This is a genomic window from Variovorax sp. YR216 (assembly GCF_900107745.1).
Lineage (GTDB): Bacteria > Pseudomonadota > Gammaproteobacteria > Burkholderiales > Burkholderiaceae_C > Variovorax.
Map to the genome: position 1 here is coordinate 286,353 of NZ_FNRO01000002.1, position 56,928 is coordinate 343,280.

Below are 56,928 nucleotides of genomic sequence, written 5' to 3' on the forward strand. Positions count from 1 at the left end.
ATGAGCATGACAACGAGTACCCAACCCATCCAGTTCTTCCACCGCGGCCGGATCGTCGACGTCAGCGGCGTGCACCCGACCCGTTCGGTGCTCGACTGGCTGCGCGAGGACGCCCGCTGCACCGGCACCAAGGAAGGCTGCAACGAGGGCGATTGCGGTGCGTGCACCGTGGTGATCGGCGAGCTGGCCGGGCCGGGCGAGAAGGGCGCGGTCGGCGGGCTGCGGCTTTCGACGGTCAACGCCTGCATCCAGTTCCTGCCGACGCTGCACGGCAAGGCGCTTTTCACGGTCGAGGACCTCAAGGCCCAATGCGGGCACGGCCATGACGCGCAGCAGCACGACAAGCATCCGGTGCAGCGCCTGCATCCCGTTCAGCAGGCGATGGTCGACTGCCACGGCTCGCAGTGCGGCTTCTGCACGCCGGGCTTCGTGATGTCGCTGTGGTCCACCTACGAACACCATCAGGAAGGCCAGACGCGCCCGACGCGGCAGCAGCTGGCCGACGACCTGTCGGGCAACCTGTGCCGCTGCACCGGCTACCGGCCGATCCTCGACGCGGGCCAGCGCATGTTCGACCTGCCGGCAACGCGCCTCGACACCCGGCCGGTGGTGGAAGCGCTGACCGCGCTGAAGCACGAGAACACCTTCGACTACGCCGCGCCGCTGGGCCAGCGGATGGACCATTTCCACGCGCCCACCACGCTCGCCGAACTGGCCGCGCTGCGCGAAGCCAAGCCGGCGGCGCAGTTGCTGGCCGGCTCGACCGATGTCGGGCTGTGGGTCAACAAGCAGTTCCGCGACCTCGGCGACATCATCTACGTCGGCGACGTGGCCGAGATGAAAGTGGTCGAAGAGCGTGCGAACGAGCTCTACCTCGGCGCGGGCGCCTCGCTCGAGTCCGCCTTCGCGGCGCTCGTGCGCCGGGTGCCGAGCCTGACCGACGTGTGGCTGCGCTTCGCTTCGCCGCCGATCCGCAACGCGGGCACCATCGGCGGCAATGTCGCCAACGGCTCGCCGATCGGCGATTCGCCGCCGGTGCTGATGGCGCTCGATGCCGAGATCGAGCTGCGCCGCGGCAGCGATGTGCGCCGCATGCCGCTGCCGGACTTCTACGTCGACTACATGAAGAACCGCCTGGAACCGGGCGAGTTCGTGCAAGGGCTCGCGATCCCGAAGGCCGCGCTGGCGCGGCAGGTGCGCGCCTACAAGATCAGCAAGCGTTTCGATTGCGACATCTCGGCACTGTGCGCCGGCTTTGCGATCGATCTCGACGGCGATGTGGTGAAGGAAGTGCGCCTCGCGTTCGGCGGCATGGCCGCGGTCGTCAGGCGCGCGGCGAACGCCGAGGCCGCATTGGTCGGCAAGCCGTGGACGCAGGCGACGGTGAACGCCGCCAAGCTGGCGCTCGCCAAGGACTTCACGCCGCTGACCGACATGCGCGCGAGCGCCGACTATCGCCTGCAGGTGGCGCAGAACCTGCTGCAGCGCCTGTGGCTGGAAACGCGCACGACCGACCCGTTGCCGGTGGAAGCCACCAGCGTGTGGAGCGTGATGCCGCACGCAGTGGCGGAAGGAGTCTGAGATGAACAAGCCGATCGATCCGAAGCTCTTCAAGTCGGCCGAGGCGTTTGCCGACTACACCTCGAACACCGCCGCGCGCATCGACGCGAACGCCGAAGCCAAGGCACATGGCGACGGCGCGCGCGTGGGCATCAGCCGTCCGCACGAGTCGGCAGCGCTGCATGTCGCGGGCGAAGCGACCTACATCGACGACATTCCGGAACTCGCGGGCACGCTGCATTGCGCGCTGGGTCTTTCCCCGGTGGCGAACGGCCGGCTCAAGGGCATGAAGCTCGATGCGATCCGTGCCATGCCGGGCGTGGTCGCGGTGCTGACCGCGGCGGACATCCCGGGCAGCAATGACTGCGGCTCGATCGTCCATGACGACCCGATTCTGTGCAGCGGCGACGTCCGCTACATGGGCCAGCCGGTCTTCGCAGTGATCGCCGAGACCCGCGACGCCGCCCGCCGCGCGGCCGCACGCGCCAGGGACGCGCTCGACATCGAGGCCGCGCCGCCGGTGCTCACCCCGCAGGAAGCGCATGCCAAGGAGCAGTACGTGGTGCCGCCGATGCACCTCGTGCGCAACACCGATGAAGGCGGCGCCAAGGCCGCGATCGCCAGGGCGCCGCACCGCCTCAAGGCGCAGCTCGACGTGGGCGGGCAGGAGCAGTTCTACCTCGAAGGCCAGATCAGCTACGCCATCCCGAAGGAAGGCGGCGCGATGCATGTGTACTGCTCGACGCAGCATCCGAGCGAGATGCAGCACCTGGTTGCACACGCGCTGCACCTGCACGCCAACGAGGTGCACGTCGAATGCCGGCGCATGGGCGGCGGCTTCGGCGGCAAGGAATCCCAGTCGGCGCTGTTCGCCTGCGTGGCGTCGGTGGCGGCGAACAAGCTCAAGCGCCCGGTCAAGCTGCGGCTGGACCGCGACGACGACTTCATGATCACCGGCCGCCGCCACTGCTTCTGGTACGAATACGAAGTGGGCTACGACGACGAGGGCCGCATCCTCGGCGCCGAAATCACCATGGTGTCCCGCGCCGGCCACTCGGCCGATCTGTCGGGTCCGGTGATGACCCGCGCGCTGTGCCACTTCGACAATGCCTACTGGCTGCCGAACGTGGAGATGCACGGCTTCTCGGGCAAGACCAACACCCAGAGCAACACCGCGTTCCGCGGCTTCGGCGGTCCGCAGGGCGCGATCGCGATGGAGAACATCCTCGACAGCGTGGCGCGCGAACTGGGCCGCGATCCGCTGGATGTGCGGCGCGTCAATTTCTACGGCAAGACCGAGAACAACGTGACGCCATACGGCCAGACGGTGGTCGACAACGTCATCCACGAGCTGGTGGCCGATCTGGAGACCAGCAGCGACTATCGCGTGCGCCGGGAGGAGATCGCCGGGTTCAACGCGAAGAGCCCTGTGCTCAAGCGCGGCATCGCGCTGGCGCCGCTGAAGTTCGGCATCTCGTTCAACGTCAAGCATTTCAACCAGGCCGGCGCGCTGGTCCATGTCTACAACGACGGTTCGATCCTGGTGAACCACGGCGGCACCGAAATGGGGCAGGGCCTGAACACCAAGGTGGCGCAGGTTGTGGCGCACGAGCTGGGCGTGAGCTTCGAGTGCGTGCGCGTCACGGCCACCGACACGACGAAGGTCGCCAACACCTCGGCCACCGCTGCATCGACCGGTGCCGACCTGAACGGCAAGGCCGCGCAGGACGCCGCGCGGCAGATCCGCGAGCGGCTGGCCGCCTGTGCTGCGGCGCGTCATGGCGGCGATGCGTCGGCGGTGCGTTTTGCCAATGACAAGGTCGAGGTCAACGGCCGCACGCTAGCGTTCGCGACGGTGGTCGGCGAGGCCTACCTGGACCGCGTGCAACTGTGGTCGGACGGCTTCTACGCGACTCCCGGACTGAGCTGGGACAAGGACAGGATGCAGGGCCGTCCCTTCTTCTACTTCGCCTACGGCGCGGCGGTCAGCGAGGTGATCGTCGACACGCTCACCGGCGAATGGAAGCTGCTGCGCGCCGACATCCTGCACGACGCCGGCAAGTCGCTGAACCCGGCGGTGGACATCGGTCAGGTCGAAGGCGCCTTCATCCAGGGCATGGGCTGGCTCACGACCGAGGAGCTGGTGTGGCATCCGAAGACGGGCTTGCTCACCACCCACGCGCCGAGCACCTACAAGATCCCGACCGCCAACGACTGCCCGCCGGTGCTGAACGTGCGCCTCTACGAAGGCCAGAACTTCGAGGACTCGATCCATCGCAGCAAGGCGGTGGGCGAACCCCCGCTGCTGCTGCCGTTCTCGGTGTTCTTCGCGATCCGCGACGCGGTGTCCTCGGTGGGCGGCCACCAGGTCGATCCGCCGCTGCGCGCGCCGGCGACCAGCGAGTCGATCCTGCGTGCGATCACCGCGGTGCAGAACGCGGCCGCCTGAGAGCGCTTTCATGTGACAGCGCGCTGTATAACTGCCCGCACCCACCAGAACGATTGCGGGCCGTTATGAGAGACCAGGCGCTACTAGACAAGATCGACCTTCACCTGATCAGGGTTCTACACACCGTGCTTACAGATCGCAGCGTCTCGCGTGCAGCCATCCGATTGGGGATGTACCAGCCCGCCGTGTCCGCCGCCCTCAAGCGGTTGCGCGAGCTTTCGGGCGACCCGCTGCTGGTGCGGTCCGGCTCGGGCATGGTGCCGACCGATGCCGGGCTGCGCATGATCGAGCCCGCGGCCGCGATCCTGCGCTCCGCCGAGATGCTGTTCAGCGACGCGCGCGGCTTCGATCCGCAGACGGCGCAGACCACCTTCCGCATCGCGGCGAGCGACTACATGGACCCGCTCTTCTTGCCGCAGCTCGTGGCGCGCATCAAGAGCCAGGCGCCGATGTGCCACATCGAGATCCATCCGCTGTCGTCCGATTCGGACTACCACGCGCACCTGTCGCTCGGGCAGGTGGACGTGGTGATCGGCAACTGGCTCAAGCCGCCGGAAGACCTGCACATGGCGAGGCTCTTCGGCGACGACATCGTCTCGCTGGTCAACAAGGACCATCCGGCGGTGCGGCGCGGCTGGGATCTCGAAAGCTGGCTCTCGGCTGAACATATCGCCCCGACGCCCACGCACCCCGGCGCGCGCGGGATCATCGACCAGATGCTCGACGAGATGGGCCGCCAGCGGAACATCACCGCGCGCTGCGCGCACTTCGGGCTGATCCCGGACATGGTCGCGTCCAGCCTGCTGGTGCTGACCACCGGCCGCCAGTACTGCGAGCGCTTCACCGACCGGCTGCCGGTCGCGATCCTCGAGTGCCCGGTGCCGTTGCCGCGCCTCATGTACTACCAGCTGTGGCACGAGCGCACCCATTCGTCCAGTTCGGCGCGCTGGCTGCGCGAGCGGACCAAGGAAGTGGCCGCGTCGCTGCGTCCGTCGGCGGCCGCCGCCGTCGCGAGCGGCACCGGATAGACCTGGATTTCTTCGCGCCGGGCGTCGCGAACCAGCACGAAATCACGCCATCGACCCATAAAGACTCGGAGACAAGACGATGAACCGGACAGACCAAGTGCTCGACCTCGGCGGGCAGGACCTCTCACGACAGCGCACTTCGCCCGCCTCGAAAGGCTGGGCGGAGCGACTCTTCAAACTGGAGGAGCACGGCACCACCGTGCGCACCGAGATCGTGGCGGGGCTCACCACCTTCCTCACGATGGCCTACATCATCTTCGTGAACCCGTCGATCCTCGGCGACGCGGGCATGCCGAAGGACGCGGTGTTCGTTGCCACCTGCCTGATCGCGGCGCTCGGCACCACGATCATGGCGCTCTACGCCAACTACCCGATCGCGCTCGCGCCGGGGATGGGGCTCAACGCCTACTTCGCCTATGTGGTCGTGCTGCAGATGGGCTTCACCTGGCAGGCGGCGCTGGGGGCGGTGTTCATCTCGGGGTGCCTCTTCCTGCTGGTGACGGTGTTCAAGGTGCGGGAACTGATCATCAAGGGCATCCCGCATTCGATACGCATCGCGATCACGGTCGGCATCGGGCTCTTCCTCGCGATCATCGCGCTCAAGAGCGCGGGCATCGTCGCGCCGTCGAAGGCCACCTACATCACGCTGGGCGACCTGCACACGCCGCAGGTGGTGCTGGCGACCATCGGCTTCTTCCTGATCGTGGTGCTCGACCGGCTGAAGGTGCCGGGCGCGATCCTGATCGGGATCGTCACGGTCACGGTGCTCTCGTTCTTCTTCGCGGGCAACACCTTCCACGGCATCTTCGCCGCGCCGCCGTCGATCGCGCCGACCTTCCTGCAACTGGACATCAAGGCGGCGCTTTCGGGCGGCATCCTGAACGTGGTCCTGGTCTTCTTCCTGGTCGAGCTGTTCGATGCGACCGGTACGCTGATGGGCGTGGCGCGCCGTGCAGGGCTGCTGGTGCCGGGGCGGATGGACCGGCTCAACAAATCCCTGCTGGCCGACAGCGGCGCGATCTTCGCCGGCTCGCTGCTCGGTACCTCGAGCACCACCGCGTATGTCGAAAGCGCCGCGGGCGTGCAGGCGGGCGGCCGGACCGGGCTGACCGCGCTGACGGTGGCGGTTCTGTTCCTCGCCGCGCTGGTCATCTCGCCGCTCGCCGGCGCAGTGCCGGCCTACGCGACGGCACCCGCGCTGTTCTTCGTGGCATGTTTGATGCTCAAGGAACTGACCGAACTGGAATGGGAGGAAACGACCGAGGTCGTCCCCGCCGTCGTGACGGCGCTGACCATGCCTTTCACCTATTCCATCGCCAACGGTCTGGCGTTCGGCTTCATCTCCTATGCGGTGCTGAAGCTGTTCACCGGGCAGGGCCGGCAGGTGCACTGGATGGTGTGGCTGATCGGCGGCGTCTTTCTCTTCAAGTTCATCTACATCGGCGGGCATTGACTCACCCCCAGGCTTCGCGCACTTCGTGTCGCTTCGCCAACCCCCTCACCGGGGGCAACACCGGCGGCCCGGCAAAGCCGGCTCCGCGGTGTTCCTAGGTTGAGGCGCTTGGTTTCGGGGTTGTAATACGAGCATGAAAGAGCAGGCACAGGCATGACAGTTCATCGATTGCAACTCGCGCACATCACCAAGCGCTACCCCTCGGTGGTCGCCAACAGCGATGTGTCGTTGACGGTGGCGCCGGGCGAGACCCACGCCGTCCTCGGCGAGAACGGCGCGGGCAAATCCACGCTGATGAAGATCATCTACGGCTCGGTCAAGCCGGACGAAGGCAGCGTGATGTTCAACGGCAACCCCGTGAACGTGCGCAACCCGCAGGAAGCGCGGGCGCTGGGCATCAGCATGGTGTTCCAGCACTTCAGCCTGTTCGACACCCTCACCGTGGCCGAGAACGTCTGGCTCGGCCTCGACAAGAGCCTGTCGCTCGCCGAAGTGGCCCGCCGTGTGCAGGCCAAGGCCGGCGAATACGGGCTGGACATCGATCCATCGCGCCCGGTGCACACGCTCTCCGTCGGCGAGATGCAGCGCGTCGAGATCATCCGCGCGCTCCTCACCGACCCCAAGCTGCTGATCCTCGACGAGCCGACGTCGGTGCTCACGCCGCAGGCGGTGCAGAAGCTCTTCGTCGTGCTCAAGAAGCTGGCTTCCGAAGGCTGCAGCATCCTCTACATCAGCCACAAGCTGCACGAGATCCGCGAGCTGTGCACCGCGTGCACCGTGTTGCGCGGCGGCAAGGTGACCGGCGTGTGCAATCCGCAGAACGAATCGAACGAATCGCTCTCGCGCCTGATGATCGGCGCGGAGCCGCCGCCGCTCACGCACCGGCCGATCCATGCGGGCGACGTGGCGCTCAAGGTCAAGGGGCTGACGCTGGCGCGCGAGGACCAGTTCGGCGTGGATCTCGACGGCATTTCGCTCGACGTGCGCGCGGGCGAGGTGGTCGGCATCGCCGGCGTGTCGGGCAACGGGCAGAAGGAGCTGCTCTATGCGCTCTCGGGCGAGGACACGCGCGCCCAGGCCGGGATGATCGAAGTGTTCGGCAAGGCCGCAGCACATTTCCGGCCGCGCCGCCGCCGCGCGCTCGGGCTGCATTTCGTGCCTGAAGAACGGCTCGGACGCGGCGCGGTGCCGACGCTCGGCCTCGCGCACAACCTGCTGCTCACGCGCAGCAACGCGGTCGGCAAGGGCGGATGGATCCGCACCCGTGCGCTGAACCAGCATGCCGCCGACATCATCAAGCGCTTCAACGTGAAGGCCGGCGGACCGAGTGCGGCGGCGCGCTCGCTCTCGGGCGGCAACCTGCAGAAATTCATCGTCGGGCGCGAGATCGACGCCAACCCGAAGATCTTCATCGTCTCCCAGCCGACCTGGGGTGTGGACGTGGGTGCGGCGGCGCTGATCCGCGGCGAGATCCTCGCGCTGCGCGACGCGGGTTGCGCGGTGCTGGTGGTCAGCGAAGAACTCGACGAGCTCTTCGAGATCAGTGACCGGCTCTACGTGATCGCCAAGGGGCGCCTGTCGCCCTCGATCGACCGTGCCGCCGCCACGGTGCCGCAGATCGGCGAGTGGATGAGTGGCCTGTGGGACAAGTCGCGCCATGCCGCCACGGCGCCTTCGGAGGTGGCCCATGCTTAAGCTCGAACCCCGCCCGCAACTGTCACGCTTCTGGAGCTACGGCTCGCCGATCCTCGCGCTGCTGGTCACGGTGCTGATCGGCATGGCGCTCTTCGCCGCGCTCGGCAAGGACCCGGTCAAGGGCCTGCTGGTGTTCTTCTGGGAGCCGATCAAGACTCCCTACGCGCTCGGCGAGCTGATGGTCAAGGCGACGCCGCTGCTGATCATCGCGCTCGGCCTCGCGGTGTGCTTCCGGGCCAATGTGTGGAACATCGGCGCCGAAGGGCAGTTCGTCTTCGGCGCGATCGCGGCCGGCGGCGTGGCGCTCCTGGCCGACAAGAGCACCAGCCAGATGATCGTCGTCCCCATCCTGCTCGCGGGTGTCCTGGGCGGCATGGTGTGGGCCGGCATCGTGGCGTTCCTGCGCGACAAGTTCAACGCCAACGAAATCCTCGTGAGCCTGATGCTGGTGTACGTCGCGACGCTGCTGCTCGGCTACATGGTCTACGGGCCTTGGAAGGACCCGCATGGCTACAACTTCCCGCAGACCAAGACCTTCGAGGCGGTGACGCAGATCCCACGGCTGATGAAGGGCTCGCGGGTGAGCATCGGCCTCGTCATCGCGCTGGTCGGCGCGGGGGCGCTCTGGGTGTTCCTGTTCCGCACGCGCGCGGGCTTCGCGCAGCAGGTGGGCGGGTTGGCGCCGGCGGCGGCACGCTATGCGGGCTTCTCGGCACGGCGCGCAGTGTGGATCGCGTTGCTCACCTCGGGCGGTGCGGCAGGCCTCGCCGGCGCGCTCGAAGTGGCGGGGCCGCTCGGGCAGCTCACGCCGTACGTACCGGCGGGCTACGGCTTCGCCGCGATCATCGTCGCCTTCGTCGGGCGGCTGCATCCGGTGGGGATGATCTTCTCGGCGGTGCTCATGAGCATGTTCTATATCGGTGGTGAACTGGCGCAATCGCGGCTCGGCTTGCCGAAGTCGTTGACGGGGGTGTTCCAGGGCCTGCTGCTCTTCACGCTGCTGGCGTGCGACACGCTGATCGCGTATCGCATCCGGCGCAAGGCCGCGCCGAAATCGGTGCCTGTGACGCCGGGTACGTCATCGCTGCAAGCCAGCACACCATTGACCGCACCTGTTGCCCGGCCGACCGAAGGAGCCGCATGATGGAAAGCTACGCACTCCTCCTGGGTTCCACCCTGAGCGCCGGCACGGTGCTCGCCATCGCCGCGCTGGGCCTGCTGATCAACGAGAAGGCCGGCATCGTGAACCTCGGCGCCGAGGGCATGATGCTCTGCGCCGCCATCGCGGGTTTCGCGACGGTCGTCGTCACGCACAACACCTGGCTCGGCTTCCTGGCCGGCATGGCGGCGGGCGCGCTGCTCGCGGCCTTCTTCGGCGTGCTGGTGATCTGGCTGAACACCAACCAGTACGCGACCGGGCTGGCGCTGAGCCTGTTCGGCGTCGGTTTCTCGGCCTTCGCGGGCATCAACTTCGTGCAGGCCAAGCTGCCGGCGAGCACCTCGTATGCGCTGCCGGTGCTGGGCGACATTCCGCTGGTCGGGCCGGCATTGTTCCGGCATCACCCGATGGTGTATTTCGCAGTGCTGCTCACCTTCGGGCTGATCTGGTTCCTTTATCGCACGCGGTCGGGGCTGGTGCTGCGCTCGGTGGGCGAATCGCCGGAATCGTCGCACGCGCTGGGCTATCCGGTGCGGCGCATCCGCTTCCTGGCGGTCATCGCGGGCGGCGCGCTGTGCGGGCTCGCGGGCGCGTACCTGTCGACCGTCTACACGCCGCTGTGGGTCGAAGGCATGGTGGCAGGCCGGGGCTGGATCGCGCTGGCGCTCACCACCTTCGCGACCTGGCGGCCGATCCGCGTGCTGCTCGGTGCCTACCTGTTCGGCGGCGTGTCGATGCTCGGCTTCCACCTCCAGAGCACGGGGGTTCAGGTGCCCAGCCAGTTCCTCAGCATGCTGCAATACATCGCGCCGATCGTGGTGCTGGCTTTGATCTCGCGCAACCCCGCGTTCATCCGCGTCAACATGCCGGCTTCAATAGGAAAACCGTTCTACCCCGGCTCATAATTGCGTTTCGTTTTGTTTCGTCGCCAACCCGTCCTTTTGAGGATTTCAAACAATGACTGATCTGAACAAGCGCTCCCTGCTCAAGCTGGCCGCCCTGACCGCGGTGGCTTCGGCGGCCCTCGTGGGCTGCGGCAAGAAGGAAGAGGCACCGGCAGCAGCGCCTGCCGCTCCGGCGCCCACGGCGGCTGCGCCGGCACCCGCTGCGGCCGGACCGCTGAACATCGCCTTCGCCTACGTCGGCCCCGTGGGCGACGGCGGCTGGACCTTTGCGCACGACAACGGACGCAAGGCGCTCGAGAAGGAGTTCGGCGACAAGATCAAGACCACCTTCGTCGAAAGCGTGCCCGAGGGCGCCGACGCCGAGCGCGTGTTCCGCGACATGGTCAGCCAGGGCAACAAGCTGATCTTCGGCACCACCTTCGGCTACATGGAGCCGATGCTCAAGGTCGCGGCCGACAACAAGGACGTGAAGTTCGAGCATGCCACCGGCTACAAGACCGCCGAGAACATGCGCACCTACGACAGCCGCACGTATGAAGGCGCGTACATGGCCGGCATCGTTGCCGGCGCGATGACCAAGTCCAACGTCCTCGGCGTCGTCGGCTCGGTGCCGATCCCCGAAGTGCTGCGCAACATCAACAGCTTCACGCTGGGCGCGCAGTCGGTCAACCCGAAGGTCACGACCAAGGTGGTGTGGGTCAACGAATGGTTCAGCCCGCCGAAGGAAACCGAGGCGGCCACCGCCCTTATCAACGGCGGCGCGGACGTGCTGTTCCAGAACACCGACTCGCCGGCCGTGCTCAAGACCGCGCAAGAGAAGGGCAAGCGCGCCTTCGGATGGGATTCGGACATGACCGCCTACGGCCCGAAGGCGCACCTCGCCTCGGCCACCATCAACTGGGCGCCGTACTACATCAAGGCCACGCAGGACGTGCTCGACGGCAAGTGGACCACCGGCCAGAGCTGGTGGGGCGTGAAGGAAGGCGCGATCGATCTCGTCTCCATCGCCGAAGACGTGCCGGCCGAAACCAAGGCCAAGGTCGACGAGGTCAAGAAGGGCCTGAAGGACGGCAGCTTCTCGATCTGGAAGGGCCCGATCCTCGGCCAGGACGGCAAGGAACTCGTGGCCGCCGGCACGGTCGCCGACGACAAGTTCCTGACCGGCATCAACTTCTACGTCAAGGGTGTCGAAGGCTCGGTGCCCGGCGGCGAGAAGAAGTAAGCAGGAAAGCCCGGACGCTTCCGGCACGAAGGGGTTGCTCATGGGCAACCCCTTTTTGTTTCAGGCCCCAACGATGATTGAGAAAGAACTTTGGCACCCGGTTGCGCTCGCTGACGACGTGGCGGGCGTGCCGCTCGCCGTGCGGCTGCTCGGCGAAGATCTCGTGCTGTGGCGCGACGGCGCCGGCGCGGTGCATGCGTGGGCGGACCGCTGCCCGCATCGCGGCGCGAAGCTGTCGCTCGGCCGCGTGGTCGAAGGCGAGGGTGGCAAGCAGCTCGAATGCCCGTACCACGGCTGGCGCTTCGAGTCCGGCGGCCGATGCGTCCATGTGCCCGCGCTGCCGGCCTTCGTGCCGCCGGCCGCCAACCGCGCCACAACTCATGCAGCGTGTGATGCAAGCGGCCTCGTGTGGGTGCGCATCGATGCCCCGGCCGGAAGCGAACCGCCCGTGCCGCTGTTCGCGGCAGAGCACGACGCCGGCATGCGCAAGATCGACTGCGGGCCGTACGACGTCGAGACCAGCGCGCCGCGTCTCGTCGAGAACTTCCTCGACATGGCGCATTTCGGCTTCGTGCACGAAGGCTGGCTCGGCGCGCGCGACATGGCGGTGATCGACGACTACCGGGTTGAAGCCACGCCCAGCGGCCTGCTTGCAACGGGTTGCAAGGCCTGGCAGCCGCAATCGACCGTCAACTCGACCGCCCCGGCGCAGGTCGAATACACCTACGAGGTGACCGCACCCTACACCGCGGTGCTCACCAAGGTGCCCGATGCCGCGAGCGTCGGCATCGACGGCTACCGCGAATCCATCGCCCTCTACATCTGCCCGATGGAAGCCGAACGCAGCCGCGTGTGGTTCCGCTTCGCCACTTCGGATTTCGCGCGCGACGCCGATTCGGTGCGCGCCTTCCAGGACACCATCTTCCTGCAGGACAAGCCAGTGCTCGAATCGCAAAGGCCGAAGCGCGTGCCGCTCGACCTGCGTGCCGAGCTTCACACCGTGGCCGACAAGGCTTCTTCCCTCTACCGCCGCCACCTGAAGTCGCGCGGCATCACCTTCGGAGTCTGCTGATGACCATCTTCTCCCGCACTGTTGCGCCCATTGCGGCGGACCGCCTCCCCGACCTGCTGCGCGCCATGCCCAAGGCCGAGCTGCACATGCACATCGAAGGCTCGCTGGAGCCCGAGCTGATCTTCGCGCTGGCGCAGCGCAACGGTGTTTCGATCCCCTACGCCAGCGTCGAGGACCTTCGCCGCGCCTACGCCTTCACCAATCTCCAGAGCTTCCTCGACATCTACTACGCCGGCGCCAGCGTGCTGCTCAAGGAGCAGGACTTCTACGACATGGCCTGGGCCTACCTCGAACGCGCCGCCGCCGACAACGTGGTGCGCACCGAGATGTTCTTCGACCCGCAGACGCACACCGAGCGCGGCGTCGCGATGCAGACGGTGATCGACGGCCTGCACCGCGCCTGTGTCGATGCCAAATCGAAGCTCGGTGTCGATGCCGAGCTGATCATGTGCTTCCTGCGCCACCTGAGCGAGGAGGATGCCTTCGCCACGCTCGAACAGGCGCTGCCTTTTCGCGACCGCTTCATCGGCGTCGGGCTCGATTCGAGCGAGCTCGGCCATCCGCCCGAGAAGTTCACGCGGGTGTTCGCGCGCTGCCGCGAACTGGGATTCCATCTTGTCGCGCACGCCGGTGAGGAGGGCCCGCCGGCCTATGTCTGGAGCGCGCTCGACGTGCTCAAGGTCGAGCGCATCGACCACGGCGTGCAGAGCACCAAGGACCCGGCGCTCATGAAGCGCCTCGCGCAAGATCGCATTCCGCTCACGGTGTGTCCGCTGTCGAACCTCAAGCTCTGCGTCTTCCCTGACCTCGGCCAGCACAACCTGCGCGCGTTGCTCGATGGCGGCCTGGTCGCGACGGTGAATTCCGACGATCCGGCCTACTTCGGCGGCTACATGAACCGCAACTTCACCGAGACCTTCTCCGCCACCGGTCTCAACGCGCAGCACGCATGGCAGCTCGCGGCCAACAGTTTCGAAGGCAGCTTCACCGATGCGGCGACCAAGCGCGGCTATGTCGACCGGCTCAACGCGGTGTTCGACAGCTTCGCCTGAGTCCGCGATGGGTTCGCGAGCAGCGGCAATGCGATCAACGCGCAGGCCGCCGCCGCGAACCACACCATCGGCCAGTCCCGCCATGCGAGCAGGTGCGGGATCGACCACGGCGTGACGAAGCACACCACGAACACGCTGGTGTTGGCCATGCCGAGCGCGGTGCCCGCGCGCGCCGGTCCCGAGAGCGTCGCGAGCTCGGTGTAGCCCACCCCGTGCCAGGCCGAGACGCACACTCCGCAGCCCAGCAGGAGCACGACCAGCAGAACCTGGGAGGTTGGCGATGCGGCGTCGCCCACCGCGAGCGTTGCGAAGCCGAGCACGGCGAACAGGCCCGCGCTCAACGCACTGCAGGCGCGCAGGTACGCCGGCCGGTTGCGGCGGCGATCGGTCCAGCGGCCGCTCCACACGCGCATCACCATGGCGCCGGCCTGGACACCCACCATCGTGGCGCTGATCGCTGCAAAGCCGATGTGGCCGAAGTCGTGGAGGAAGACGGTGCCGAATGACAGCACCGCGAACTGCGGCGCGCACAGGATGCCGATGCCTGCGACGAGGCGCCAGACGCGCGTGTCGCCAAGCGGTCCGCGCGATGACGGCACGGCTGGCGCGTCGGCGCGCGTTGCGTTTCGGGGCGCGACCGGCGGTTCGTGCACCCAGCACCACGCGAGCAGGGCGCTGAGCAGGCACAGCGCGGCGAGGAAGACATAGAGCAACGCGAAGCCGGCATGCAGCGCGATCGCCGGCAGCAGCAGCGCGCCCAGGCCGCCGCCGAGCGGCACGGCGGTCTGCCGGATGCTCATCGCAAGCCCGCGCTCACCCTCGGCGAACCAGCTCATCACGGCGCGCCCGCTGGCGCCGTTGACGCTGCCGCCGAGCAGTCCGACGAGCAGGAGGCCCGCGCCGAGCCAGCCGGGCCCGGGGATGTGGCCTGCGTGCGGCGCCGCGAGCAGCGCCATCGCCAGGAGCGCGAGCGCGGTCGCGCCGAGGCCGGTCAGGAGCACCGGGCGGTCGCCCCAGCGGTCGGTCAGCAGGCCCCACGGGAGCTCGCTGATCGCGATGCCGAGCCCGATCAGCCCCAGCATGAGCCCCAGGGTGGCGTTGTCGAGCCGGTAGCCCGCGCGCATGACCACGGCGGTCATCGGAATGCCGCTGAAGGCGACGGAAAAGGCGGCATTCGCCGCGACGCCGGCCGCGAGCACTTTCCAGCGGTGGCGAGAGGAGGTGGAGGCGGGATGTTGCATGACGCGACGCAGTTTCCGCTTCGGGCAATGTTTTGAAAATCAGAAAATAATCAACGTTCAGTTCAGAAAAACAGGATGGTTGAAATGGGTCAGGTGTTGTTCGATCTGGACGTGCTGCGCAGCTTTTCGACGGGCATTGCGCTGGGCAGCTACGCGCGTGCGGCCGACCGCCTCGGGCGCTCCACCTCCGCGGTGAGTGCCCAGCTCAAGAAGCTCGAGGCCCAGGCCGGAACGGCGCTCTTCCGGCGCGCGGGCCGCGGGCTTCAGCTCACCGACGCGGGCGAGACCATGCTGGCGTACGCCCATCGCATGCTGGAGATCAACGACGAAGCGGCCGCAGCCATGCGCGGCGCGGACCTCGAGGGCTGGGTGCGCCTCGGGGTGCAGGAGAACCTCGGCGAATCGGTGCTCCCGGCGGTGCTCGGCCGTTTCGCGCGGGCACATCCCAAGGTCCGCATCGAGGCGCACATGGCACGCAGTGCCGTGTTGCGCGAGCGCCTGCATCTCGGGCAACTCGACCTGGCGCTGATCTGGGAAGTGAAGGGCGCGCCGGGCGTGGCCGAACTCCCGAACCGCGAGCGGCTGATTCGGCTCCCGCTGCAGTGGGTCGGGCCCGCCGACCTCGACGCGCTCGATGCACCGTGGTGGACCGAGCGCCGCGCCGCCGGCGCGCGGAAGCCGCGGGAGCCCTTGCCGCTGGTGCTGCTCGACGCCGCGTGCCCCTTGCGCGCGACCGTCACCGCCGCGCTGGATCGCGCGGGCATCGCGTGGCGGCATGCGTTCACGAGTTCGAGTCTTTCGGCGCTCTGGGCCGCGACATCTGCCGGACTGGGGCTGTCGGCGCTTACGGCCTTCGGCCTGCCGGCGCAGGTACGCGCCTTCGACCACGGGATGGCCGCCTTGCCGGCGCTGCCGCCGATGACGCTCGCGATGTACCGCGCGCAGGCGGAGTCCGAGCCGCCGGTTGCGAGAATGGCCGATCTGCTGCGCGATGCGGTGCGCGACGGCTCGCGCGCCTTCTGAGCCTGCGCTCGCCGGTCAGGCGCTCAGGGGCGCGCCGCGTATTGAAGTCCGGGATTCGCCCGATCGTGTTCGTGGCAGCAGGCGTCCGCGTTGCCATCGTCCAGCCCCAGTTCGTCCCGACCCTTCTGCGTGATGCCGACGACTTGCGCCGGGCGCTGCAGGAGCATCGCGATCGCGGGATGGTGTGCAGCCGGCACGAAGGCCACCACCAGTCCCGCAGCGCGCAGGATCCTGACCTGGTCGATATCCGCCGTCTCCGTGAACGACATCGGCAGGGGCGAGCCGGCAATCCGGCGCAGAAGGTCGATGGCCATGTTCGTCTCCTTGCCGATGTTCCGGTTCACGTTCAGAGGTCCTGCATGCCGAAGGCGGGGTCGCTCACCGTATGACGGCCGGTTTCGATGCGGCCGGCCAGGCGGCGGTAGAACGCGGCGTCGGAATCGCAGGTGACGGCGAAGTCGTACCAGTAGCCCTGGTCCTCGGTTTCCCAGTGCAACTCGGCTTCGTCGCCGCCCTTCACGCGCACCGTCCAGGGGCCATCGTGGCGGTAGGCCTTGGCCTTCACGGTGAACACGCAGGGTTTCTCCCCCTCGTTGCGCAGCTTCAGGTGCAGACGGCCGCTTTTCGCGTGGTAGCCCACGCGGATCTCGGGATCGGGCGCATTGCCGGCGCGCAGCTTGTTGAGGTCGCCCTTGAAATGCCGGTGCCAGCCGTTGGGGCCGAGCACCCAGAGGTCATACAGGCCGGCGTTGTCGGTCATCGCGGCCCAGGTGTCGTCGAGCCGTTCGCGGGGCTCGACCATGTAGCGATGCGGCAGCCGCTCGAGGTGCAGCTTGTCGTACACATGGAACACCGCGCCCGCGTCGCCGGTGTTGGCGAAGATGAGCTTCACGCGGCCTTGCCGCGCGTCGGCACGCAGGCTGGCGTGCAGCTCGTAGGGCAGGGCGCGCGAGGGTCGCGTGCCGGTGGCCTGCTGCGGCAGCATCGGGTTCGAGGGCGGCGTGATCTTCGCGAGCTTTTCCTGGTCGGCCCGCAGCAAGTCCGCCTGGTCGCGCGTCTTGCGGCCCGCGAGCGTCGGCAGCACTTCGTCGTTGGGCCGCTCGAAGTTGAAGGCGCTGGTGAGGTCGCCGCACACCGCGCGGCGGTAGCGGCCGATGTTCGGCTCCTTGACGCCGAAGCGCTTCTCGATGAAGCGGATCACCGAGGTGTGGTCGAACACCTGCGAGTTCACCCAGCCTCCGCGGCTCCATGGCGAGATCACGTACATCGGCACGCGCACGCCCGGGCCGTAGACGCGGCCGTCCGGTTTCGGCTGGCTGGTGGTGCCGGGCGGATTCGGGTGGTTGAAGCGCTCGAAGGCGACATCGGCCTCGGGCAGGGTGGTCTTGCCGGCAGGCGTGCCGTCGGCATTGATCGACGGCGCCGAGGGCGAGGGGTGATGGTCGAAGTAGCCGTCGTTCTCGTCGAAGTTGACGATCAGCACCGTCTTGCTCCAGACGTCGGGCACGGCGGTCAGCGCATCGAGCGTCTCCTGGATGTACCAGGCACCCTGCACCGGGCTCGACGGGCCGGGGTGCTCCGAATAGGTGGCCGGCGCGATGAGCCACGACACCTGCGGCAGCTTGCCGTTCTTCACGTCCTGGCGGAAGCGCTCGAAGTACGTCTCGGGATTGCCGAAGTCGCCCGGCATCGTGTTCGCGATGCCCTTGTAGAGCGGGTTGCCGACGTCGTCGCTGGCCGGGTCGTAGGCCGGCGAAAGCGCGTCGTTGCTCACCGGCTTGCCCGAGGCTTCGTTGGCCTTGCGGTACTGGCGGAAGCCCGCGAGCGGGTTGTCGCCGTAGTTGTCGGGCATGTTCTGGTAGACCATCCAGCTCACATTGGCGGCCTGCAGGCGTTCGGGGTAGGTCTTCCAGTCGTAGCCGAGCGTGGAGGCGTCGATGGAGTCCCACTCGTTGTTCACCGTGGCCACGCCGGCGCCGGTCGGGCCGTTGGTGCCGGTCCACAGGAACATGCGGTTCGAGTTGGTGCCGGTGTGCATCGCGCAGTGATAGGCGTCGCACACGGTGAAGGCATTCGCCAGCGCGAACTGGAAGGGCAGCTCGGCTTCCTTGAAGTAGCCCATCGACGCCGCGGTCTTGTAGCGCGGCCATTGCTCGATGCGGCCGCCGTCCCATGCGTTCTGGCCGTCGACCCAGGTGTGTGGCGTGCCGCTGAAGCGCTGGGCGTTGCCCTTGCTGCTGTCGAGGTAGAAGGGCAGCACCGGATTGCCGGTGGCATCGTTCTGCTGCCACACGCTGCGGCCCTGCGGCAGCGGAATGGTGAAGCGGTCACCGAAGCCGCGCACCCCGCGCAGCGTGCCGAAATAGTGGTCGAAGGACCGGTTCTCCTGCATCAGGATCACGACGTGCTCGACGTCGCGGAGGGTGCCCGTCTCGTTGTGCGCGGGAATCGCGAGTGCGCGGCGGATGCTCGGCGGAAACGCGGCGAGCGTGGCGGCGGCGATGCCTGCGGAGGCGGAGCCCTGGATGAAGCGGCGGCGCGAGGTCATGGTGCGGTCCCTCCTCAGGGGGCGTAGCTGACGTCGGAGGACGAGGTGCCGCCCGTGTCGGACGACGTCGCGGCCGTATCGCTCTTCTGGCTGGCGGTGCTGCTCTGGCTGGAGGACGACGTGCCGAGGGCGGCCACCGAGCCACCGCTGCTGCCGCCGCCGCAGGCGGCCAGCGACAGGATCAGCGCGAGCGCGCCGAGGAAGCGGGGAAACTGGGGAAACCGGGGAAATCCGTGCATGGGAGCTCCTTGTCGTGGGTGGGTATGAGCGCCGCAAGACTAGGGAGCCGCGATGACACCGGCATGAACCGGGGATGACCTCCAGGCGACGTGGGCGTGACACGCATGGCTGCCCCCCGAAGGCGACCCGGGTAAAATTCGGGATCGGCGCTGGTGCCCCCCAGCGCCGAACTTCGTTTCCGGGGTCATGTAGAGGAACACCATGTACAAAAACCTCGCAGCCGCGCTCGCGGCCGCCTGTTTTTTCCTTCCCGCTTTTTCCCAACCCGCGCCGAAGGCCGATCCGCTGAAGATCGGCTTCGTCTACGTCACGCCAGTCACCGACGCCGGCTGGACGCGCCAGCACGACGAGGGCCGCAAGGCCGTCGAAGCCGCGCTGCCCGGCCAGGTGAAGACCACCTACGTCGACAACGTGGCCGAGGGCCCCGATGCCGAGCGCGTGATCCGCGATCTCGCGCAGCAGGGCAACAAGCTCATCTTCACGACCAGCTTCGGCTACATGGAGCCCACGATGAAGGTCGCGCGCGACTTTCCCGACGTGAAGTTCGAGTCGATCACCGGCTACAAGACCGCGCCCAACGTCGCCGTCGCGAACGCGCGCTACTACGAGGGCCGCTACCTCGCGGGCGTCGCCGCCGGGCGCATGACGAAGACCAACGTCGCCGGCTATGTGGCGGGCTTCCCGATTCCCGAGGTGCTGCAAGGCATCAACGCCTTCACGCTGGGCATGCGTTCGGTCAACCCGAAGGCGCAGGTCAAGGTGGTGTGGCTCGACCTGTGGTTCGATCCGCCGAAGGAGCGTGAAGCGGCGATGACGCTGTTCAACCAGGACGTGGACGTGATCTCCTTCCACACCGGCTCCACCGCGGTGATGGCGGCGGCGCAGGAGCGCGGCAAGCTCGCGATCGCCTATCACTCCGACATGCGCAAGGTCGCGCCCGACGCGCAGCTCGTCGCGGTGACCCACCACTGGGGCGACTACTACACCCGGCGCGCCCGCGAGGTGCTCGACGGCACCTGGAAGAGCGGCAACACCTGGGGCGGCGTCAAGGAAGGGATGATCCGCGTCGGCGATTTCGGACCGAAGGTGCCCAAGCCGGTGCAGGACGAGGTGATGGCGCGGCAGAAGGACATCGCCGGCGGCAAGCTCAAGCCCTTCCAGGCGGTTGCCGCCGACGTGCGCGACAACGAGGGCCATGTCGTCATCGCCAAGGGTCAGTCGCTCGGCGACGAGCAGATCCTCAACATGAACTGGCTGGTCGAGGGCGTGCAGGGGCACGTGGGGCGCAAGACGCCCTGAGCCGCTTTAGCTGCTCAACGTTTCAGTGGACGAAGCCCGTCTCACGGTGGAAGTAGGCCCCTTCGGGGTCCAGGTCCTTGACTTTCTTCGCCGGCTGGCCGGCGTACACCACGTATTCCTCGGTGTGCGCCTTGTTGAGCAGCGATCCCGCGCCGAGCACGGTGCGGTCCGGTAGCACTGCGCCGCCCAGCACCGTGACGCGGGTGCCGAGCAGGCAGTACGAGCCGATGCGGATCGGCTTGCAGTCCTGCCGGTTCTCGTGGGTATCGATGCCGTGCGTGATGAGCTGCGAGCCGTAGCCGGCCACGGTGGTGAAGGCGCCGATCTCGATCCGGTCGGTGCAGTCGATGATGTGCTGCTTCGTGATGGCCGAGTGGTCACCCAGGAACAGCGCCGGATCGCGCCCTGCACGTTGACGGAAATGCTCGCCGAGCCGGGGGTGGCCGGTGACCCAGTTGGATCGCCCGATGTACGAATGCGCACCGCACTCCATCCGGTCCAGGTGAATCGCCACCGTGAAATGGTCGATGTGCGCGCCTTCGTGCATCACCAGCTCATTCGGAAAGACGTAGGCCAGCCCGATGCGGGCGCCGTCCGCGATCTGGTAGCCCCAGAAGCGCCGCAGCATCCAGCGCTTGATCTTCCAGGGCAGCACGACGACGCAGAGCGCTAGCAGCCGCTTCATGAAGCGACCACCCTTCGTTCGCTGATGACGCGTTCGTAGGTGGCCTTGTAGTTGCTCGCCATCTGCGCCGCGCTGTAGTGCGAGGCATTTTCCAGACCCAGGCGGCGCATCTCGCCGAGGCGCGGCGCGGCCGCTTCCATCGCGGCGGCCATGGCGGACGGGTCGTGCGGATCGACGTACACCGCGCCTTCGCCGCCGATCTCGTTCATCGGCGCGAGGTCGGATGTGAAGACCGGACAGCCGCAAGCCTGCGCCTCGATGATCGGCCAGCCGAAGCCTTCCTGGAACGAGGGGAAGAGCAGTGCCGTCGCGCTGGCGTAGAGCGCACGCAGTTCCTCGTGGGACACCTTGTGCACGGTCTTGATGCGGTCGGCAACGCCATGCTTTTGCGCCAGCTCGAGCATTTCGGGCCCCAATTCGGGGCCGACGAAGAGAAGACGGTCCGCCATCGGCGGCTGCCCGGCGGCCGCGGCGCGCTCCTGCAAGGCGATGAAGGCTTCGAGGACGCCCGGGCGGTTCTTGCGGGCCATGTCCCAGCCCACGTGCATCAGGTACTTGTCCTGCACCGAGATCCCGAATCGGGCGATGAGCTTCTGCGCCTCGTCGGGCGCCACCGGCGCGAAGTTGTCGTTCAGGCCGTTGAGGACCGTCGTGGCACGGCGCTCTTCCGCCAGCCCCATGGAGAGCAGCTCCCGTTTCGTCATGGCCGACACGCATGCCACGAGATCGGCGTGGCCCAGGCCCTCTGAAATCAGCCGCTGGAACTGCCGCCCGGTCCAGCCGACATGCCAACCCTCGATCATTCCGTGCGCGGCCTGCACCGCGATCACGTCATGGCAGGTGATCACGTTCGGCTTGGACTTCACCCACCGGATGTACATGCCGTTGGAATGGTCGGCCACATGGACCACGTCGGCCCAGCGCAGGTGCCGCTTGAGCATGGGGATGAAGAGGACGAACTTGTCGATGTAGCCGAGCCACTTGAACCAGCGCGAGGTGACCGGCACACGCAGCACGCGCCTGGGGGGCGAGACGACGCGGAGGTCGCAGCCGATGCGTGGCAGTTCCCGCTCCAGCACGCGGCCGAAGGCGATCATGCTGGTCTGGCCGTCGGGCATGTAGTTTGCAATCAGAAGGACCTTCATCTTGCAGTGGCGCTCTTGGCGGCGTCGCGTGAATTCATCGATCAACCTGTGGAAGAGGGAAGAACGGTCGGATGGGTGCCGGGACCGATGGAGCGTACCATCGGCCACGGCGGCGCCGTGTCAGCCATATGGCACTCGTATAGGGCCCATATGCGCAAGCACATCGTGTACCCGCATTGCTGACTTACCCTCCGTGCCCATGCAAGCGTACCGTGGCTCTCTTTTGCGATTCGATCCCGCCGGCCGGCCGGTGTATGACGAGGACGGCCTTCTCGTGGTGGGCCCCGATGCCGACGGGCGCCAGCGCGTGCAGGATGCAGGCGCCTACGCCGCGGTTGCCGCGCGCCATCCGCAGGTGCCGGTCACGCATTGGCCGGGCCGCATCATCGCGCCGGGCTTCGTGGACATGCACATCCACTACCCGCAGACGGACATCATCGGCGCGCCGGCCGATGGCCTTCTGCCCTGGCTCGAGAACTACACCTTCCCGGCGGAAACCCGCTTTGCCGACAAGGCTCATTCGGCAGAAGTCGCGGAGTTCTTCCTCGACGAGTTGATGCGCAACGGCGTGACGACCTCGCTGACCTTCGCCACCTCGCATCCCGAGTCGGTCGATGCCTTCTTCGAGGCCGCGCAGCGCCGCCGCCTGCGCATGATCACCGGCAAGGTGCTTCAGGATCGTCATTCGCCCGACGGTGTACGCGACGAGGCTGAACAAAGTCTGATCGACTCGGAAGCACTCATCAGGAAGTGGCACAACGTCGATCGGCTCGGCTATGCGATCACGCCGCGCTTCGCCCCCACCAGCACCGATGCGCAGCTGCGCGGCGCGGGCGAGCTCGCCGCGAAGTACCCGGACACCTGGATCCATTCGCACGTGGCCGAGAACAAGGACGAGGTGCGCTGGGCGCGCGAGCTGTTCCCGCATGCGCGCTCGTACCTCGACGTCTACGCGGGCTTCGGCCTGATGCGCGAGCGGGCCGTCTACGCGCACTGCATCCACTTCGACGACGACGATCGCCGCCTCATGCGCGAGACCGGCACGGCGACGGCGGTGAGCCCGACCAGCAATCTCTTCCTCGGCAGCGGCTTCTTCGACTTCGAGGGTGCCGACCGGGTCGGCTATCACTACGGCCTGGCGAGCGACGTGGGCGGCGGCACCAGCTTCAGCCCCTTCACGACGATGATGGCGGCCTACTACGCCGGCCGCGAAGGGCAGACCAAGCCAGGCATCAGCATCGCGCCGTCGCAGCTCTGGTGGCGCCACACCGCAGGCGCCGCGCGGGCGCTGGGGCTGGAGAGCGTCATCGGCAACCTGCAGCCGGGCTGCGAGGCCGATTTCGTGGTCATCAACCCCAAGGCCACGCCGCTGCTGTCGCGCAAGACCTCGCTGGCTGCGAATCTGGAAGAGCTGCTGTTCGCGCTGATCGTGCTCGGCGATGACCGCTTGATCGAGCGCACCGTGATTTCCCAGGCTGGGTGACACCGCGCCCTCGAGGTCGCGCGCCTCGTGTCCCGGGTTGCCTAGAATAGCGGCCCGAAAAAGGACCTGCCATGAGCATCAAGAGCGACAAGTGGATCCGGCGCATGGCCGAGAAGAACGGAATGATCGAGCCCTTCGAGCCCGGACAGATCCGCGAGCAGGACGGCCACAAGATCATCAGCTACGGCACTTCCAGCTACGGCTACGACATCCGGTGCGCGCCCGAATTCAAGGTGTTCACCAACATCCACAGCACGGTGGTCGATCCCAAGAACTTCGACGAGAAGAGCTTCGTCGACTTCCACGGCGACAGCTGCATCATCCCGCCCAACAGCTTCGCGCTCGCGCGCACGGTCGAATACTTCCGCATCCCGCGCAACGTGCTGACCATCTGCCTGGGCAAGAGCACGTACGCGCGCTGCGGGATCATCGTCAACGTCACCCCCTTCGAGCCCGAGTGGGAAGGCTACGTGACCCTCGAATTCAGCAACACCACGCCGCTGCCCGCCAAGATCTACGCGGGCGAGGGCTGCGCGCAGGTGCTTTTCTTCGAGAGCGACGAAGTCTGCGAGACCAGCTACAAGGACCGCGGCGGCAAGTACCAGGGCCAGCGCGGCGTGACCCTGCCGAAGGCTTGAACCTACAGCGGGAGGATTCGCCTGCGCGTACCATCGTGCGGGCGCCGCGAGAACCGCGGTCAAGGAGCGCGTCATGAGATGGGAAGGCAACGAACAGTCCGACAACGTCGAAGACCGGCGTGACGAAGGCGGCGGCGGAGGCGGGGGATTCGGCTTCGGCGGACGCGGCATCGGCATCGGCACCGTGGCGGTCGCCCTGATCGCCGGGTGGATCTTCGGCATCAACCCCCTGACGGTGCTCGGCCTGCTCAGCGGTGGCGGGGGGCCCGCGCCGCAGGTGCAGCAGCAGGGGCCGGCGCACAAGCCGCCGGCGGACGACCGCGAAGCGGCGTTCGTCTCCACCGTGCTCAAGAACACCGAAGTCGTGTGGAGCGACATCTTCCGCCAGAGCGGCGGCACCTACAGGCCGCCCAAGCTCGTGCTGTTCCGCGGCGCGACGCCGACAGCCTGCGGCACCGGCGAATCCGCCATGGGCCCGTTCTATTGCCCCGGCGACAAGAAGGTCTACATCGACCTCGGCTTCTACGACACCCTCCGGAACCAGCTCGGCGCGCCGGGCGTGTTCGCGCAGGCCTACGTGATCGCGCACGAGATCGGCCACCACGTGCAGGACGAGCTCGGTATCACCGGCAAGGTCGACCAGATGCGCGGCCGCCTGAGCCAGACGCAGAACAACGCGGTCAGCGTTCGCGTCGAGCTGCAGGCGGACTGCTTCGCCGGCGTCTGGGCGCATCATTCGCAGCAGTCCAAGCAGTGGCTGGACCCCGGCGACATCGAATCCGCCATGAATGCCGCGCAGAAGATCGGCGACGACGCCCTCCAGCGCTCTGCCGGCCGCGCCGTGGTGCCGGACAGCTTCACCCACGGCACCAGCGCCCAGCGCCAGCGGTGGTTTTCCACCGGTTTCAAGAGTGGCGACCTGAGAGACTGCGACACCTTCGCTGCACGAGGTCTCTGACCCCCAGCCTCGCCTACTTCGTGTGGCTCTGACACCCCGTTCAGGGGGCAAATCCCAGCTGCCCGGCAAAGCCGGTTCCGCGGGATTTCCGGGTTTGTGGGGCCCAAAAACTAGGGGTAACCCCATTCCTGCGACAATAGAGGGCTTCATGACAAGCTCCTTCTCCAATCTCTCCTTGGCCGAACCCTTGGCGCGCGCTGTAGCCGAAATGGGCTACGAGACGATGACGCCCATCCAGGCACAGGCCATTCCGGTGGTGTTGTCGGGCCAGGACGTCATGGGTGCCGCCCAGACCGGCACCGGCAAGACAGCCGCCTTCTCGCTGCCGCTGCTGCAGCGGATGCTCAAGCACGAGAACAGCTCGACCTCCCCGGCGCGCCATCCGGTGCGCGCCCTGGTGCTGTTGCCCACGCGCGAACTCGCCGACCAGGTCGCGCAGCAGGTCAAGCTCTATGCCAAGTACACGAACCTGCGCAGCACGGTCGTGTTCGGCGGCATCGACATGAAGCCGCAGACCCTCGAGCTCAAGAAGGGCGTCGAGGTGCTGGTCGCCACGCCGGGCCGGCTGCTCGACCACATCGAGGCCAAGAACGCGGTGCTCAACCAGGTCGAGTACGTGGTGCTCGACGAAGCCGACCGCATGCTCGACATCGGCTTCCTGCCGGATCTGCAGCGCATCCTCTCTTACCTGCCCAAGCAGCGCACCACGCTGCTGTTCTCGGCCACGTTCTCTCCCGAGATCAAGCGGCTGGCCGGCAGCTACCTGCAGAACCCGGTCACGATCGAAGTCGCGCGGCCGAACGAAACGGCGTCCACCGTCGAGCAGCACTTCTACAGCGTGAGCGATGACGACAAGCGCCGCGCGCTCAGGCAGATCGTGCGCCAGCGCGGCATCACGCAGGCTTTCGTCTTCGTCAACAGCAAGCTGGGCTGCGCGCGGCTCGCGCGCTCGCTCGAACGCGAGGGGCTCAAGACCACCGCGCTGCACGGCGACAAGAGCCAGGACGAACGCCTCAAGGCGCTCGCCGCCTTCAAGGCCGGCGAGGTCGACCTGCTGGTGGCGACCGACGTGGCCGCCCGCGGCCTGGACATCAAGGACGTGCCGGCGGTCTTCAACTTCGACATCCCGTTCAACGCCGAAGACTACGTGCACCGCATCGGCCGCACCGGCCGAGCCGGCGCATCGGGGCTGGCTGTGAGCTTCGCGAGCGGCGGGAACGACGTCCGGCTGGTGGCCGACATCGAGAAGCTCATCAAGAAGAAGATCGAGCTGGAGCCCGTCGAATTCGACGATGAGCGCCCACGCGGCCGCATCAACGACGGCCGCCGCCACTGGCGCGAAGAGGGCGAGGCCGGCGACGCGCGCGACGTGCTCGACGCGCTGGACCGTCCGCGCGATCGCTCCGATTCGCGTCCGACCCGCAACAGCCGCCCGCACCGCGCGCCGGCCGCGCCGCGCGATCCCTTCTTCGAGAAGCCCTACGAGGCGCCCGAGCGCGAGGCGGCGCCCGCCTGGGAAGCCACCGCCAAGGCGACGCCCGTTCGAGGCGTCTCCAGCAACATCAAGACCAAGCGCAAGGTCGCGGCGCTCTTCAAGTCAACTGAATAGGCTTGGATAGGCGCCCCCCCAGCCTTGATCAACCGGGTTTTTGGGCCTGGGGGCACTTCACCTGGATCAGCTCACGCTCCTGCGGCGTGGCGCCGATCCGCACGGCGCTCAGGCAGCCGCCCCATACGCAGCCGGTGTCGGTCGAGATCAGGTCCGGCCTTGACACCCAGCCCAGCGTCGACCAGTGGCCGAACGCCACCGTTGCGGTCGACGTCTTGCGGCCCGGCACGTCGAACCACGGCATATAGCCTTCGGGCGCGCCGGCATCCGCATCCTTGGATTCGAATTCCATCAAGCCACTGGCGGTGCAATAGCGCATCCGCGTCAGCGCGTTGACGATCACGCGCAGCCGCGCGGCGCCGGTCAGCGAATCATTCCATTGAGCGGGCTCATTGCCGTACATGGTGCGGAAGAAGTCAGTGACATGGGGTCCCTGCAGCGCCGATTCGAGTTCGCCCGCCAGGCGCATCGTGTCGTCGACCGTCCATTGCGGCAACACGCCCGCATGCACCGTCAGCAGCGTGCCGCCGCCGATCTCATGGCGCAGCGCCACGTGCTGATGACGAAGCCAGTCGAGCATCGCATCGCGGTCCGGCGCATCGAGCACGGCGCCGAGCGTGTCCTTGCGCGCGACCTTGCGCGCACCGTAGGCCACACCCAGAAGATGCAGGTCGTGATTGCCGAGCAGGCTCTGTGCCGCGTCGCCGAAGCCGTGCACGCGCCGCAGCACCTTGGCCGATGCGGGCCCGCGGTTCACCAGGTCGCCGAGCACGATCAGCCGGTCGCGGCTCGGGGAGAAGTCGATCTTGTCCAGCAGCCGTTGCAGGGGTTCGTCGCAGCCCTGCAGATCACCGATCAAGTAAAGTGCCATGATCCCCATTCTCTCCTGCGTTCATGGACGTTCTCCTCCTGGCCTTGCTGACGACGGTCAATGCGTTGTTTGCAATGTCCGAAATGGCCCTTTCCACCAGCCGCCGGGCGCGCCTTGCCGCGCTGGCCGAGACGGGGGACGCGGGCGCCGCGGCGGCGCTCAAGCTGATGGGGAATCCGACGCAGTTTCTCTCCACGGTGCAGATCGGCATCACCTCCATCGGCATGCTGAGCGGCATCGTCGGTGAAGCGGCCTTCGCCGAGCCGCTCGGCGCGTGGATGGAAGGGATGGGCCTGGGCCGGGGCACCGCCAGCGTCGCATCGACCGCGTTCGTGGTGACCTGCATCACCTTCTTCACGATCATCTTCGGCGAGCTGGTGCCCAAGCGCATCGGGCAGCTCTACCCCGAGCCGGTGGCCCGCTACGTGGCCCGCCCGATGCGATGGCTCGCCTCCATCGCCAAGCCTTTCGTGCTGCTGCTGTCGAGCGCGACCGCGGCCATGCTCAAGCTGCTGCGCATCGACTCGAACGCGGCCCGCGTGGTCACAGAGGAAGAAATCTCGGCGAGCCTGGAAGAGGGCGTGGACGCCGGCCTGATCGAGATGCACGAGCACCAGATGGTGCGCAACGTGTTCCACCTCGACGACCGGCGGCTGACCTCGCTGATGATTCCGCGCGCCGACATCGAATGGCTCGATGCCTCGCTGACCATCGCCCAGAGCCTGCAGAAGGTGTCCGAGGCGGGCGCGCGCAACCAGGTCCACTCGTGGTATCCGGTGTGCCGCAACTCGCTCGACGACGTGGTGGGCGTGACCAGCGTGGCGCATCTTCTCAAGCTCGGTTCGGAACACCAGGGCACGGTGGGCGAAGCCGTGCAGGCCGCGGTGTTCGTGCCCGAGACGCTCACCGGCATGGAAATGCTCGAGCAGTTCCGCTCGCGCGCCGGCCGGCTGGTCTTCGTGGTCGACGAATACGGGGTGGTACAGGGGCTGATGACGCCGCGCGACCTGCTCGAAGCCATCACCGGCGAGCTGCAGGTGCCGACGCATGCCGAGGCCTGGGCGCGGCAGCGCGCCGACGGCGTCTGGGAGCTCGATGGCCTGATGCCGGTGTCCGAACTGCGTGCACGGCTCGGCATCCGCGAATTGCCGGATGAGGACCGCGGCCGATACAACACCGTCGCCGGCCTGCTGATGTTCGTCTCGGGCCAGTTGCCGGAGGTCGGGGAGCACATCGATTGCGCCGGCTGGTGCTTCGAGGTGGCCGCGCTCGACGGCAGGCGAATCGACCGCGTGCTGGCGCATCCCGATACGCGGGCGCCCGGACAGGCCTCCTGAGCGAAGAACCGACCCCGCTCCTATACTGGCCGGCCCCCATCCGGAGACCCGCCATGACCGTGCCGAGCAAGACCCTGCAGATCCGTTCCCTCGTCCGCAGCAGCGGCGAGCTGGAACTCTCGCTTCAGGAGGACGCCATCCCCCAGCCTGCCGCGAACGAAGTGGTGGTGCGGGTCGAGGCCTCGCCGATGAACCCGTCGGACCTGGGGCTGCTGTTCGGCGCGGCGGACCTGCGCACCGCCAAGGCCTCGGGCACGCCGCAGCGGCCGGTCGTGACCGCCGCCATCCCCGAAGCGGCGATGAAAGGCATGGCCGGCCGGGCGGACCAGTCCATGCCGGTCGGCAACGAAGGCGCAGGCGTCGTCGTGGCGGCCGGCGCCTCGCCGCAGGCACAGGCCCTGCTGGGCAGGACCGTGGCGATGATCGGCGGCGCGATGTACACGCAATACCGCTGCATCGACATTGCGCAGTGCATGGCGCTGCCCGAAGGCGCGACCGCGGCGGAAGGCGCCTCGTCCTTCGTCAATCCGCTCACCGCGCTCGGCATGGTCGAGACGATGCGGCGCGAGGGCCACAAGGCGCTCGTGCATACCGCCGCGGCGTCGAATCTCGGCCAGATGCTCAACCGCATCTGCATCAAGGACGGCATCCCCCTGGTCAACATCGTTCGCAAGCAGGAGCAGGAGGACATCCTGCGCGGCATCGGCGCCAAATACGTCTGCAATGCCACCTCGCCGACCTTCATGCAGGACCTGACCGATGCGTTGGCCGCGACCGGCGCCACGCTGGCCTTCGATGCGACCGGCGGCGGCAAGCTGGCAGGACAGATCCTCAACTGCATGGAAGCCGCGCTCCTGCGCAAGGCGACCGAATACAGCCGCTACGGCACCACCACGCACAAGCAGGTCTACATCTACGGCGGGCTCGACCGCGGTCCGACCGAATTCACGCGCGGTTTCGGCATGAGCTGGGGCATGGGGGGCTGGCTGCTGTTCCCGTTCCTGATGAAGATCGGCCCCGAAGGCGCGGAGAAGCTCAAGGCGCGCGTGGCGGCCGAACTGAAGACGACCTTCGCGAGCCGCTACACGAAGGAAGTGTCGATGGTGGAGGCGCTCTCGCTCGGCGAGATCGCGGTCTATTCGAAGCAGGCGACCGGCGAGAAGTACCTGCTCAATCCGAGCCGGTAGGTCCCCGGCTCAGCCCATCTTCAGCCCATCGCGAGCCGCGTGCCGCCGCCGGACGTGGTCTTGCGGCTGCCGTCCGGTCCGTAGAAGAGCTGCACGCTCGACTGCAGGAACTGCAGTGCCTTGTGCGTGAAGTCCAGGTGCGTGTGGACGATCGATCCATTGCGCAGGTTCTGGGCACGGGCCTCCTCGGCCAGCTCCTGCAGCGCCTGCCAGGCCTGGCGGGTCGCTTCGCCGCCGGCCATCGCCGCGGCGTCGGCCCCGGCAGCACCCGGTTCGAAGCCCAGCGCCGATTGCGCGGTCTCGCGCTGGCGGTCGATCTCGGCGATGCGGTCTAGCAGCTGTACCTTCTGTTCGGTGATCTGTTCCAGATCACCGAAGCGACGTTCGGTCATGGCGTTCTCTTCCTGCGCGAGCAGCACCAGGAATTCCTCGATGCAGGATTTCTCCGCATGAAGGTACAGCAGCATCGTGTTCATGGGTTTTTTCCGGAATCGAGCAGGTCGCGCACGCTGTCCATCAGGCCGTCGGCGATGCGCTCGGGGTTGACCTGGTAGCGCCCGGCGCGGATGTCCTCGCGGATCGCCGCGACGCGGGCGGCGTCGAAATCACCGCTGGCAGCGCCCGGCAGCGCGTGAACCTGGGCCGACACCTGCGCCGCGTCCTTCGACGACCCGGCGGCTCCGGCGGAACTCGCGGCAGCGGAACCCGATTTCGCGGGGCGGATGAGAGGCGTCGCCGAAGACGCTGGTTGATCGATTTTCAAGATGGTTCCTCAAAAGGGGGCTCGCCCCCTATATCGGCGAAACGGTTCGGAACTTTAGGACCTCGGGGCTGGATTGACGATCCATGAAGACCACTACGCGTCCCTACGTATGCCGGTGCGTCATTGCGCCAGCCGGATCTGGCCTTCTTCGTCGGCGATGCCACTCACCAGACGGCCATCGCGTGTCTTGGCCTGCACGGCGGCGCCGACTTCGGCGCGTGTCATGGCCTTGCCTTCGGTGCTCACGGTGAAGCCTGCGCCCTGCGCGACCACCTGCACCGTCTGTCCCTGCTGGATCACGATCATGCTGCGCATGTGTTCCTTGCGCAGCGGCGCACCCGCGGTGATGCGCTGCGCGCTGGTGACGCCGCGCAGTGCGTTCGCGTCGGTGACCACATTGCGCGGCAGCGCGGTGAGATCGCCGGTGCGTTCGATGAAATCGCCCGCACCCAGCGTCACGCCAGGCTCGATCGCGCGCGCGGCCACGAAGTAGCGGCCTTCCACCGCCACGTTGGCCGAGACGAAGCGGGTCCACGGCTTGTCGCCGCGGCAGCGCAGTCCGATGGACACGCGGCCCCAGGGCGTCGTGCCGGTCGGCATGAAAGCTTCGAAGTCGCTGCAGGGCGGAAGCGCACCGCCAGTGGGCATGAAGGTCACCTTGGCCTTGCCCGGCAGCCCGGAGGTCTGCACCTGCAGGTAGCGCAGGGCGGCCTCGCGTGCCTCTTCAGGCAGCTGGGAGGCGGCGAACGACGCCACGCCGATGCCCGCCATGCATGCCGGCAGAACGATGCGAAGGAGACGTCCGAAGGTCTTGCGTTGTTCCATGGGAATCGATGTGTTGCCGGGGAATTCTAGGAAGACACCCCCCGAAGCGAAGTGGCGAAGTGCTGGCTAAAACCCCCTTTGTTCGACCCATTGCAAAAACGTCCCGTGCATAGACTCGCTTTCCATCTGTCGCCATGCCCAGTGCGGACGCGACGCCACAAAGGATGGAAAGAAGATGATCGACAAGCTGGATGCAGCGCTTCGCTTCAACCGCGAAGCACTCAATCTGCGGGCCGAGCGCCAGGAAGTGCTGGCGGCCAACATCGCCCACGCCGACACGCCCAACTACAAGGCGCGCGACTTCGATTTCAGCAGCCGGCTCTCGCAGGCCGTCGAGCAGGGCCGCCAGGCGCAATCGTTCGCGATGGCGACGACTTCGTCGCGCCACCTCGCGGGCGAGGCCAGGTCGATGCCCGACCAGGACCTTCTCTATCGCGTGCCCACGCAGTCGAGCATCGACGGCAATACCGTCGAGATGGACGTCGAGCGCATCAACTTCGCCGACAACGCGCTGCGCTACGAGTCGAACCTCACGGTGCTCAGCGCGAAGATCAAGACCATGCTGTCCGCGGTCCAGCAGTAAGCACGAGGAGCCATCCGATGCCACTCCCGAGTGCTTCCATGAACATCTTCAGCGTGGCGGGTTCCGCCATGACCGCGCAGTCGCAGCGCATGAACGTGACCGCCAGCAATCTCGCCAACGCGGAAAGCGTCGCGGGGCCCGACGGCCAGCCGTACCGCGCCAAGCAGGTCGTCTTCGAGGTCGCGCCCTCGGGCCAGCAGGACATCGGCGGCGTGCAGGTCGCGCGCGTCGTCGAGGACCCATCGCCCGCCAAGATGGTCTACGACCCGAAGAACCCGCATGCCAACGCCGGCGGCTACGTCGCGATGCCGAACGTCAATGTGGTCGAGGAGATGACCAACATGATCTCCGCCTCGCGCAGCTACCAGGCCAACGTCGAGGTGCTCAACACCGCCAAGACGCTGATGGTCAAGACCCTGACCATCGGCCAGTAATCCAACCGCGAAGAAAGAACCAAGCCATGGCCATCGCCGACACCTCATCCATCAGCGGCGTCAACGCCGCCAGCGCCGCGGCCAGCACCGCGAGCGTCTCCAGCGACGACAACGAGCAGCGCTTCCTGAAGCTGCTGGTCGCGCAGCTCAACAACCAGGATCCGCTCAATCCGATGCAGAACTCGGAAATGACTTCGCAGCTCGCGCAGATGAGCACCGTGAGCGGCATCGAGAAGCTCAACAGCACGCTGTCGGGCCTGGTGAGCCAGACCGGCACGAGCCAGGTGCTGCAGGCCGCGTCGCTCGTCGGCTACGCGGTGCTGTCGCCCGGCAACACGCTGACCACCACGGCGCCGGCCGAGGGCGCGGACCCCGCCGTGAAGGCCTTCGGGGTGGAACTGCCCGGCACGGCCTCCGACGTGCAGATCAAGATCGTCGATGCCACTGGCAAGACCGTGCGCACCATCGACGCAGGCTCCATGAACCAGGGCGTGAATGCCGTCGCGTGGGACGGCAAGGACGACTCGGGCAACGTCGTGCCCGCGGGCAACTACACGTTCACCGTCGCCGCGACGAACGGCAGCAGCACAGTGAGCTCGACCGCGCTCGCCTTCTCACAGGTTGCCGCTGTCAAGCAGGGCACCAGCGGCGTCACGCTCGAGCTCGCCAACGGCCAGAGCATCGGTCTGTCCGACGTGCGCATGTATCTCTGACCTCCACACAACGTACTGAACCAAGGAATCCATCATGGCCTTTTCCCAGGGCATCAGCGGGCTCGGCGCCGCTGCCGCGAATCTCGATGTCATCGGCAACAACATTGCCAACTCGGGCACCGTGGGCTTCAAGTCGTCTACCGCCACTTTCTCGGACATCTATGCCGGCTCGCGCGTCGGCCTCGGCGTGGCGGTGTCGGGCGTGGTGCAGGACTTCTCGCAGGGCGTGACGCAGACCAGCAGCCGCCCGCTCGACGTGGCGATCATGAACGGCGACGGCTTCTTCCGCCTCACCAGCGCGAACGGCGAGGTCATGTACTCGCGCAACGGCCAGTTCACCAAGGACAAGGACGGCTACATCGTCAACGCGTCCGGCCTGCGTCTCACCGGCTACGGCGTCAACGCCAGTGGCGGCATCAGCGGCGGCACGCCCACCGCGATCCAGATCCCCACGACCCCGATGTCGCCGAACGCCACCACCGGCGTGCAGGCCGAGTTCAACGTCGACTCGCGCAGCACCGTGCCGACCAAGACGCCGTTCGATCCGACCGACTCGGACACCTTCAACTACTCCAACGCGATCGGCCCGGTGTACGACTCGCTCGGCAATCCGCACGACCTGGCGGTGTACTTCGTGAAGACCGGCGCCAACTCGTGGGATACCTACGGCACGATCGACGGCACCCAGATCCAACTGGCAGCGCCTGCGCCGGCCGGCTCGCCGCTGGGTTCGCTGACCTTCGACACCAACGGCAACCTCACCGCACCGGCGGGCGGCAAGATCACGCTGCCGACCCTGACCTACACCAATGGCGCGGCCGTATCGAACATCACCGTCGACCTGAGCGGCACCACGCAGGTCGGCGCGGCCAACGGCATGAGCAAGCTCGCGCAGGACGGCTACACATCCGGCCAGCTCACCTCGTTCTCGATCAACGCCGACGGCACCATCACCGGCAAGTTCTCCAACGAGCAGACCAAGCTGCTGGGCCAGGTGGTGCTGTCGTCCTTCGCCAACCCCAACGGCCTGGAGCCGAAGGGCGACAACATGTACGCCGAGACGCAAGCGTCTGGCGCCGCGCTCACCGGCACGCCCGCCGAGGGCAGCAAGCTCGGCTCGCTGGCCTCCGGCGCGCTGGAATCGTCCAACGTCGACCTGACCTCGGAACTCGTCAACCTCATCGTCGCGCAGCGCAACTACCAGGCCAACGCGCAGACCGTGAAGACGCAGGACCAGGTCATGCAGACGCTGATGAACATCCGCTGACGCGACGCGATAGGAGCCACCAGTGGATCGAATGCTGTATGTCGCCATGAGCGGCGCCAAGCAGGCCATGGAGCAACAGGCCTCGGTCGCCAACAACATGGCGAACGTGTCGACGCCGGGCTTCCGTGCGCAGATCAATGCGTTTCGCGCGGTGCCGGTTGTCGGCGAGGAATCGCCCACCCGTGCCTTCGTGGCTGCGACCACGCAGGGTGCGGACTTCCGGCAGGGTCCGGTGACGGACACCGGGCGCGAACTCGACGTCGCGGTGCGCGGCGACGGCTGGCTGGTGGTGCAGACGCCGACCGGCGAGGCCTACACCCGCGTGGGCAACCTCCAGGTGGCCTCCGACGGCCAGGTCACGACCATGGGTGGACGCCCGGTGGTCGGCGACGGCGGCGGGCTGGTGATTCCCCCGGGCTCGTCCGTGACCATTGCCGCGGACGGCAGCATCACGGCGCACGCGCCTGGCGATCCGCTGACGGGCCTGAACATCGTCGGCCGAATGAAGCTCGTGAACCCGCCGGCCGCCAATCTGGAGCGCGGGGAAGACGGTCTCTTCCGCATGCGCCAGGGCCTGCCGCCCGCCGAGGCCGATCCCGCGGTGACGGTCACGGCCGGCGCGATCGAAGGCAGCAACGTCAATCCGGTCGAAGCCATGGTGGCCATGATCGCCAACGGACGCAGCTTCGAGATGCAGATGAAGTCCATCCAGTCCGCCGACACCAACGCGCAGTCGGCCAACAAGCTGCTCGCCTACGGCTGATCCGCGCCCTCAGCAACCCCCAAGCAACCCCGCAGGAGCCCTCTCCATGATCCGTTCCCTCTACGTGGCCAAGACCGGCCTCGAAGCCCAGCAGACGCAGCTCGACGTCGTCTCCAACAACCTCGCCAACGTCTCCACCACCGGCTTCAAGAAGAGCCGCGCGGTGTTCGAAGACCTGCTCTACCAGAACATCCGCCAGGTCGGCGGCCAGACCTCCGACCAGACGCGCCTGCCTTCGGGCCTGCAGGTGGGCACCGGAGTGCGCGTGGTCGCCACCGAGCGCATGCACTCGCAGGGCAACATGACCAAGACCGACAACCCGAAGGACGTTGCCATCAACGGTTCGGGCTTCTTCCAGGTCACGATGCCCGACGGCACGATGGCCTACACGCGCGACGGCTCGTTCCAGACCAACGCGGAAGGCCAGCTCGTCACCGCGAGCGGCTACACGATCGAGCCCGCGATCAACATCCCGCAGAACGCCACCAGCCTCACGATCGGCCGCGACGGCATCGTGTCGGTCACGCAGGCCGGCAGCCAGGCGACGGTGCAGGTCGGGCAATTGCAGATCGCGACCTTCCTCAATCCGACCGGCCTGCAGAGCATGGGCGAGAACCTCTACACCGAGACGGATTCGTCGGGCGCGCCCAATGTGGTGAACCCCGGCGTCGATGGCGCGGGCGTCCTGACGCAGGGCTACACCGAAGCGTCGAACGTCAACGTGGTGGAAGAGCTGGTCAACATGATCGCGACGCAGCGTGCGTACGAGATCAACAGCAAGGCGATTCAAACGTCCGACCAGATGCTCGCCCGTCTCGCGCAGCTATGACCTCCCCCAGGCTTGCCCACTTCGTGTGGCCGCCAACCCCCTCGCCGGGGGCGACACCGGCGGGCCGGCGAAGCCGGTTCCGCGGTGTCGCCCGGATGGCGGTGGCGAGCGCGGTGCTTGTTCTCGTGGTCGGCTGCGCGCAGATCCCGCGCGATCCGCTGGTGCACCAGCCGATGACCGCGCGCGCCGACGAGATGAACCAGTTGCCGAGCCGGTCGCGTTCGGGTGCGATCTTCCAGGACAACGGGCGCGGCATCGCCCTGTTCGAGGATCGCCGGCCGCGCAGCATCGGGGACATCCTGACCATCGTCATCAGCGAAAAGCTCAACGCGAGCAAGAACTCGGGCGCGAACGCGAGCCGAAACGGAAGCATGACCGCGGCCTTCAATCCGATCCCGAAGGTGCTCGGCGGATTGCTGGACAACCAGGACGCGAAGCTGGCCGGCACCAACGCGCTCACGGCGAAGGGCGGCGCCAATGCCACGAACACCTTCAACAGCACGATCACGGTCACCGTGACCGACGTGCTGCCCAACGGCAACCTGCTGGTGAGTGGCGAGAAGCAGATGGGCATCAACCAGGGGACGGAGTTCATCCGCTTCTCCGGCGTGGTGAACCCGCGCACCGTCACCGGCGTCAACACCGTGCTTTCGACCCAGGTGGCCGATGCACGCATCGAATACACGGCCAAGGGCTACATCGACGAAGCGCAGAACATGGGATGGCTCCAGCGCTTCTTCCTCAACGTCGCACCATTTTGATATGCACCCCCAGTCTTCGCGCACTTCGTGTCGCTTCGCCAACCCCCTTGCAGGGGGCAACACCGGCGGCCCGGCAAAGCCGGTTCCGCGGTGTTTCACCAAGGGCGTTCGCTTCGCTTCGCTTGCGCTTGCTTGCGCGTTCTTGCTTGTGGCGCCGGTGCATGCGGAGCGGCTCAAGGAGCTGGCGACGATTCAGGGGGTGCGGGACAACGCGTTGATCGGCTATGGGCTGATGGTGGGGCTGGACGGTACCGGCGACCAGACGATGCAGACGCCGTTCACCACGCAGAGCCTGAACAACATGCTTCAGCAGCTGGGCATCACGATGCCGCAGGGCGTGAACATGCAGCTCAAGAACGTGGCGGCGGTGATGGTCACGGCGACGCTGCCCTCGTTCGCGCGGCCCGGCCAGGCGATCGACGTGACGGTGTCTTCGATGGGCAATGCCAAGAGCCTTCGCGGCGGCACGCTGCTGATGACGCCGCTCAAGGGTGTCGATGGCGCGATCTACGCGATCGCGCAGGGGAACATGGTCGTCGGCGGCGCAGGTGCGTCGGCCAACGGCAGCAAGGTGCAGATCAACCAGCTCAGCTCCGGTCGCATTCCCTCCGGCGCGATCGTGGAGCGCACCGTGGAGACGGCGGTGGGCGGCGAAGGCGCTCTCACGGTCGAGCTCACGCGCTCGGACTTCGGCACGGCGCAACGCGCGGTCGAGGCGATCAACCGCCAGTTCGGGTTCGGAACCGCCGAGGCGGTGGACGGGCGCGTGATCCGCGTTCAGGCACCGGAATCGCCGCAGGAGCGCGTCGGGTTCCTCGCACGCCTCGAAGGCCTCGAAGTGACGCCGGCGCAGGCCGTCGCGCGCGTGGTCATCAATGCGCGCACCGGGTCGGTGGTGATGAACCAGGCAGTCCGCGTGAGCGAATGCGCGGTGGCGCACGGCAACCTGTCGGTGGTCATCAACACCCAGCCGGTGGTCAGCCAGCCGGAGGCGTTCTCGCGCGGGCGCACGGTCGAGGCGGCGCAGTCGGAGATCTCGGTCAACCAGGGCAGCGGTGCGCTGCAGATGGTGCGCGGCAGTGCGTCGCTGTCCGACGTGATCAAGGGCCTCAATGCACTGGGCGCGAATCCGCAGGACCTGGTCTCCATCCTGCAGGCCATGAAGACGGCCGGTGCGCTGCGCGCCGAGCTCGAGATCATCTGAGGACGCGGCATGGGGATCACCGCAACACCTGCGACGAGCGTTGCCGACACCAGCCGCAGCGGTGCGCTGGACCAGCGCTTCGCGCTCGATGTGCAGGGCGTCGATGCGCTCAAGCGCACCACCCGCACCTCGCCGGAAGAAGGGCTTCGCCAGGTCTCGCGCCAGTTCGAGGCGATGTTCATGAACATGGTGCTCAAGAGCATGCGCGAGGCGACGCCGCAAAGCGGCCTTTTCGACAGCCAGAGCGAGAAGATCTACACGTCGATGCTGGACCAGCAGCTCTCGCAGAACCTCTCGGGCCGCGGCGTCGGCCTGGCCGAGGCCATGCTGGTGCAGCTCCAGCGGCAGGTTGCATCGGGCGGGGCGAACATGGATGTCGAGGCCGTGCCGATGTCGCTCCTGCCGCGCGGCGGCATGCCGCTGAAGCCGGACTCGGGCATTCCGCTCGGCTCGGCGCCGGCGCCGTCCACGCGCGTCGATCTGAGCGTCTACCAGGTGAACAACGACCGCGGCGGCAGCTCGGCCGCGACCGCCTCGCTGCAGGGTCATGTCGATGCCTTCGTCGATCGCATGGGTGCGTCGGCGCAGGCCGCGAGCGAAGCCAGCGGCGTGCCGGCACCGCTGATCCTCGCGCAGGCCGCGCTCGAATCGGGCTGGGGCAAGCGCGAGATCCGTGCCGACGACGGCACGCAGAGCTTCAACCTCTTCGGCATCAAGGCCGACAAGAGCTGGCAGGGCCGCGTGGTCGAGACGACGACCACCGAGTACGTCGACGGCGAGCCGCAGCGCGTGCGCGCGAAGTTCAGGGCCTACGACTCCTACGAGGAAGCCTTCACCGACTACGCACGCTTCATGACGCGCAATCCGCGGTATGCCGGCGTGGTCACGGCCGGCGACCCGACCGAAGCCGCGCACGGCCTGCAGCGCGCCGGCTACGCCACGGACCCGCAATACGGACAAAAGCTCGTCCGGATCATGCAGAAATTCGGCTGATCTGCCGATAGCCAACAGAACCCACTCTCACAGCCAACGCAAAGGAACCCCATGGCAGAGATCACGACCCTCCAGCCTCGCGCGGGCAGCGCCGCTTCCCAGGCCCTCGCCAACTCGGGACGGCTGGAGGTGGTCACCTTCACCCTCGGCGAGGAGGAATACGGCATCGACATCCAGAAGGTGCAGGAGCTGCGTGGGTACGACGCGGTGACGCGGATCGCGAACGCGCCGGAGTTCATCAAGGGGGTGGTGAACCTGCGCGGGATCATCGTGCCGATCATCGACATGCGCATCCGCTTCGGCATTGGAGCGCCGAGCTACGACCAGTTCACGGTGGTGATCGTGCTGAACATCGGCGGGCGCGTGATGGGGATGGTGGTGGACAGCGTGTCGGACGTGATCACGTTGACTGCGGAGCAGATCAAGCCCGCGCCGGAGATGGGTTCGGCGCTGGACACGGACTACCTGATCGGGCTGGGCACGCTGGAAGAGCGGATGCTGATCCTGGTGGACATCGACCGCCTGATGTCCAGCGAAGAGATGGGGCTGATCGAGAAGCTCGCCGCCTGAGGCCTGGCGCCAGGCAGGACGATTTCGAAACACATCGACGGAGGAGGCAGGGATGAAGGATTGGAAGATCGGCACGCGCCTGGGCGGCGGATTCGCGCTGGTGCTGGCGCTGGTGGCTGCCATCGCGGCAATCGGCGTGGCCCGGCTGCAGGGCGTGGGCGATGCCACGCATGAAATGACGCGGCGGTCGCTGGAGAAGGAACGCCTGGCGGCGGCCTGGCTGCTGGCCACAAGCACCAACAGCGTGCGGACCTTTGCCCTCCTCAAGAGCAACGATCCCGAAGTCCAGGACTTCCTGCAGAAGAGCATCAGCAAGAACAGCGCCGTCATCAACGAGACGCAGAAGAACCTCGAGGACATGCTGAGCACCCCCGAGGAACTGGCGCTGAGCAAGGACATCAAGGCCCGGCGCGCGGAATACCTGGAGCTGCGCAACTCGATCCTGAAGCTCAAGTCGGATGACAAGGCCGAGGCGGCCGCGTCGCTGGGCAAGGAGAAGCTGGTCCCCACGCTCGACGCCTATGACGCGAGCATCCGCGCGATGGCGAACCACCAGAAGGATCAGATCGACCAGACCGCGAGCGCCATCGACGAGCTGTACCGCTCCGGTCGCAACCAGGTGATCCTGCTTGCGGCGCTGGCGCTCGCGGTGGGATCGGTGCTCGCATGGCTGCTGACACGCAGCATCGTCGAGCCGATCGACGAGGCACTGCTGATTGCCGAGACCGTGGCCTCCGGCGACCTCAGCCAGGACTTCGAGTCCGGACGCGGCGGCGACTTCGGCCGCCTGCTGAACGGCATGGGCGAGATGGAAGACATGCTCACGGACATGGTGGGGCGAATCCGTACGGCGACTGATTCGATCGTGGTCGCTTCGAGGCAGATTGCCGCCGGCAACCAGGACCTGTCGTCGCGCACCGAGGAACAGGCAAGCTCGCTCGAAGAGACCGCGGCGTCGATGGAAGAGCTCACCAGCACGGTCAAGCAGAACGCCGACAACGCCCGGCAGGCCAACCAGCTCGCGGTCTCCGCGTCCGAAGTCGCGGTGAAGGGCGGCAAGGTGGTGAACGAGGTGGTCGACACCATGGCGTCGATCAATGCCTCGTCGCGCAAGATCGTCGACATCATTGCCGTGATCGATGGCATCGCCTTCCAGACCAACATCCTGGCACTGAACGCCGCCGTGGAAGCGGCGCGTGCCGGCGAGCAGGGCAAGGGCTTCGCGGTGGTCGCATCCGAAGTGCGCAGCCTGGCACAGCGCTCCGCGGCGGCGGCCAAGGAGATCAAGAGCCTCATCGACGACTCAGTGGGCAAGGTCGACATCGGCAGCGCCCTGGTCGACGAGGCCGGCAAGACGATGGACGAGATCGTCGGCAGCGTGCGGCGCGTGACCGACATCATGGGCGAGATCACCGCGGCGAGCCAGGAGCAGACCTCGGGCATCGAGCAGATCAACCAGGCGATCACGCAGATGGACCAGGTCACGCAGCAGAACGCCGCGCTGGTCGAGCAAGCCGCCGCGGCCGCCGCATCGCTGCAGGAGCAGGCCGGCGGGCTGTCGCAGGTCGTCGGCATGTTCAAGCTCGACGACAACGCAGCGTCTGCGAAGCCCCAAACGGCCGCAGTCGCTGCGGTGAAGAAGACGGCCGCCAAGGCCGCAACCGCGACAGCGGCGACTCCAAGGAAGACAACCCCCAAGGTTCCGGCCGCGACCGCCATCTCAGGGGCGGGCGACTGGACCGAGTTCTGAGATCCCCCACCTACGAAAGACACGCGCCCTGAAGAGGCGCCACGACGATGACTTCCTTGTCCAACCTGAAGATCGGCTCGCGACTGGGCCTTGGCTTCACCCTCATCCTCCTGTTCATGGCGGCCACCGCCGCCCTGGGCGTGAACTCGCTGTCGAGCCAGAACGACCGGCTCGACCGCATCGTCAACGACAACAACGTGAAGATCGCCGCGGTGAACTCGATGCTCACCACGATCCGCGACATCGCCACCTACGGCACCGAGCTTGTCTTGATCAACGACGAGGCGGGCATCGCCGCCCAGATGAAGAAGATCGCCGGCGCGCGCGAGCGCTTCGCCGAGGCGAACAAGGCCCTGCGCAAGCGGGTCACGTCCGAAGAAGGCAAGAAGAACCTCGTCAAGGTCGACGAGGCGCTGGCTGTCGCTGCGCCGCTCAGCGAGCAGCTCATCGAGCTGGCGCGACAGAACAAGAATGACGAAGCGACGCAGCTTCTCATGACGAAGTTCGCTCCGGCGGTGCGCGCAACGCTCGCCGCGCTGGACGATCTGAATGCCCATCAGGTCAGGCGCGCCGACGGCATCAGCGCCGAGGCGCTCGCCGACTACGAGCGCGCGCGCAGCCTCATGATCGGGCTCGGCGTGCTCGCCGTGCTGCTCGGTGCGGGCGTCGCATGGCTCATCACCCGCTCGATCACACAACCGATCCGCGAAGCGGTGAAAGTGGCAGAGACCGTGGCTGCCGGTGACATCACCTCGCGCATCGAGGTGCACTCGAAGGACGAAACCGGGCAGCTCATGCACGCGCTGCGCGAGATGAACGACAGCCTCGTGAAGATCGTCGGCGAAGTGCGCACGGGCACGGACACGATCGCGACGGCGTCGAGCCAGATCGCCTCGGGCAACCAGGACCTGTCGTCGCGCACCGAGGAGCAGGCCAGCTCGCTCGAAGAGACGGCTGCCTCGATGGAGGAACTCACCAGTACCGTCAAGCAGAACGCGGACAACGCGCGTCAGGCCAACCAGCTTGCGGTGTCGGCTTCGGAAGTGGCCGTTCGTGGCGGCAGCGCCGTCTCGCAAGTGGTGGACACGATGGGCTCGATCAACGCTTCGTCGCGCAAGATCGTGGACATCATCGGCGTCATCGACGGCATCGCCTTCCAGACCAACATCCTGGCGCTGAATGCGGCCGTCGAAGCCGCACGTGCAGGTGAGCAGGGCCGCGGCTTCGCGGTGGTCGCCTCCGAAGTGCGCAACCTCGCGCAACGCTCTGCCGCCGCTGCCAAGGAAATCAAGACCCTGATCGACGATTCCGTCGAGAAGGTCGAAGAGGGCACCAGGCAGGTGGCCGAAGCGGGCCGCACGATGGACGAGATCGTCGACAGCGTGAAGCGGGTGACGGACATCATGGGCGAGATCACCGCCGCGAGCCAGGAGCAGACCTCGGGCATCGAGCAGATCAACCAGGCGATCACGCAGATGGACCAGGTCACGCAGCAGAACGCCGCGCTGGTCGAGGAGGCCGCCGCCGCTGCGGGCTCGCTGCGCGAGCAGGCGGGCAACCTGTCGCAGGTCGTCAGCGTCTTCAAGCTCGAAGCCTGAGTTGGACCCAGGGAGTGAATTCTTGTCGTTGAAAAGCGCCCCCGATCGAAGCGGCGAGGGACGGCCGAGCGGCTTCGTTTCGCTTGCCCGCACGCTGAGCATGCGCGCGATGCTGGCGATCGTCGCCGTGATGGTGCTTGTTCTGGGCATCTTCTACGCGGTCGCCGCCGCGCAGCAACAGCGCAGTGCGGCGCAGTACGCCAATGCGAAGGCGGAGGCCGTCGCTCGCTCGCTGGATGTCTTCGACCAGACCATGTACCTCAACGCGGAGAACGTCTTCGGCGTGTTCCGCCGGCAGTTCGCACCCACCTTCGCGGTCAACGACAAAGGCGAACTGACCAGCAACGGACTGCCGATCCGCAGCACCGTCGAGGTCGACGGTTTCGCGCGCGATTTTCCGGGCGCCAACGCCACCGTATTCGTTGCGCAGGACGAGGACTTCCGCCGCGTCACCACCTCGGTGAAGAAGGAAAACGGCGAGCGCGCGGTCGGAACCCTGCTCGATCGCAAGAGCGCCGCCTACGCGCAACTGCGGCAGGGCAAGCGCTTCGTCGGCCGGGTCACGCTGTTCGGCCGCCCTTACATGACCGTCTACGACCCGGTGCAGGACGAGGCCGGGCGCGTTGTCGCGGTGCTCTACGTCGGGCTGGACATCTCGCGCCAGCAGGCGTCGCTCGGCGAAGCGGTGAATGGCACGCGGGTCTTCGACACCGGCGGGCTCTACATCGTCGACCCCAAGGGGACAGCCGACGGCGCGGTCCTCGTGTTTCATCCGACGGAGGCGGGCAAGCCGCTCGCCGAGGTGTTGCGCGACAAGGCGCCGGACTGGATCGACCGCTTGAAGGGCGATGACGCGTTCTGGATCGACGATGCCCCCGCCGTGCTCGTGGCCGGCACCAAGGGGTCGCGGCATGCATCGGTGGCTCGCAGCCGGACGACCGGATGGCTGGTGGTGGCCGAAGTGCCTCAGTCGGAAGTCCTGGCCGGCCTCCTGCGCCAGTTGACGTGGCTCGGGAGCTTCATTGCCGCCGCGGCCGTGCTGCTGTGCTTCGGACTCGTGCTGTTCATCCGCCGTACGGTGCGCCCGCTGAGCGATCTCGGCGAGCACGTCCGTGCGATCGGCCAGGGTGACCTGTCGACGCCGCTGAACTCGGCCCGCCGTGACGAGATCGGCGTGATCACCCGCGCAGTCGACGCCATGCGGCTGGGTCTGGCCAATGTGGTCGGCGAAGTGCGCAACGGAACGGACACGATCGCGACGGCGTCGAGCCAGATCGCATCGGGCAACCAGGACCTGTCGTCGCGCACCGAGGAGCAGGCGAGCTCGCTGGAAGAGACGGCAGCCTCGATGGAAGAGCTCACCAGCACGGTGAAGCAGAACGCGGACAACGCGCGTCAGGCGAACCAGCTCGCGGTGTCGGCTTCGGAAGTGGCCGTGCGTGGCGGCAGTGTCGTCTCGCAAGTGGTCGACACCATTGGTTCGATCAATGCCTCGTCGCGCAAGATCGTGGACATCATCGGTGTCATCGACGGCATCGCCTTCCAGACCAACATCCTGGCGCTGAATGCGGCCGTCGAAGCCGCCCGCGCCGGCGAGCAGGGCCGCGGCTTTGCGGTGGTCGCCTCCGAAGTGCGCAACCTCGCGCAACGCTCTGCCGCTGCTGCCAAGGAAATCAAGACCCTCATCGACGACTCGGTGGGCAAGGTCGAGGCAGGCAGCAAGCAAGTCGCTGAAGCCGGCCGCACGATGGAAGAGATCGTCGAGAGCGTGAAGCGGGTGACCGACATCATGGGCGAGATCACCGCCGCGAGCCAGGAGCAGACCTCGGGCATCGAACAGGTCAGTCAGGCGATCACGCAGATGGACCAGGTGACGCAACAGAACGCCGCGCTGGTCGAAGAGGCGTCCGCCGCCGCACAGGCGCTGCAGGAGCAGGCCGGAAGCCTGTCGCTGGTCGTGGGCGTCTTCAGGTTGGCGCACGAAGCGTAACGGTGTCTTCAGTTTTGTCCGCACCTGCCGATAAGAAAACGATTGCGCCGGCGGCCGACCGCCGGTTTCCAAGTTCGAATCATTGAAGGAAAGTGCGATGAGATTGAAGGATCTGAAGATCGGTACGCGCCTGGCCATCGGCTTCGGCGCCATGCTGGTCCTGATGGCGCTGATTGCCGGCACTGGGATGCATCGTCTGTCCAACGTGGGCAACGCGACCGAGGAGATGGTCGCCGGCCCGCTGGCCAAGGAGCGCATGGTGGCCGAGTGGGCCAAGAACCTTGCCGCCAGCATCGTGCGGACCTTCGCGATCGTGAAGGCAACCGACCCTGCCACCGAGGCCTACTTCAAGAAGGAACTCGCCGCGGGCCAGGCCATCATCAATCCGCTCCAGAAGAAGATCGAGGAGACGATGGTCACGCCGGAAGAGAAGAAGCTCTACGGCGAAGTGGCCGAGGCGCGCCGCAGCGTGCTCGAGATGCTGGGCGTGATGAACAAGCTCAAGGCCGACGGCGACCTCGAGGGCGCGACCAAGCTGGTCGACGGTCCGTTCGCCGCGGGTCTTTCGAAGTACGAGAAGGCGGTGGGTGCGCTGGCCGACTACGAGCGCGCGCTGATCGACGGTGTGGCCGCCGGCATCGAGGCTGATCATCTGCAGGGCCGCAATGCGCTGATCGCGCTGTCGCTCGTGGCGTTTGCGCTGGGCGCTTTCCTGGCGTGGCGCCTGACGGCGGGCATCGTCCGCCCGCTCGGCGAGGCGGTTTCGGTGGCCGAGACCGTGGCCGCCGGCAACCTGGGCAGCCGCATCGAAGTGCAGAGCCGTGACGAGACGGGCCAGCTGATGCATGCGCTCAAGGAGATGAACCAGAGCCTCGCGCGCGTCGTCGGCGAGGTGCGCAATGGCACGGACACGATCGCGACGGCGTCGAGCCAGATCGCTTCGGGCAACCAGGACCTTTCTTCGCGCACCGAAGAGCAGGCCAGTTCGCTGGAAGAGACCGCAGCGTCGATGGAAGAACTCACCAGCACCGTCAAGCAGAACGCCGACAACGCGCGTCAGGCGAACCAGCTGGCAGTGTCGGCCTCGGAAGTGGCCGTGCGCGGCGGCAGTGTCGTCTCGCAAGTGGTCGACACGATGGGCTCGATCAATGCCTCGTCGCGCAAGATCGTGGACATCATCGGTGTCATCGACGGCATCGCCTTCCAGACCAACATCCTGGCGCTGAATGCGGCCGTCGAAGCCGCACGTGCAGGAGAACAAGGCCGCGGCTTCGCAGTGGTCGCCTCCGAAGTGCGCAACCTCGCGCAGCGTTCGGCCGCCGCAGCGAAGGAAATCAAGACCCTCATCGGGGATTCCGTCGAGAAGGTCGAGGAAGGCAGCAAGCAGGTGGCCGAAGCCGGCCGCACGATGGATGAGATCGTCGAAAGCGTGAAGCGCGTGACGGACATCATGGGCGAGATCACCGCCGCCAGCCAGGAGCAGACCTCGGGCATCGAGCAGATCAACCAGGCGATCACGCAGATGGACCAGGTCACGCAGCAGAACGCCGCGCTGGTCGAGGAAGCGGCAGCAGCCGCCGCATCGCTGCAGGAACAAGCCGGCAGCCTCACGGGCGCGGTGAGCGTGTTCCGACTGGAAGGCCGCTGAACCGACATGCGCGTCAATCTCCCGATCACCGATATCGAGTACCCGCTGCCGCAGGGCGCGGCGCTGGTCTCGCGCACCGACCTCAAGGGACGGATCACCTACGTCAATCCGATCTTCGTCGAGGTCAGTGGCTACACCGTCGAAGAGCTCATGGGCAAGGCCCACAACATCGTGCGCCATCCGGACATGCCGGCCGAAGCCTTCGCCGACATGTGGGACACGCTCGGCCGCGGCCTGCCGTGGACGGGGCTGGTCAAGAACCGCCGCAAGAACGGCGACTTCTACTGGGTGCAAGCCAACGTCACCCCGGTCCGCCGCAACGGCGCGGCGGTGGGCTACATGTCCGTGCGCAGCCGGCCCGAGCGTGCCGATGTCATGGGCGCCGAACAGGTCTATCGCCGGATCCTGGAAGGCAAGGCCGGCGGCCTGAGGATCGTGCAGGGCGAGGTCGTCTCGCCCGCCTGGTCCGATCCGATCGGCTGGCTGCGTCGCGTCCCGGTCCGCCGCCGGGTCTTCTCGGTGACGAGCGCCGCGGCGCTTCTCACGCTCGGCTTCGGCGGCGCGGCATGGACGGAGGCCTCGGCGCTTGTGGCGAAGTCGGGCGCGCAGAGCTGGCTGCCCCATCTCGTCGCTGCGGCCACCGTCGGTGCGACGCTCGCGTGGGCCGGGCTGGGCCACTTCCTCGGCCGCAGTGTCTTCCGATCGCTCGATCAGGCGTTGGACGTGGCCCGGGCCATCGCCGGCGGCGCGCTCGCGACGTTCGAGATCCATCCGGAGGACGAGACCAAGGATCTCCTGCGTGCGCTCAACCAGATGAGCGCCAACCTCCGCGCGATCGTCGCGGACGTCGATGTCAACGTTTCGGGTGTGATGAGCACCTCCGGCCAGATCGCCACGGGCAACCAGGACTTGTCCGCGCGCACCGAGCAGCAGGCGAGCTCGCTCGAAGAGACGGCCGCGTCGATGGAGCAGCTCACCAGCACGGTCAAGCAGAACGCCGACAACGCGCGTCAGGCCAACCAATTGGCGGTGATGGCGTCGGACGTGGCGGTCAAGGGCGGCAGCGTGGTGTCGCAGGTGGTGGACACGATGGCCGCCATCGACGCCTCGTCGCGAAAGATCGCCGACATCATCGGCGTGATCGACGGCATCGCCTTCCAGACCAACATCCTCGCGCTGAACGCTGCCGTGGAAGCGGCGCGCGCGGGCGAGCAGGGCAAGGGCTTCGCGGTGGTCGCCGCCGAGGTGCGCGGACTGGCGCAGCGGTCGGCCACGGCGGCCAAGGAGATCAAGGGCCTGATCGACGACTCGGTCGGCAAGGTCGGCGCGGGCACCGCGCTCGTCGGCGAGGCCGGCAAGACCATGGAAGAGATCGTCGGCAGCGTGAAGCGCGTGACCGACATCATGGGCGAGATCACCACCGCGAGCCTGGAACAGACCGCGGGCATCGAACAGATCAACCAGGCCATCACGCAGATGGACCAGGTCACCCAGCAGAACGCGGCACTTGTCGAACAGGCGTCGGCCGCCGCCCAGGCACTGCAGGAGCAGGCCGGCGGCCTCGTCGACGCGGTCAGCGTGTTCAAGCTGGAGCGCAATTAATTCTCAAGTGGAGTCAAGGAAATGCAGATGAAGACAACCGATACATCGAAGGCAGACAAGCCGCTGGAATTCCTGTCGTTCACCCTCGGCCACGAGGAATACGGCATCGACATCCAGAAGGTGCAGGAGCTGCGTGGCTACGACGCGGTGACGCGGATCGCGAACGCGCCGGAGTTCATCAAGGGAGTGGTGAACCTGCGCGGGATCATCGTGCCGATCATCGACATGCGCATCCGCTTCGGCATTGGAGCGCCGAGCTACGACCAGTTCACGGTGGTGATCGTGCTGAACATCGGCGGGCGCGTGGTGGGGATGGTGGTGGACAGCGTGTCGGACGTGATCACGTTGACTGCGGAGCAGATCAAGCCCGCGCCGGAGATGGGTTCGGCGCTGGACACGGACTACCTGATCGGGCTGGGCACGCTGGAAGAGCGGATGCTGATCCTCGTGGACATCGACCGCCTGATGTCCAGCGAAGAGATGGGCCTCGTCGAAGCGGCTGCGGCCTGAGCCTGACGGCACCCACTTTCAACGCCCGATCATGAAACTCCTGTCCAACGTACGCATCGGCACGCGCCTGGCCATCGGCTTCGGCGTCGTGCTGGCACTCACGATCCTCTCGAGCGCCTTCTCCCTGGTCACGGCCAGGAGCAATGCCGAGGCCACGCGGCACATGATGGAAAGCCCCCTGGCCAAGGAGCGGCTCATCTCCGACTGGTACGTGCTGACCTACTCGGCCATCGCACGGACCTCGATGATCGCCAAGACCACCGACGAGACCTTGCCGGTCACCTTTGCCGACGTGATCTCCGACAGCGTGAAGAAGGGCAGCGAGACCATGGCGAAGGTCGAGGCGCTCCTGGTCGTGGACGAAGAGAAGGCGATGTTCAAGTCCATCGTCGACCTGCGCGCCAAGTACCAGGCGGCCAAGGACGCAGTGAGCAAGGCCAAGGCGTCCGGCAGCGTGGCGGAAACCGAGCGCGCCTTCAAGGAGCAGTTCCAGCCCGCTGCCAAGGCGTACGAGATGCGCGTGCTGGACCTGCTCTCGATGGAGCGCAAGGCCATCAACGACATGAGCCAGGCGATCGACGAGGCGAACGCTCGCGCGCTCCAGATGCGCATGGTGCTCTTCGTGCTGACGATGGTGCTCGGCATCGGCTTTGCCGTGCTGATCTCGCGCAGCATCGTCAAGCCGCTGGGCGAGGCGGTGAAGGTGGCCGAGACCGTGGCGGCCGGCGACCTGAGCTCGCGCATCGCGGTGGAGTCCAGGGACGAGACCGGACAGTTGATGCGTGCGCTCAAGGAGATGAACGACAGCCTCTCGAAGGTGGTGGGTGAGGTGCGCACGGGCACGGACACGATCGCGACGGCGTCGAGCCAGATCGCCTCGGGCAACCAGGACCTTTCTTCGCGCACCGAGGAGCAGGCGAGCTCGCTGGAAGAGACGGCAGCCTCGATGGAGGAGCTCACCAGCACGGTGAAGCAGAACGCCGACAACGCGCGTCAGGCCAACCAGCTTGCAGTGTCGGCCTCGGAAGTGGCCGTGCGCGGCGGCAGTGTCGTCTCGCAAGTGGTCGACACGATGGGCTCGATCAATGCCTCGTCGCGCAAGATCGTGGACATCATCGGTGTCATCGACGGCATCGCCTTCCAGACCAACATCCTGGCGCTGAATGCGGCCGTCGAAGCCGCCCGCGCCGGCGAGCAGGGCCGCGGCTTCGCAGTGGTCGCCTCCGAAGTGCGCAACCTCGCGCAGCGTTCGGCCGCCGCAGCGAAAGAAATCAAGACCCTCATCGACGACTCGGTGGGCAAGGTCGAGGAAGGCAGCAAGCAGGTGGCGGAAGCCGGCCGCACGATGGATGAGATCGTCGAAAGCGTGAAGCGGGTGACCGACATCATGGGCGAGATCACCGCCGCCAGCCAGGAGCAGACCTCGGGCATCGAGCAGATCAACCAGGCGATCACGCAGATGGACCAGGTCACGCAGCAGAACGCCGCGCTGGTCGAAGAGGCCGCTGCCGCCGCAGGCTCGCTGCAGGACCAGGCCACGAGCCTCGTTCAAGCCGTCAGCGTGTTCCGTCTGGACGCGCATACGCAAGTCAAGGCTGCGCCCGCGGTCAAGCGTGCGCCGGTCGCCGCACCGAAGGGCCGCGCCAAGGCGGCGCCTGCTGCGCGCGCCAAGGAAGTGAAGACGGAACCCCGACTCGCCGCGTCCGGCAGCGCCTCGGGGGACTGGACCGAGTTCTGAACCAGAAAGAAATTGATCATGAAAACCTTTGCCAATCTCAGGATCTCAGCCAAGCTGCTCGTATCCTTCATCGCGGTGCTTGCATTGACCGTCGTCGTCGGTGTGATCTCTATCGTGCAGCTCTCGAAGGTCAACGAAATGTCGACCGAGATCACGAGAAACTGGATGCCGTCCACGCGCACCCTGCTCGAGTCCAAGAGCCTCATGGCGCGCTACCGCACGGCCGAGCTGCAGCACATCCTCTCGGACACGCTGACGGAAATGTCCGACTACGAAAAGTCGATGGGCGCCACCTGGAACGACCTGCAGAAGAACGTCGCCGAGTACGAGAAGCTCGTCTCCGAACCCGAAGAGCGCGAGATCTTCCCCGTGTACAAGAAGACGCTTGCGCTCTACGCGGCGGAACATGAGAAGGTCGTGGGACTCTCGCGCGCACAGAAGAAAGATGGCGCGACTGCGGTGATCCGCGGCGAGTCGCTGCGACTGAACCGCGAGCTCAACGAGATGATCGACAAGCTCGCCGCGGTGAACCTGGCCGGTGCGAGCAAGGCCGACCAGACGGCCGACGCGGTTTATGCCAGTGCGCGCGTGTGGGTCGTCGGCCTGCTGATCGGCAGCATCGTGGTGGGGCTCGTGCTCGCGCTCACCATCGCCCGCGCCGTCGCCAAGCCCCTCACGGATGCGGTGAAGGTGGCCCAGTCGGTCGCCGCTGGCGATCTCACCAGCCGCATCGATGCGCAGACCACGGATGAAACCGGCATGCTGCTCGCGGCGCTCAAGGAGATGAACGGCAGCCTCGTGAAGATCGTGAGCGAAGTGCGCACGGGCACGGACACGATCGCGACTGCGTCGGGCCAGATCGCATCGGGCAACCAGGACCTGTCGTCGCGCACCGAAGAGCAGGCCAGTTCGCTGGAAGAAACCGCAGCGTCGATGGAAGAGCTCACCAGCACGGTGAAGCAGAACGCGGACAACGCACGTCAGGCGAACCAGCTCGCGGTGTCGGCTTCGGAAGTCGCCGTGCGCGGCGGCAGCGTGGTGAATCAGGTCGTGGACACCATGGGCTCGATCAATGCCTCGTCGCGCAAGATCGTGGACATCATCGGTGTCATCGACGGCATCGCCTTCCAGACCAACATCCTGGCGCTGAATGCGGCCGTCGAAGCCGCACGCGCCGGCGAGCAGGGCCGCGGCTTCGCAGTGGTTGCTTCCGAAGTGCGCAACCTCGCGCAACGCTCTGCCGCTGCTGCCAAGGAAATCAAGACCCTCATCGACGACTCGGTGGGCAAGGTCGAGGAAGGCAGCAAGCAGGTGGCCGAAGCCGGCCGCACGATGGAAGAGATCGTCGAGAGCGTGAAGCGGGTGACCGACATCATGGGCGAGATCACCGCGGCGAGCCAGGAACAGACCTCGGGCATCGAGCAGATCAACCAGGCCATCACGCAGATGGACCAGGTCACGCAGCAGAACGCCGCACTGGTCGAGGAAGCCGCTGCCGCCGCGGGTTCGCTGCAGGAGCAGGCCACGAGCCTCGTGAAGTCCGTCAGCATCTTCCGCCTCGGCAGCGACAACGAGGCTGCCCGCGCGATTGCGCAGGCACGTGCGAAGAGTGCGCCGGCCGCATCGCCGCGCGCCGCCAAGTCCGCACCGGCTGCAAAGCCGGCGCCCGCAGCGCAGCCGCAGGCCGTCGCGCGCACCGAACCCTCGGGCGACTGGACGGAATTCTGATCCGCCTGATCCCCGCACCGGCGCCGCAGGTCTTCAACATCCACCCGAGGGTGCCGATATAGACGGGGAAGGCATCGCAGCGATGCCACCCCCCGCCGAACTCCTCACCACACAGGTCAAAAGAACATGTCAGGAAGCTTGTTTTACACGGGTCTGAGCGGCCTCAGCGTGGCCCGCACCGCGTTGATGACCACGGCCCACAACACTGCCAACGTCTACACCGCGGGCTACAGCCGCCAGGTCGCCCAGGTCTCGACCAACGCCGCGCTGGCCACCGGCTCCGGCTACATCGGCAGCGGCGCGCGCGTCACCACCGTCACGCGCAGCTACGACGCCTACCTCACTGCCCAGCTTGCGGGCGCGCAATCCGATTCGGCCGCGCTCAGCGCCTACAGCACGCAGATCAATCGCATCGACTCGCTGCTCGCGGACAAGACCGCCGGCCTCAGCCCGCTGATGCAGAGCTTCTTCACCGCGGTGCAAGGCGTCGCGAACACGCCGGCCGACTCGGCCGCGCGGCAGCAGCTCATCAGCTCGGCGCAGTCGCTGGCGAACAAGTTCCGCTCGACGGACCAGTATCTGTCGGACACGAACACGTCGATCAACGACCAGATCGTCGGCAGCGTCGACCAGATCAACACCTATTCCAGCAAGATCGCGAGCCTCAACCAGCAGATCGGCATGATGGCCGCCGTCGCGGGCGGCCAGCCGCCGAACGACCTGCTCGACCAGCGCGACCAGCTCGTCAGCGAACTGGGCCAGATCGTCGACGTGAAGGTGCTGGAGCAGGACAACGGCAAGTACAACGTCTTCATCGGCACCGGCCAATCGCTGGTCGTCGGCGACCAGGCTGCGACGATGAAGGCGGTGAACTCGGCCGCCGACCCCACGCGCAAGGCCCTCGCGCTCGTAGGCATTGCAGGCAACGTGCAGGAACTGAGCGACAAGTCCATCACCGGCGGCTCGCTCGGCGGCATCCTGAGCTTCCGCAACGAATCGCTCATTCCCACCCAGAACGCGATCGGCCGCCTGTCGATGGCGCTCGCGAGTGCAGTCAACGACCAGCAGAACCTCGGTGTCGATCTCAACGGCGTGCTCGGCCAGGACTTCTTCACCACCGCCGCACCCGGGGTGTTCTCGAATGCCAAGAACAATGGCAACCTCGTGGTCACCGGCACCATCGCGGACGCCGGCCAGCTCACCACCAGCGACTACACGGTGCAGGTCAAGGACGTGTCAGGCACGCTGAACTACATCGTGACGCGCAGCTCCGACAACCAGGCCGTCGGCACCTACACCAGCTTCCCGATCAACTTCGACGGCGTGAGCCTCAGCGCCGCCAGCGGTACCGCGCAGGACGGTGACAGCTTCCTGGTGCAGCCGACCCGCTACGGCGCGCGCGACATGGACGTGGTCATCAAGGACCCGGCCAAGGTCGCCGCCGCCTCGCCGATCATCACGGGCACCACGGCCGGCAACCAGGGCTCGGGCGCGATCACTGCCGCGACCGTCGACAGCAACTACCTTGCATCGCCGCTGGCCGCCAACGTCACGCTGAGCTACGACGCCACGACGAACGAACTCTCGGGCTTCCCCGCGACCTCGGCCGTCACCGTCACGCTGTCCAACGGCACCTCCACCACCTACGCGGCCGGCACCCCGGTGCCCTACACCGCGGGCGCGAGCATCAGCTTCGACGGCATCGCCTTCACGATGAGCGGAGCCCCGTCGCAAGGCGACACCTTCACCGTCAACAAGAACTCTGCGGGCGTGTCGGACGGCAGCAATGCCCTGTTGATGGGCGCACTGCAGCGCCAGGCGCTGGTCGGCAATGGCACCACCACCTTCAACGGCGCGTACTCGCAGCTCGTGAGCGAGGTCGGCAACAAGTCGATGGAGATCAGCACCGCCAGCACCACGCAGGACAGCGTGACCAGCCAGATCAAGGCGGCGCAGCAATCCATCTCCGGCGTCAACCAGGACGAGGAAACCGCCAACCTGCTGATGTACCAGCAGATGTACCAGGCCAATGCCAAGGTGATCCAGACCGCATCGACGATCTTCGACGCGATCCTCGCCATCAGCGCCTGATCGATATCGACCCACAGATTCAAGGAGCCGTGATGCGCATCAGCACCAGTTCTTTCTACGAGCAGAACGTCAAAGCCATGGGTCTGCAGCAGCAGAACCTCTTCCGTGTCCAGCAGCAACTGTCGGCGGGGACCAAGTTCCTCACCGCCGGTGACGATCCGGTGGGCGCCGCCCGCGCCCTGGGCGTCGGCGAATCGCTGGCTGAATCGGCGCAGTACGCGACCAGCCGCGACCGCGCGAACCTTTCCCTGTCGCGCGAGGAAACCGCGCTCGACAGCGTGACCAGCATCCTGCAGAACATCAAGATGCTCACCGTGCAGGCCGGCAACGGCACGCTGTCGGACGCCGATCGCGGCGCGCTCGCGACCACCATCCAGAGCAACCTCGACCAGCTCGTCGGCCTGGCCAACTCCGACGACGGCAACGGCCAGTTCCTCTTCGCCGGCTACAAGAGCGCCAGTGCGCCCTTCGTGCAACAGGCCGGGGGCGGCGTGCAGTACATCGGCGACCAGGGCCAGCGTCTGATGCAGGTGGACGTGGCGCGCCAGATGTCGACCGGCGACGACGGTCGCACCGTCTTCCAGTCGGTGCAGGGCGGGGCGGGCTACGTCACCTCCGAGGCGGCGGCCAATACCGGCAGCGGCGTGTTCAGCAGCGTCGGCATCAAGGATGCGACCGACCCCAATTACGGCAAGGACTTCCAGATCAGCTTCCTCGGCGGCAACTACACCGTCACCACCAACGACACGCCGCCCGTCGTCGCTGCCGCAGGCGCCTACACCGAAGGCTCGGCGATCAGCTTCGGCGGCCTGCAGATCAGCATCACCGGCACGCCGGCCGATGGCGACAGCTTCAACGTCACCACGGCCAAGAATGCCGGCACCGACATCTTCGCGTCGATCAGCGCGCTGGTCACCGCGCTCAAGACTCCGCTGACCGGCGGTGGCGCCGCGGCGCAGGCGAGCCTGCAGAACGCGCTGAGCACCGCCAACGTCAAGGTCACGAATGCGCACGACAACGTGCTGACCATCCTTTCGTCGGTGGGTTCACGCATGTCCGAGCTCGATTCGCTCAACTCCAGCGGCGCATCGCGCGACCTGCTCGACAAGAGCTACCTGTCGGACATCCAGGACCTGGACCCGACGGCTGCCATCTCCGAGTTCTACCAGCGGCAGACCTCGCTGCAGGCCACGCAGATGACTTTCGCGAAGCTGAACTCGATCGCGCTGTTCAACTATCTCTGACGACTACTGCGGGCTGCTTGCTGCGGAGACTGCGATGTCGCCGCAGAAGAGGTCCAGATTGCCGTCGGCTGGTGCGCTCCTGATGAGGAGCGCATGCGGCGTTGCTTCCAGCACGGCCAGACGGACCATGGCGGTGTTCTGGATGGTGTAGGGCGGTCCGATCTGGTCTGCGGAACCCTTCGAACGGGCCAACACGGTCTCGTTGAGCGAATGAGCGGGACGGCTTGACAGGGCGCCGCAGGCACCCTCGTAGATGTAGGTGTAGAGATGGACGGGCCGGCTGACGAAGGGCGGAACGCCGGCTGCCGTGACCGACACGGCGGTTTGCTCTCCGCGTGCGACAAGATGGGCCCAGGCGTTCTTGCCTGCGTTGATGCGGCTCCCCGCAAGAGGGATATTCACCACGATGCCCGCCCGGGTGTCCGCGGTCTGCGTCGTCGGGACTGCGGCGCATCCCGCAAGCCCGATGGTGAACGCAGCGGCAATCGATGCAAGCGATCGCATGAGACCTCCACAGGCGCCAATACTGAACCTCCGATGAAAAAAGTCCAGGCGGGATTCTGCAAGGCTCGAAGAACCGGCACGCGCCACCGACAAACCCCCCATTAGGCGACCGGCCCTGGCTCCATGCGTCCCCTTTCTTGAGGGCAACGATTCGCCACCGCGACCCTACGATTGCGCGCAGGGCTCTCGCAATTGCGAGCATCCGCAAGGAAGACAGGAGGTCGAGAATGGCCGCCGATCTGATGAAGCTCCTGCCCTGGTTGCAGGATCCGCGATGAACCGGTCTCGGATCAGCTCGCGCTCGCTGGGCTGCAGAGTCGCTGAAGCCTTGGCCGTGCTGTTTGCGGTCCTGCTTTCCGCATTCACCTGCGAGGCGGCGGCCGAGGATCTGAGAATCCTGATCGTCCGGCACGGCGAGAAGCCGCAGACAGGCGACAACCTGTCCTGCCAGGGCGAAAACCGCGCGCTGGCCCTGCCCGCGGTGCTCATGAAGAAGTTCGGACGGCCCGGGCTGGCCTACGTCCCGAAGCTCGAGACGAAGGCGTCCACCAGGCATGCCCGCATGTTCCAGACGGTCACGCCCTTCGCGATACAGCAGGACCTGACGGTCAACAGCAAGTACGCCGAGGAGGACGTCACCGGCGCCGCCCAGGACGTGCTCCAGCAAACCGGACTCGTGCTCATGGTTTGGGAGCACACGCAAATCCCGCCGCTGGCCAAGGCCCTGGGGGTGAAGAACCCGCCGTCCTGGCGGAAGGACGATTTCGATTCCATCTGGGTGGTGACGCCATCCGGTGGCGTGGCCACGCTCACGACGACGGCCGAGGGTCTCAAGCCCTCGCCGAAGTGCAGCTTCTGAAGCCGTTGTCTTGAGCCCGGCCCCGAGGACGAGGCTGGCCGCACACCAGGTCACAAGAAGGAGGGGAAGCATGTGGATGACAGGACATGGCCTCCATCGGCT

General features: G+C 66.8%; 51 protein-coding genes (1 of these 51 cut by a window edge). 40 read left to right on the forward strand and 11 right to left on the reverse strand.

Features of this window, described 5'->3' with window-relative positions:
- The 10 genes from xdhA to BLW05_RS06210 all read left to right on the forward strand — a co-directional run bounded on the left by xdhA (position 1) and on the right by BLW05_RS06210 (position 13,595).
- Entirely contained in the window at positions 1 to 1,581 is a 1,581-nt protein-coding gene (xdhA, locus tag BLW05_RS06165; RefSeq protein WP_093161130.1) for a xanthine dehydrogenase small subunit, read from the forward strand.
- A 1-nt stretch (position 1,582) separates the two neighbouring features.
- Positions 1,583 to 4,009: a xanthine dehydrogenase molybdopterin binding subunit gene (gene xdhB, locus BLW05_RS06170; protein WP_093161131.1), complete on the forward strand. Its 2,427-nt coding sequence runs from the start codon at positions 1,583 to 1,585 to the stop codon at positions 4,007 to 4,009.
- Positions 4,010 to 4,074: 65 nt separating this feature from the next.
- Complete coding sequence (locus tag BLW05_RS06175; protein WP_093161133.1) at positions 4,075 to 5,037, forward strand: LysR family transcriptional regulator; 963 nt, start codon at positions 4,075 to 4,077, stop codon at positions 5,035 to 5,037.
- Between the two features lie 79 nt (positions 5,038 to 5,116).
- On the forward strand, positions 5,117 to 6,490 hold the full coding sequence (locus BLW05_RS06180) for an NCS2 family permease (protein ID WP_093161134.1): 1,374 nt from the start codon (positions 5,117 to 5,119) through the stop codon (positions 6,488 to 6,490).
- A 153-nt stretch (positions 6,491 to 6,643) separates the two neighbouring features.
- Positions 6,644 to 8,185, forward strand: a complete 1,542-nt coding sequence (locus BLW05_RS06185) for an ABC transporter ATP-binding protein (RefSeq protein ID WP_093161136.1) — start codon at positions 6,644 to 6,646, stop codon at positions 8,183 to 8,185.
- Positions 8,178 to 9,329, forward strand: coding sequence for an ABC transporter permease (locus BLW05_RS06190; RefSeq protein ID WP_093161137.1), 1,152 nt, complete (start codon positions 8,178 to 8,180; stop codon positions 9,327 to 9,329). The genes BLW05_RS06185 and BLW05_RS06190 overlap by 8 nt, the downstream gene beginning before the upstream one ends.
- Positions 9,329 to 10,249, forward strand: coding sequence for an ABC transporter permease (locus BLW05_RS06195; protein WP_093161139.1), 921 nt, complete (start codon positions 9,329 to 9,331; stop codon positions 10,247 to 10,249). The genes BLW05_RS06190 and BLW05_RS06195 overlap by 1 nt, the downstream gene beginning before the upstream one ends.
- A gap of 52 nt (positions 10,250 to 10,301) precedes the next feature.
- Positions 10,302 to 11,471 carry a BMP family ABC transporter substrate-binding protein gene (locus BLW05_RS06200; protein WP_093161140.1) on the forward strand — a complete coding sequence of 390 codons (1,170 nt, stop codon included), beginning with the start codon at positions 10,302 to 10,304 and terminating at the stop codon, positions 11,469 to 11,471.
- A 73-nt stretch (positions 11,472 to 11,544) separates the two neighbouring features.
- Positions 11,545 to 12,543 (forward strand): aromatic ring-hydroxylating dioxygenase subunit alpha, encoded by a 999-nt coding sequence (locus BLW05_RS06205; protein ID WP_093162083.1) that lies wholly within the window; start codon positions 11,545 to 11,547, stop codon positions 12,541 to 12,543.
- A complete protein-coding gene (locus tag BLW05_RS06210; protein ID WP_093161142.1) occupies positions 12,543 to 13,595 on the forward strand; it encodes an adenosine deaminase in 1,053 nt (350 codons plus the stop codon). Before BLW05_RS06205 ends, BLW05_RS06210 begins: the two co-directional genes overlap by 1 nt.
- Here BLW05_RS06210 and BLW05_RS06215 read toward each other — a convergent pair.
- Positions 13,553 to 14,836, reverse strand: coding sequence for an MFS transporter (locus BLW05_RS06215; RefSeq protein ID WP_093161143.1), 1,284 nt, complete (start codon positions 14,834 to 14,836; stop codon positions 13,553 to 13,555). The genes BLW05_RS06210 and BLW05_RS06215 overlap by 43 nt on opposite strands.
- 84 nt (positions 14,837 to 14,920) lie before the next feature.
- Here BLW05_RS06215 and BLW05_RS06220 point away from each other — a divergent pair, with 84 nt between their 5' ends.
- Complete coding sequence (locus tag BLW05_RS06220; RefSeq protein ID WP_093161145.1) at positions 14,921 to 15,859, forward strand: LysR substrate-binding domain-containing protein; 939 nt, start codon at positions 14,921 to 14,923, stop codon at positions 15,857 to 15,859.
- Between the two features lie 23 nt (positions 15,860 to 15,882).
- Here BLW05_RS06220 and BLW05_RS06225 read toward each other — a convergent pair whose 3' ends face one another.
- The 3 genes from BLW05_RS06225 to BLW05_RS06235 are packed head-to-tail and all read right to left on the reverse strand — an operon-like array spanning position 15,883 to position 18,646.
- Positions 15,883 to 16,173, reverse strand: coding sequence for a hypothetical protein (locus tag BLW05_RS06225; protein WP_143044777.1), 291 nt, complete (start codon positions 16,171 to 16,173; stop codon positions 15,883 to 15,885).
- Between the two features lie 32 nt (positions 16,174 to 16,205).
- A complete protein-coding gene (locus BLW05_RS06230) occupies positions 16,206 to 18,407 on the reverse strand; it encodes a phosphocholine-specific phospholipase C (RefSeq protein WP_093161148.1) in 2,202 nt (733 codons plus the stop codon).
- A 14-nt stretch (positions 18,408 to 18,421) separates the two neighbouring features.
- Positions 18,422 to 18,646, reverse strand: a complete 225-nt coding sequence (locus BLW05_RS06235) for a hypothetical protein (protein ID WP_093161149.1) — start codon at positions 18,644 to 18,646, stop codon at positions 18,422 to 18,424.
- Between the two features lie 202 nt (positions 18,647 to 18,848).
- Between BLW05_RS06235 and BLW05_RS06240 the strand changes: the two genes are divergently transcribed.
- Complete coding sequence (locus BLW05_RS06240) at positions 18,849 to 19,946, forward strand: BMP family ABC transporter substrate-binding protein (RefSeq protein WP_093161151.1); 1,098 nt, start codon at positions 18,849 to 18,851, stop codon at positions 19,944 to 19,946.
- A 22-nt stretch (positions 19,947 to 19,968) separates the two neighbouring features.
- Here BLW05_RS06240 and BLW05_RS06245 read toward each other — a convergent pair whose 3' ends face one another.
- Both BLW05_RS06245 and BLW05_RS06250 read right to left on the reverse strand, forming a co-directional pair.
- The gene (locus tag BLW05_RS06245; RefSeq protein WP_093161152.1) at positions 19,969 to 20,631 is read right to left on the reverse strand and encodes an acyltransferase; all 663 of its coding nucleotides are present in this window, start codon (positions 20,629 to 20,631) and stop codon (positions 19,969 to 19,971) included.
- Positions 20,628 to 21,776, reverse strand: a complete 1,149-nt coding sequence (locus BLW05_RS06250; protein ID WP_143044778.1) for a glycosyltransferase family 4 protein — start codon at positions 21,774 to 21,776, stop codon at positions 20,628 to 20,630. Before BLW05_RS06250 ends, BLW05_RS06245 begins: the two co-directional genes overlap by 4 nt.
- A gap of 199 nt (positions 21,777 to 21,975) precedes the next feature.
- On the opposite strand from BLW05_RS06250, the gene guaD reads away from it, so the two are divergent.
- From guaD to BLW05_RS06270, 4 genes are all read left to right on the forward strand, one after another.
- Positions 21,976 to 23,259, forward strand: coding sequence for a guanine deaminase (gene guaD / locus BLW05_RS06255; RefSeq protein WP_093161155.1), 1,284 nt, complete (start codon positions 21,976 to 21,978; stop codon positions 23,257 to 23,259).
- 71 nt (positions 23,260 to 23,330) lie between these two features.
- Positions 23,331 to 23,897, forward strand: a complete 567-nt coding sequence (dcd, locus tag BLW05_RS06260; protein WP_093161157.1) for a dCTP deaminase — start codon at positions 23,331 to 23,333, stop codon at positions 23,895 to 23,897.
- A gap of 73 nt (positions 23,898 to 23,970) precedes the next feature.
- Positions 23,971 to 24,855 carry a KPN_02809 family neutral zinc metallopeptidase gene (locus BLW05_RS06265; RefSeq protein ID WP_093161158.1) on the forward strand — a complete coding sequence of 295 codons (885 nt, stop codon included), beginning with the start codon at positions 23,971 to 23,973 and terminating at the stop codon, positions 24,853 to 24,855.
- 148 nt (positions 24,856 to 25,003) lie between these two features.
- Complete coding sequence (locus tag BLW05_RS06270; RefSeq protein WP_093161159.1) at positions 25,004 to 26,464, forward strand: DEAD/DEAH box helicase; 1,461 nt, start codon at positions 25,004 to 25,006, stop codon at positions 26,462 to 26,464.
- A 28-nt stretch (positions 26,465 to 26,492) separates the two neighbouring features.
- Here BLW05_RS06270 and BLW05_RS06275 read toward each other — a convergent pair whose 3' ends face one another.
- Positions 26,493 to 27,335: a symmetrical bis(5'-nucleosyl)-tetraphosphatase gene (locus BLW05_RS06275; protein ID WP_093162085.1), complete on the reverse strand. Its 843-nt coding sequence runs from the start codon at positions 27,333 to 27,335 to the stop codon at positions 26,493 to 26,495.
- Positions 27,336 to 27,358: 23 nt separating this feature from the next.
- On the opposite strand from BLW05_RS06275, the gene BLW05_RS06280 reads away from it, so the two are divergent.
- Entirely contained in the window at positions 27,359 to 28,672 is a 1,314-nt protein-coding gene (locus BLW05_RS06280) for a hemolysin family protein (RefSeq protein ID WP_093161161.1), read from the forward strand.
- Positions 28,673 to 28,725: 53 nt separating this feature from the next.
- Positions 28,726 to 29,859, forward strand: a complete 1,134-nt coding sequence (locus BLW05_RS06285; protein ID WP_177142574.1) for a zinc-binding dehydrogenase — start codon at positions 28,726 to 28,728, stop codon at positions 29,857 to 29,859.
- 20 nt (positions 29,860 to 29,879) lie between these two features.
- Here BLW05_RS06285 and BLW05_RS06290 read toward each other — a convergent pair whose 3' ends face one another.
- From BLW05_RS06290 to flgA, 3 genes are all read right to left on the reverse strand, one after another.
- A complete protein-coding gene (locus tag BLW05_RS06290) occupies positions 29,880 to 30,335 on the reverse strand; it encodes a flagella synthesis protein FlgN (RefSeq protein WP_256330066.1) in 456 nt (151 codons plus the stop codon).
- Complete coding sequence (flgM, locus tag BLW05_RS06295) at positions 30,332 to 30,622, reverse strand: flagellar biosynthesis anti-sigma factor FlgM (protein WP_093161162.1); 291 nt, start codon at positions 30,620 to 30,622, stop codon at positions 30,332 to 30,334. Before flgM ends, BLW05_RS06290 begins: the two co-directional genes overlap by 4 nt.
- A 120-nt stretch (positions 30,623 to 30,742) precedes the next feature.
- Positions 30,743 to 31,447: a flagellar basal body P-ring formation chaperone FlgA gene (flgA, locus tag BLW05_RS06300; RefSeq protein WP_093161164.1), complete on the reverse strand. Its 705-nt coding sequence runs from the start codon at positions 31,445 to 31,447 to the stop codon at positions 30,743 to 30,745.
- Between the two features lie 175 nt (positions 31,448 to 31,622).
- On the opposite strand from flgA, the gene flgB reads away from it, so the two are divergent.
- The 20 genes from flgB to flgL all read left to right on the forward strand — a co-directional run bounded on the left by flgB (position 31,623) and on the right by flgL (position 55,463).
- On the forward strand, positions 31,623 to 32,030 hold the full coding sequence (gene flgB, locus BLW05_RS06305; RefSeq protein ID WP_093161165.1) for a flagellar basal body rod protein FlgB: 408 nt from the start codon (positions 31,623 to 31,625) through the stop codon (positions 32,028 to 32,030).
- 38 nt (positions 32,031 to 32,068) lie between these two features.
- Positions 32,069 to 32,464, forward strand: coding sequence for a flagellar basal body rod protein FlgC (gene flgC / locus BLW05_RS06310; RefSeq protein WP_093161167.1), 396 nt, complete (start codon positions 32,069 to 32,071; stop codon positions 32,462 to 32,464).
- Between the two features lie 26 nt (positions 32,465 to 32,490).
- Positions 32,491 to 33,177, forward strand: coding sequence for a flagellar hook assembly protein FlgD (locus BLW05_RS06315; RefSeq protein ID WP_093161168.1), 687 nt, complete (start codon positions 32,491 to 32,493; stop codon positions 33,175 to 33,177).
- Positions 33,178 to 33,211: 34 nt separating this feature from the next.
- The gene (flgE, locus tag BLW05_RS06320) at positions 33,212 to 34,444 is read left to right on the forward strand and encodes a flagellar hook protein FlgE (RefSeq protein WP_093161170.1); all 1,233 of its coding nucleotides are present in this window, start codon (positions 33,212 to 33,214) and stop codon (positions 34,442 to 34,444) included.
- Between the two features lie 22 nt (positions 34,445 to 34,466).
- Positions 34,467 to 35,207 carry a flagellar basal-body rod protein FlgF gene (flgF, locus tag BLW05_RS06325; protein WP_093161171.1) on the forward strand — a complete coding sequence of 247 codons (741 nt, stop codon included), beginning with the start codon at positions 34,467 to 34,469 and terminating at the stop codon, positions 35,205 to 35,207.
- A 46-nt stretch (positions 35,208 to 35,253) separates the two neighbouring features.
- Positions 35,254 to 36,036 carry a flagellar basal-body rod protein FlgG gene (gene flgG, locus BLW05_RS06330; protein ID WP_093161172.1) on the forward strand — a complete coding sequence of 261 codons (783 nt, stop codon included), beginning with the start codon at positions 35,254 to 35,256 and terminating at the stop codon, positions 36,034 to 36,036.
- A 95-nt stretch (positions 36,037 to 36,131) separates the two neighbouring features.
- Positions 36,132 to 36,797 (forward strand): flagellar basal body L-ring protein FlgH, encoded by a 666-nt coding sequence (locus BLW05_RS06335; protein ID WP_093161173.1) that lies wholly within the window; start codon positions 36,132 to 36,134, stop codon positions 36,795 to 36,797.
- A gap of 142 nt (positions 36,798 to 36,939) precedes the next feature.
- A complete protein-coding gene (locus tag BLW05_RS06340) occupies positions 36,940 to 38,001 on the forward strand; it encodes a flagellar basal body P-ring protein FlgI (protein WP_256330068.1) in 1,062 nt (353 codons plus the stop codon).
- 9 nt (positions 38,002 to 38,010) lie between these two features.
- Complete coding sequence (gene flgJ / locus BLW05_RS06345; RefSeq protein ID WP_093161176.1) at positions 38,011 to 38,994, forward strand: flagellar assembly peptidoglycan hydrolase FlgJ; 984 nt, start codon at positions 38,011 to 38,013, stop codon at positions 38,992 to 38,994.
- 51 nt (positions 38,995 to 39,045) lie between these two features.
- Positions 39,046 to 39,564: a chemotaxis protein CheW gene (locus BLW05_RS06350; protein ID WP_093161178.1), complete on the forward strand. Its 519-nt coding sequence runs from the start codon at positions 39,046 to 39,048 to the stop codon at positions 39,562 to 39,564.
- Between the two features lie 52 nt (positions 39,565 to 39,616).
- Positions 39,617 to 41,314, forward strand: coding sequence for a methyl-accepting chemotaxis protein (locus BLW05_RS06355; RefSeq protein ID WP_093161179.1), 1,698 nt, complete (start codon positions 39,617 to 39,619; stop codon positions 41,312 to 41,314).
- Positions 41,315 to 41,361: 47 nt separating this feature from the next.
- Positions 41,362 to 42,912 carry a methyl-accepting chemotaxis protein gene (locus tag BLW05_RS06360; RefSeq protein WP_093161181.1) on the forward strand — a complete coding sequence of 517 codons (1,551 nt, stop codon included), beginning with the start codon at positions 41,362 to 41,364 and terminating at the stop codon, positions 42,910 to 42,912.
- Between the two features lie 22 nt (positions 42,913 to 42,934).
- Positions 42,935 to 44,902, forward strand: a complete 1,968-nt coding sequence (locus BLW05_RS06365; protein WP_256330069.1) for a methyl-accepting chemotaxis protein — start codon at positions 42,935 to 42,937, stop codon at positions 44,900 to 44,902.
- 97 nt (positions 44,903 to 44,999) lie between these two features.
- Entirely contained in the window at positions 45,000 to 46,550 is a 1,551-nt protein-coding gene (locus BLW05_RS06370) for a methyl-accepting chemotaxis protein (protein ID WP_093161182.1), read from the forward strand.
- Between the two features lie 6 nt (positions 46,551 to 46,556).
- The gene (locus tag BLW05_RS06375; RefSeq protein WP_093161184.1) at positions 46,557 to 48,152 is read left to right on the forward strand and encodes a methyl-accepting chemotaxis protein; all 1,596 of its coding nucleotides are present in this window, start codon (positions 46,557 to 46,559) and stop codon (positions 48,150 to 48,152) included.
- Positions 48,153 to 48,173: 21 nt separating this feature from the next.
- Complete coding sequence (locus tag BLW05_RS06380; protein ID WP_093161185.1) at positions 48,174 to 48,662, forward strand: chemotaxis protein CheW; 489 nt, start codon at positions 48,174 to 48,176, stop codon at positions 48,660 to 48,662.
- 31 nt (positions 48,663 to 48,693) lie between these two features.
- Entirely contained in the window at positions 48,694 to 50,400 is a 1,707-nt protein-coding gene (locus tag BLW05_RS06385) for a methyl-accepting chemotaxis protein (RefSeq protein ID WP_093161187.1), read from the forward strand.
- 18 nt (positions 50,401 to 50,418) lie between these two features.
- The gene (locus BLW05_RS06390; RefSeq protein WP_093161188.1) at positions 50,419 to 52,128 is read left to right on the forward strand and encodes a methyl-accepting chemotaxis protein; all 1,710 of its coding nucleotides are present in this window, start codon (positions 50,419 to 50,421) and stop codon (positions 52,126 to 52,128) included.
- 126 nt (positions 52,129 to 52,254) lie between these two features.
- A complete protein-coding gene (gene flgK, locus BLW05_RS06395) occupies positions 52,255 to 54,219 on the forward strand; it encodes a flagellar hook-associated protein FlgK (RefSeq protein ID WP_093161190.1) in 1,965 nt (654 codons plus the stop codon).
- A gap of 32 nt (positions 54,220 to 54,251) precedes the next feature.
- Positions 54,252 to 55,463, forward strand: a complete 1,212-nt coding sequence (gene flgL / locus BLW05_RS06400; RefSeq protein ID WP_093161191.1) for a flagellar hook-associated protein FlgL — start codon at positions 54,252 to 54,254, stop codon at positions 55,461 to 55,463.
- Positions 55,464 to 55,466: 3 nt separating this feature from the next.
- Here the strand turns inward: flgL and BLW05_RS06405 are convergent, their stop codons facing one another.
- Positions 55,467 to 55,967 carry a hypothetical protein gene (locus BLW05_RS06405; RefSeq protein WP_093161193.1) on the reverse strand — a complete coding sequence of 167 codons (501 nt, stop codon included), beginning with the start codon at positions 55,965 to 55,967 and terminating at the stop codon, positions 55,467 to 55,469.
- Between the two features lie 328 nt (positions 55,968 to 56,295).
- Between BLW05_RS06405 and BLW05_RS06410 the strand changes: the two genes are divergently transcribed.
- Both BLW05_RS06410 and BLW05_RS06415 read left to right on the forward strand, forming a co-directional pair.
- Positions 56,296 to 56,826, forward strand: a complete 531-nt coding sequence (locus BLW05_RS06410) for a hypothetical protein (protein WP_218135150.1) — start codon at positions 56,296 to 56,298, stop codon at positions 56,824 to 56,826.
- A 70-nt stretch (positions 56,827 to 56,896) separates the two neighbouring features.
- Positions 56,897 to 56,928 carry the beginning of a deoxyribonuclease II family protein gene (locus BLW05_RS06415; RefSeq protein ID WP_093161196.1) on the forward strand. Its footprint extends 1,270 nt past the window's final position, so the window shows 32 of its 1,302 coding nt (coding positions 1–32); the start codon lies at positions 56,897 to 56,899; its stop codon lies off the right edge, out of view.

What these genes read in the sequence shown, in the direction of transcription:
- BLW05_RS06195 (WP_093161139.1), top strand. Translation starts at nt 9,329, where the DNA reads ATGGAAAGCTACGCACTCCTCCTGGGTTCCACCCTGAGCGCCGGCACG.
- BLW05_RS06285 (WP_177142574.1), top strand. Translation starts at nt 28,726, where the DNA reads ATGACCGTGCCGAGCAAGACCCTGCAGATCCGTTCCCTCGTCCGCAGC.
- guaD (WP_093161155.1), top strand. Translation starts at nt 21,976, where the DNA reads ATGCAAGCGTACCGTGGCTCTCTTTTGCGATTCGATCCCGCCGGCCGG.
- flgK (WP_093161190.1), top strand. Translation starts at nt 52,255, where the DNA reads ATGTCAGGAAGCTTGTTTTACACGGGTCTGAGCGGCCTCAGCGTGGCC.
- BLW05_RS06370 (WP_093161182.1), top strand. Translation starts at nt 45,000, where the DNA reads ATGAGATTGAAGGATCTGAAGATCGGTACGCGCCTGGCCATCGGCTTC.
- BLW05_RS06390 (WP_093161188.1), top strand. Translation starts at nt 50,419, where the DNA reads ATGAAAACCTTTGCCAATCTCAGGATCTCAGCCAAGCTGCTCGTATCC.
- BLW05_RS06335 (WP_093161173.1), top strand. Translation starts at nt 36,132, where the DNA reads ATGGCGGTGGCGAGCGCGGTGCTTGTTCTCGTGGTCGGCTGCGCGCAG.
- BLW05_RS06290 (WP_256330066.1), bottom strand. Translation starts at nt 30,335, where the DNA reads ATGAACACGATGCTGCTGTACCTTCATGCGGAGAAATCCTGCATCGAG.
- flgJ (WP_093161176.1), top strand. Translation starts at nt 38,011, where the DNA reads ATGGGGATCACCGCAACACCTGCGACGAGCGTTGCCGACACCAGCCGC.
- BLW05_RS06225 (WP_143044777.1), bottom strand. Translation starts at nt 16,173, where the DNA reads ATGGCCATCGACCTTCTGCGCCGGATTGCCGGCTCGCCCCTGCCGATG.
- dcd (WP_093161157.1), top strand. Translation starts at nt 23,331, where the DNA reads ATGAGCATCAAGAGCGACAAGTGGATCCGGCGCATGGCCGAGAAGAAC.
- BLW05_RS06215 (WP_093161143.1), bottom strand. Translation starts at nt 14,836, where the DNA reads ATGCAACATCCCGCCTCCACCTCCTCTCGCCACCGCTGGAAAGTGCTC.
- BLW05_RS06275 (WP_093162085.1), bottom strand. Translation starts at nt 27,335, where the DNA reads ATGGCACTTTACTTGATCGGTGATCTGCAGGGCTGCGACGAACCCCTG.
- BLW05_RS06405 (WP_093161193.1), bottom strand. Translation starts at nt 55,967, where the DNA reads ATGCGATCGCTTGCATCGATTGCCGCTGCGTTCACCATCGGGCTTGCG.
- BLW05_RS06315 (WP_093161168.1), top strand. Translation starts at nt 32,491, where the DNA reads ATGGCCATCGCCGACACCTCATCCATCAGCGGCGTCAACGCCGCCAGC.
- BLW05_RS06175 (WP_093161133.1), top strand. Translation starts at nt 4,075, where the DNA reads ATGAGAGACCAGGCGCTACTAGACAAGATCGACCTTCACCTGATCAGG.
- BLW05_RS06355 (WP_093161179.1), top strand. Translation starts at nt 39,617, where the DNA reads ATGAAGGATTGGAAGATCGGCACGCGCCTGGGCGGCGGATTCGCGCTG.
- BLW05_RS06350 (WP_093161178.1), top strand. Translation starts at nt 39,046, where the DNA reads ATGGCAGAGATCACGACCCTCCAGCCTCGCGCGGGCAGCGCCGCTTCC.
- BLW05_RS06265 (WP_093161158.1), top strand. Translation starts at nt 23,971, where the DNA reads ATGAGATGGGAAGGCAACGAACAGTCCGACAACGTCGAAGACCGGCGT.
- BLW05_RS06280 (WP_093161161.1), top strand. Translation starts at nt 27,359, where the DNA reads ATGGACGTTCTCCTCCTGGCCTTGCTGACGACGGTCAATGCGTTGTTT.
- xdhA (WP_093161130.1), top strand. Translation starts at nt 1, where the DNA reads ATGAGCATGACAACGAGTACCCAACCCATCCAGTTCTTCCACCGCGGC.
- flgL (WP_093161191.1), top strand. Translation starts at nt 54,252, where the DNA reads ATGCGCATCAGCACCAGTTCTTTCTACGAGCAGAACGTCAAAGCCATG.
- BLW05_RS06210 (WP_093161142.1), top strand. Translation starts at nt 12,543, where the DNA reads ATGACCATCTTCTCCCGCACTGTTGCGCCCATTGCGGCGGACCGCCTC.
- BLW05_RS06235 (WP_093161149.1), bottom strand. Translation starts at nt 18,646, where the DNA reads ATGCACGGATTTCCCCGGTTTCCCCAGTTTCCCCGCTTCCTCGGCGCG.
- BLW05_RS06180 (WP_093161134.1), top strand. Translation starts at nt 5,117, where the DNA reads ATGAACCGGACAGACCAAGTGCTCGACCTCGGCGGGCAGGACCTCTCA.
- BLW05_RS06200 (WP_093161140.1), top strand. Translation starts at nt 10,302, where the DNA reads ATGACTGATCTGAACAAGCGCTCCCTGCTCAAGCTGGCCGCCCTGACC.
- xdhB (WP_093161131.1), top strand. Translation starts at nt 1,583, where the DNA reads ATGAACAAGCCGATCGATCCGAAGCTCTTCAAGTCGGCCGAGGCGTTT.
- BLW05_RS06205 (WP_093162083.1), top strand. Translation starts at nt 11,545, where the DNA reads ATGATTGAGAAAGAACTTTGGCACCCGGTTGCGCTCGCTGACGACGTG.
- BLW05_RS06250 (WP_143044778.1), bottom strand. Translation starts at nt 21,776, where the DNA reads ATGAAGGTCCTTCTGATTGCAAACTACATGCCCGACGGCCAGACCAGC.
- BLW05_RS06220 (WP_093161145.1), top strand. Translation starts at nt 14,921, where the DNA reads ATGGGTCAGGTGTTGTTCGATCTGGACGTGCTGCGCAGCTTTTCGACG.
- BLW05_RS06185 (WP_093161136.1), top strand. Translation starts at nt 6,644, where the DNA reads ATGACAGTTCATCGATTGCAACTCGCGCACATCACCAAGCGCTACCCC.
- flgG (WP_093161172.1), top strand. Translation starts at nt 35,254, where the DNA reads ATGATCCGTTCCCTCTACGTGGCCAAGACCGGCCTCGAAGCCCAGCAG.
- flgA (WP_093161164.1), bottom strand. Translation starts at nt 31,447, where the DNA reads ATGGAACAACGCAAGACCTTCGGACGTCTCCTTCGCATCGTTCTGCCG.
- BLW05_RS06190 (WP_093161137.1), top strand. Translation starts at nt 8,178, where the DNA reads ATGCTTAAGCTCGAACCCCGCCCGCAACTGTCACGCTTCTGGAGCTAC.
- flgB (WP_093161165.1), top strand. Translation starts at nt 31,623, where the DNA reads ATGATCGACAAGCTGGATGCAGCGCTTCGCTTCAACCGCGAAGCACTC.
- BLW05_RS06270 (WP_093161159.1), top strand. Translation starts at nt 25,004, where the DNA reads ATGACAAGCTCCTTCTCCAATCTCTCCTTGGCCGAACCCTTGGCGCGC.
- BLW05_RS06245 (WP_093161152.1), bottom strand. Translation starts at nt 20,631, where the DNA reads ATGAAGCGGCTGCTAGCGCTCTGCGTCGTCGTGCTGCCCTGGAAGATC.
- flgC (WP_093161167.1), top strand. Translation starts at nt 32,069, where the DNA reads ATGAACATCTTCAGCGTGGCGGGTTCCGCCATGACCGCGCAGTCGCAG.
- flgE (WP_093161170.1), top strand. Translation starts at nt 33,212, where the DNA reads ATGGCCTTTTCCCAGGGCATCAGCGGGCTCGGCGCCGCTGCCGCGAAT.
- BLW05_RS06375 (WP_093161184.1), top strand. Translation starts at nt 46,557, where the DNA reads ATGCGCGTCAATCTCCCGATCACCGATATCGAGTACCCGCTGCCGCAG.
- BLW05_RS06385 (WP_093161187.1), top strand. Translation starts at nt 48,694, where the DNA reads ATGAAACTCCTGTCCAACGTACGCATCGGCACGCGCCTGGCCATCGGC.
- BLW05_RS06380 (WP_093161185.1), top strand. Translation starts at nt 48,174, where the DNA reads ATGCAGATGAAGACAACCGATACATCGAAGGCAGACAAGCCGCTGGAA.
- BLW05_RS06240 (WP_093161151.1), top strand. Translation starts at nt 18,849, where the DNA reads ATGTACAAAAACCTCGCAGCCGCGCTCGCGGCCGCCTGTTTTTTCCTT.
- BLW05_RS06230 (WP_093161148.1), bottom strand. Translation starts at nt 18,407, where the DNA reads ATGACCTCGCGCCGCCGCTTCATCCAGGGCTCCGCCTCCGCAGGCATC.
- BLW05_RS06360 (WP_093161181.1), top strand. Translation starts at nt 41,362, where the DNA reads ATGACTTCCTTGTCCAACCTGAAGATCGGCTCGCGACTGGGCCTTGGC.